Raw genomic sequence first — 57,223 nt, forward strand, 5'->3', positions numbered from 1 at the left:
AGCAAGCAGTCGCTGTGAGATGATCAATCACCCTATGAGCAACGACCAGGCGAACCCGAACAGCGCAACCTCGACGCCGCCAGAGGCGCCCTTGGGGACCTTAGCGGACTGTCCCACGTTCAAGATTCCGGAGGAATACTGGGGCGGCCTGGACCTGCGCCCAAGGCCCAACGTTCGGGAGGCGAGCGCCTTGCCGGGCTCGAACGTGCCGGAATCCGCACCCAGCCGTCGCGATCTCCAAAGACCTAGCCATCAAGTTACTGTCATCCTGAGGAGCTACCAAGTTGACGCCCTGCCCAGACGAGAACTAAGCTGGGCTCATCCAGGAGATGCCATATGCCCACATCCGTCCTTTTGCTACTTCTCTTCCTCCCCAGTTTCGGGCTCGCGCAGTCCGGCTCCAGCATGGAGGTAGGGAGTACCACTTTCTACAACTTTGACGGGCTCAGCGGGACAAGACAATCCGTCGGGGAAACCGATTTTTACAACTTTAGTGATGGGACAAGTACGACGCGCAATCAAATCGGGTCCACTGACTTCTATTCCGGATCCACGCCGAGCCTGAGCGGATCGACGAATCAGATAGGTGGAACGACGTTTGGCACCTGGCAGGATGGAACGACCAGTACCCATCAATCGGTTGGTGGAACCACCTTCCACAATTTCAGCAACGGTCGGAGTTGCACGAGCAGTCGGGTGGGGTCTACTACCTTCTCCAACTGTTATTGATCCGCTCACAACGGGATAACACCTGATCTGACCAGGCTTCTAGGTGCAGGAGGTAGGTATGAGGACGATACGGTTCCTACTCGGGACTCTAATGCTCGCGGTCGTGACCCAAGCGCACGCGGGGGACCTCATGTGGAGTGGCGCCCTTTCTGGTGCTGGTCAAGGCCTTAACAATGCTGCGTCTCAGATGATGGCCATCGAAGGGGCGCGACAGCTTCAACAACAACAGTACGAGCAACAGAGAGCCCGCGATGAGGCCGCTTATCAGAGGCAACAGGCTGCATACGATCGAGCGCAGACTGGCCAGCGTTCGTTGAATCAGGCGTCAGTGCAGCAACAACAGGCACTCCAGCGTGAATGGGAAGCTTTGGCTGAAGCAAAACGTCAGGCTATCAATGAATTTCTGGTGGCAGAAAAACGTGTGCTGGATGAGGAGAAGCAGTGGTTCGATGAGCAGAAGCGGTTGTTTGATACCCGACTTGCGGCGTTGCGAAATGAGCCTGAGAGCGCTGATCGACAAGCCCGATTTGCCCTCTACGAGAAAGACGTGGCCCAATACAATCCACGAGTAGCGGATTTTAATCGCCGATGGGCGAATTTTATTGAACGGGCGGCTGCGAATGGATGGGTTCGAACTGTACCAACCGAGCAGGATAAGCACGCTGTTTCGAAAGACCTTGCCGAAGAACGTCTTCGGAAGTGGCGAGCTGGGGAACCCATCGACTGAAAGCAGAGTCCGGCATTCTATAACTGGTTCGAACGCCATGCGCAAAATTGCATTTGTGCCCATTCCGAAGGAAGTGAGGGACGCCGACTCGCAGCAGCGTGGGCCGATCCCAGTGGGATTGATCTGCGTGAAGAGCTTCTTGCCGCCTTGGCCAGAAACGCCTTTGCCGATTCTCGGTTCCTAAAACGCTCGTAGGGAAGAGAGCGTTCTCGGGGCTCCTAATGTCTAGGATACGCAGCTGTTCAGCGCTCGCCCCTTTGCTCGACAAGTCATGTCGGCGAGGGCAAGGCGGAGACTTACCGCTCCACATGATTCGCATAGTCGGCCAGCGTGAGTACCGCTTCGGGTTTGCCCATGCGATCGAAGATGGCGCTCAGATCGTCCTGCATGGACCTTCCCAAATACCTCGCATCCATTTATGATAGACGTGTGAGATTCGGAGCGATCCTCCACCAAGTACACCGTGCCCTCATCGTGGACGGCGGGAACCACTTCCGCTGGTATGCCCAGCTTCGCAGCTTCCTCTTTGATCCGGTCCGGCAGCGCTTCGAACGGCGCGACGACTATTTCTGTGCCACCCGCGTCAATCCGTCCGGCGACGGCCCGCATTTCCGCTGCGGCAAGCCGAGAGATTCCGGCTTGCCGCTGGAGTAGCGCACTGGGGCTGTCCTCGTCTGACTCGTCTTCGTCCCGGGAGTCCCGTGGGCCTTCACCATCATCGTCCGGGTCTTCGCTGTCGCTGGCATCGGTGTTCGCCTCGTCCTTCGCGGGAATCAGGGCCTTAATCCGCCTCGGTTTGAGGTGTTGTGTACATTCGCACAAATGCCCAGATGAACACGGCTTGTCTGGACATGATCGCCTGGAAGCGCAGAGGGTGTGTCCCCCCGTCTCCTAGACCTCACCCCATAACCGTACTGTCGTCCACACGAGCTATTGCGTTACCAAGGCGGATGTTCTAGCCGGCTCCACGAACTCGACGGTGATGTTATTGCTGACCTCGATCGGCTGGCCGTCAACTCCCGTGACTACCATTTTCTCGGCGTAGTAGCATTGCGCCTTGCCGTACAGTTCCAGGGCCCGCAGCCGATCGGCCAGCTTGAACTTCTTCGTGTAGCCGACGGCCTTTCGTGACTCGCCTTTGCCCTCAAAGTCCTCGTAGAACTCAAATCCGGCGATCGCTGAGGCCTCGTTCTCGGCCAGCTCGGTAATTTCGAGCGGGTTCCCGTGCGCATCGAACATCTTGCGGGGATCGGCAAGGATTACCCGAGCCAGACATTCTAGCCACTGCTCGCGGGTTAATTGCGCCCGCTGAATAACCGGCCGCATCAGTTCGGCCAACCTTGCCCGAATCTTGCCCTTCGCCATGAGGCGGCTCGCCTTCTCATGAATCGTTTTCGCCTTCGCCCGCCGTGGTTTAAAGGCTTCTTGATATGCCTTCGACGAGTTCTGTCCGGCAAGGACGGACAGGCAGAACGCCTCTTCTTTCAGGGTTAGTGTTAAGGCTGTCGTGTCCTCAGTCATTCCAATCATTCCTCCCGTTTATAGGTTCCTACCCACGTATTTTCCTGCCAGGCAACAACGTTTTCATCATCTCTTCAACGAAGTCGGCCAGTTCAGCCGGGCTCTGCCCGTTCTCCCGGAAGATCGGGCCATAGGTCTTAATGACCAAGTCCTGCAGCTGGCCAGGCGTCGCGGGCCGTTCGGAAATACCCGGCTTCAGGACTCGCTCGCGCATGTCCGCGATCGCGGTCTTCTGTTCGGTCGTCAGGAGGTTGGTGAGCTGCTTCGGCGTCAGGGCGCGACCCGTCGGTCGCGAGGCTGGCGTGCCATCGGCCGAAGCCTGCTTACCGTCCGCGTCCAGCGGGTCCGGTTCAACCGGTGGCCCGTTCGGGTCGGTAATCGGCGGCTCCTGCACTCTCGCGAGCATGCCTTTCGGTTCCTGCCCCGTCAGGGGGAAGGTGGCGCCAGGCTGCCCGGGCGTCGTGCGCGCCTGCAGTTCGGCCTGCTTGGGGTCCACAAACTCCGGCGACTGCGCGACGGGCGTGGCCGGTTGCGGCGTGGCGCGGTCCAATTCTCGCGGAACCTTGGCCGGTCGATCCGTCTCGAATTGCTTCAGGGGGTTGAGCTTTGCCACCATGCCGGTTGGCACGCTCACGTCTCCAGGCGCTTGCATGGCTCGCGGAATTTGCCGTTCCATGGCTGTGATGGCCCCAGGCATCTGGGTAGGCGGCTCGGGAAGGGGTGTCGTCGCGGCGGCCATGCCCGGCTTGTCGGCATCCATGGCGGCCTGCGCCTGCTGCTGCGTGCGGCTCTTCATCGCTGCGGCCCGCTGGTCGGCCTGCTGCCGCATCTGCGCCAGATATTCCTCCGCGCCAGTGGCTGGGGTGCGCCGCGTCGTCTTCGTGGACGGGTCAATGATTTCGACCGGGCCCTTCTTCTCCGGCGCCATCCCTAACAGCCGTTCGGTATTCTGCTTCAGCCGGTCAATGTCGGCGTTGATCGCGTTGCGCTCATCGGGGAGCAGACTAGGATTCTTCAGCTGTTCACCCTTGAACTGAATCATGGTCTTATTGATGTCGACCATGAGCTTCGTCATCGCCGGGAGGTCCTTGGGCCCCTGCAGCGGCTTTCCCGTGTTTGGGTCCATCGCGATGCCGATGGGTCGCCCGTTCGCATTGAGTCGCATAAACGTCCCATCGCCTAATGGCTTCAAGTCCTCTTTATTCGCCTCCGCGGCGAGCTTGGCCTCGGCGAGGCGGCTGGTCGCCGCCTGGTGCTCCTTATCGTTGGCCAGGCGAGCGTCACCTTGCGCGAGCGTCGCATCGGCGATGGCCTTCGCTTGCAACTGGTCTTCGCGATGCTGCTGCCTGGTCTTGTCGTTCTCGTCCCGCGTGAAGCCTTGGGTTTTGTCCAGAGCCGAGCTGGCGTGAGCGAATTCGGCGTTTTGTTGGTCGCGCAGAAAGACTTGCTGCCCGGCCTGCATTGCCTCCGTGTGGGCATAGCCGCGCTGTTCACGGGTGTTCTGGTTGTCTTCCATGAGTTGCAGGCGGCGCATCTCCATCTTGTCCCGCTCCTTGTGGAGCATGGATGACCCATAGATGTCAGTAGCCTGAGAGGCGGCTTTACTGAGCGCCTCCCCCGCACCCGATACCATTCCAGCTAGTGCGAGTAGTCCCATCGCTGTTCCTCCTTGTCGTGAATGTGCCGGACTCGCGGCAAATGCCTCTTACTCATCGGATGTCCCCGAGGAGTCGCCTTGTTTCAACCTCTGTTCTCCTCCGTCCTCTATGGAGCCAGGTCCCTGGTTGCGTCCGGTTGCGGATTTGCGTACAATTTGCTCAGTTTTGCCCTGTTTTGCCGATACAAGTGTTTGATTTCGTTGATTGGGCTGGGGGTCGGATGTATTTCGAAGCCCGTCACTCACCCCAACCCTTCTCCCCGTCACACGCGACAATTTGTCGATTCTCACTGTTGTTGACACTGGATCAACACACAGAGTAACGCACCCTCTTCGTCATCCGTCGGCACGTAACGTCAGAGGAAATGCGTTCAGGGAGACTGTCCTGTGGAACCAGACAAGTTCGATCTTCGTTCTCACGATATCGCTGGGGACAAGCGGCAAGAACTGCTTCGCCTCTTCCCAGAGGCCCAGACCGAAGAGGGCAAGATCGACTTCGAACGGTTGAAGCTCGCGCTGGGCGAATCTGTCGATGTGGGCAAAGAACGCTACGGCATGCACTGGCCGGGGAAGGCCGATTGTTTCCGGACCATTCAGACGCTAAGTCTGGCCACGCTGCGTCCCTGCCCCGAAGAGAGCATCAACTTCGACCAGACCGAGAATCTCATCATCGAAGGCGACAATCTGGAAGTGCTCAAGTTCTTGCAGAAGTCCTACCTGGGCAAGGTCAAGATGATCTACATCGACCCGCTCTACAACACCGGTAACGATTTCATCTACCCAGACAACTACAGTGAATCCTTACAGACCTATCTGGAATACACCGGCCAGGTGGATGCCGAGGGGAAGAAGTTCAGCACAAACGCTGAGACCGACGGCCGCTACCATTCCAACATCCGCGAACCGTGGCGGCAAAGAAGCCGGAACGGGTCGTGTGTCTCGACGAAGGCTTCGCCGGAAACGATCAGCTCAAAGCCAGCGCCGTCCAGATCTTGAAAACCAAAGGCATGATCAGTTTCAAGACGGTGTGACCCGAGAGAAGGAGTTCGTAAATGTCCGTCATTAATTTCAATACGGCCAATCAGACATTTCGGCAACTCATGGGCAATGGACTTTCATTCCGTGTCCCTCGATTTCAGCGGGACTATAGCTGGACACAGGACGAGTGGGACGATCTTTGGCAAGACATACAAGGCACGCTTCAGGGCGGGGAGCCGGCGCACTATATGGGCTACCTAGTGCTTCAAACCCGTGACAATAAGGCTTTCGACGTGATTGACGGCCAACAGCGTATGACAACGCTCAGTCTGATGGTCCTTGCCGTTCTGAGAGTAATGCAGGACCTCGTGGACTCCAAGGTGGAAGCCGACAACAACCGCCGCCGGATCGAACAATTACGCAATTCCTATATTGGATTTCTCGACCCCGTTACCTTGGTTGCCCAAAACAAGCTGACGTTAAATCGGAACAACGATGGCTATTACAAGGACTACCTCGTACCCCTTCAAAAACTTCGGCAACGCGGCTTGAGAGCTTCTGAGCATGCACTGCGGAAATCATTCGAATGGTTCTATAAACAGGTCCGTGACACATATGGAAAAGAGCGGAGCGGGGCTAGCCTTGCGAAGTTCATTGACGACGTTTCGGACAAGCTCTTTTTTACAGTGATTACGGTGACCGACGAATTGAACGCGTTCAAGGTCTTCGAAACGCTCAACGCACGTGGGGTGCAGCTGTCGCCCACAGATCTCCTCAAGAACTACCTGTTCTCGGTGGTACACCGCGAAAGCGCGCACTCCGGTGAGATTGAGACACTGGAGCGCCGCTGGGAGAATATGGTCGGGCGCCTCGGGGGCGAAAGCTTCCCGGATTTTCTTCGTGTGCACTGGAATAGCCGCCGGAAGTTCGTTCGCGAGGCGGACTTGTTCAAGACCATCCGAGCCGAGACCCCAACCAAAGCGCGAGTCTTTGAGCTGATTCGCGACATGGAAGAGGACATCGACACGTACGTGGCGTTATCGAATCCCGAAGACGCCTTATGGTCAGACGACCAGAGGCCATATGTGCGCGAGTTGCGCATGTTCAGCGTTCGCCAGCCTTGGCCTGCCTTGATTGCGGCCCGCCGTGCTTTTGATATGCAGGGATTCACGACTTTTTTGAAGGCCTGCAGCGTCATCGCGTTCAGATACAACGTGATCGGAAGTCTGGCTACGAATGAACAGGAACGGGTCTATAACTCCGTCGCCCTTCGAATCGCTTCGAACGATTTTGGCTCACCTTTAGACGCGATACGATCGCTTGCGCCCATTTACGTTCCCGATGCCGTCTTTCGTCTAGCCTTTGAAGGAAAGGTATTGCCTACTACGTCCTCGCGGAATCGGCATGTTGCTCGATACATTCTCTTCAGCCTAGAACGACACCTTACCGGGCAGGAGTATGACATCGACAGTCCGCGATATACCTTGGAGCACATCCTTCCTGAAAGCCCAGAGGAGAACTGGCCGGAATTCACCGACGAGCAGGTAGCAGAATTTGTCTTCCGCCTCGGCAATTTGACCATCATGGAGGCAGGGCAAAACCGTGACTTGGGTAATGCTGGGTTCGACAATAAACAGCAAGTCTATAGTCAAAGCCCTCTCGAAATTACAAAGAAAATTGCCCTCGAAAATACCGGCTGGAGCGTAGACCGCCTTGCCGAGCGCCAGCGTTGGATGGCCAAGCAAGCTACATCTATCTGGAAAATGTCACAATTGGGTTAGCCCATGCAGGTTCATTTCAACCCCGACCAGTTATTCCAGCTCGAGGCAATAGCTCCCGTTGCCGACCTCTTTGACGGTCAGCCCCAGGGAGCGCCGGACTATGCCGTGATCGACATGGGCAGCGGGTCAGGGCTGTTCGCCGGGCAACAACAAACCGAATTAGGCGCCGGGAATCGGATGCTGGTGTCGGCTAAACCCTCCTGGCGAATGCCCGTGCCGTAGGGACGGATGCCGGCCGATCCTCGACGGAACGATTTTACGCTGGAGCTTCCGGAGGGGCAGCGAGACCACCTACCGTGTCGAGTTCGAGGCCGATAAGCTGGTCGAATGCACCGTCGATGCCATCACGCGGATGGAGAAGATCGACGCGCCGAGCCGTGATGGCAGAGGACGTCTGACGGCGGGAGACTCGGTACCCTTACGCCCGACGCCGGTCGTCTCATGCCAAGGCCTGCTCGATCGCCGACTTCAACGTCGCCAACCCCGCCTGCACATCGAGGTCGAGGTGGATCCGCAAGAGGCGCCGACCTCGTTCCGTCAACACGTGGAAGTCCCCGCGCGCCTGCATGGCCTTGACGAGACCGAACGTATACCGTTGCCCCGGTACCGACAGGTCGACGGCATCTTCGCACGTCAGCTGGAGAAAGAGGCCGTTGTGGGGTCCTCCCTTGTAGGCCTGTCCGGTGGAATGGAGAAATCGAGGGCCAAACTCGAGGCAGGTGGCGATGCGTTTGGCATCTCGGATCCTTTGACGCATGGCCTGCAGTTCCGCCTTGTATTGGGGACGCATCTCCAGGTAGGCCAACAACGCCACGTAATCGCCGGGCTTCAATTGATTGAGATGGGCCTTGAGATAGGCTTGCAAGGACGGTGTCGTCCCGGCGGCGGCGCGCAGCTCTCGGGCGTATTGAGGGGTCGCATAGAGGCTGAGGCCACGCTCCTCGAAGATGGGCGTTTCTGCCGGTACCCTCCCGCTTCGTTCGTACTCGGTGGTCAATCGCTTCGTGGCTGCTTTGCCGGCCTCCACATCCGGCTGGTCGAAGGGATTGACTCCCAGGATCGCCCCGGCGACGGCGGTGGCAAATTCCCAGCGGAAGAATTCCTGTCCGATCTCGTACAGGTCGGCCACCGTCATGCGGACCACCGGGTGGCCTGCTCGCTCAAGCCGGTCGACCGCGGCATCGTGGATCGGGTCAGGGGAGGTCTGCAGCCGGATGGAGAGGAAGAGGCGGTCTTCTCCATACATCTTGGGATCTCCGACCGCTTCACCCTCGATGGGAATTATGCCTTTGCCGGTTTTCCCGGTCGATTCGGCCAGAAGCTGCTCGAGCCAGATGCCCAAGGAGTCGAGCTCAGGCGACGTGAGGATCGTGACCTTGTTGCATCCTCGATCGGCGAACACGGCAAGGATGGTCCCCAGCACCAGGCCGGGATTCTGCTCGACCGGTACGCAGGGGAAACAAGCCTCTACCATTTCTTCCGCCCCCTCGAGGAATTGCTCGAGGTCCAGACCCATCACAGCCGCCGGGACCATGCCGAAGTTCGACAGGGCCGAGTAGCGACCGCCGATCGTCGGAACCCCGAAGTAGAGACGCCCAAAGCCGTCGGCTTCTGCCAGACGTTGGAGATCCGAGCCGGGGTCCGTGATCGCGACGAACTGCCGTACGGCCGCTCTGGCTCCAACCAGGCGTTGGAGCCGATCAAAGAAATGCTGTTTCAAGAGCATCGATTCCATGGTGTTGCCGGATTTGCTGGAGACGAGGATCAGCGTGGTCGCAAGCTGCAGCTTCTTTTCGACGGCCCTGATCTGCGCCGGATCCGTGGAATCCAGGACATGAAGTTCCGGATACCCCGCCTGCTTTCCGAATGTCGTCCGCAGGACCTCCGCGCAGAGACTCGACCCCCCCATGCCCAAGAGCAGCGCATGGGTAAAGCCTCTTCTGGAGACCTCTTCCGCGAGGGAGGTGAGGGGGGAAAGATGCGCGAGTTGCTGATCGGTAATATCCAACCACCCAAGCCATTGATGCTCGTCGCCATCGGTCCAGAGCGACGCGTCGCGTTCCCACAGCCGTCGGACCTTGTTGGCGTTGCTCCACTCCTTGAGTGAGGTGTGCACGTCGGCCGCCACGGCGGCGGGCAGGCGGTAGGACCAGCGGTTGAGTCGTCCGGGATAGGTACCCTTCCCGTGCCGGTCGATTGCGACGAGCAGGCGATCGAAGGCGCTACGGAAGGATTGCAACCCGTCCGCCAACAATCGGTCCGTGATTGCCGTCATCGAAAGCCCGGCCTGGTCCATGGCACGCAGCACTTCCCGCGCCCCATCAATGTGTGTGGCGAGGCGGCCGGCCGGACGTCCGTGGTCACGAAAGGCTTCAAGGGTAGCGGGAGCCATGGTGGCGACCGTGTCTGGTCCGATCAGCTCCTCCAGGTACTGCACATCGCGAGAGGGGGGATTCGTGGTGGTTGTGTCGGCCCAGAGTAGTCGTTGAGTCATGGCCCCGCGCCTGGCGAGCGCCTGCCAGCGTGGGCTCGAAAACAGCGTGCGATAACGTTGATAGGCCAGCTTGGCGTTCGCAATCGCGACGGTTCCCTGTAGTCCCCTGAGCAGAGCCGTGGTCGTCTCGTCCGGGGCTGTCCGGAGGGCGGCGGCAGCCCAGGCATCCACCTCCGTATCGATGCGGCTGATGAAGAGACTTGCGACGCTTGCCACGCTCGTCAGGTCGCCGCCCCGTATCGACCGTTGTTCCAAGCCTATGAGATAGGCCTCTGCCACCGATTCATAGATATCTTGTGCGAAGATCCACGTGACGTTGACGTTGATTCCCTTGCCGATGAGTTGCACGATGGCCGGTATGCCTTCCGGCGTGGCCGGTATTGTGATCATCACGTTGTCTCGCCCGACAGCGTCCCACAGCCGTTTCGCCTCGTCGAGCATGCCCCGCGTGTCGTGAGCCAGGTGCGGTGAGACATCCAGGCTCACATACCCGTCGCGCCGCTTGGTACGGGCATAGATCGGCTGTAAGAGGTCGGCGACGGATTGCGCATCCTCGACGGCCAATCGTTCGTAGCGCGCCTTCGCATCCAGACCGGCCTCGCGTGTGAGGATGTGCAGCGCCTGGTCATAATCCGAACTCCCGGTAATGGCCTGTTCAAAGATGCTGGGATTCGACGTGACTCCGGACAAGCCATCCTCTTGGATCAGGCGCCGTAATGCCCCACTGGTGACGGCACCCCGCCGGAGGTCGTCCAACCAGATCGATTGGCCGAGCGCCGGGAGAGCACGGAGAGGGTTGTCGATCTTGATTTGCGAGACCTTCATCATGACGGCTCCTTATGCCTTCGGAGTGAATCCGCACGTCGCAATACTCCTTCCATGCCGGACCTTCTCGGAAACGTAAGCGGACCTCGGCGGCTATGCAGGGCGCTCTGATCGGGCTTCGGTATGTTGGTTCCGGCCATCGGGCCGTGATGTTCTGATCGGCGGGTCATCGTCTGGACAGCTTATTGAAGGCGTCGAGTGAGGCCACCTTGTAACATTCCGCCAACGTCGGGTAATTGAATACGGTCTGCAAGAAGTAAGGCAGGCCTCCGCCCAACTCCACGACCGCCTGGCCGATATGGATCAGTTCTGTGGCGCCCGTTCCCACGGCATGGGCGCTCAGCAGCCGCTGGGTTTCACGATGGAACAGCAACTTCAGAAAGCCGCTGTCGTCCCCGAGAATCTGTCCTCGGGCGATCTCGCCGTAGCGAGCGATTCCGCTTTCATAGGGGATCTTCTTTTGGGTCAATTCATGTTCAGGCGGCCCGATGGCCGACACCTCCGGCAAGGCATAGATGCCGATCGGTAGATAAGGGCTCATCGTGCCCGGGTCCACGCCGAACGCGTAACAGGCCGCCAGCCGGCCCTGCTGGAACGACGTGGAGGCCAAACTGGGATAACCGATGACGTCGCCCACGGCGAAGATGTGTGGGATGGCTGTTCGGAACTGTCGATCGACGGTCAATCGTCCCCGCTCATCGGGCTTAAGTCCCACGGCGTCGAGATTGAGTCGGCTGGTAGCCCCGATCCGGCCGACCGAAAAAAAGACATGATCGGCGGCAATGGTCTTGCCGGATTCCAGATAGACGACGGCCTGTCGCGGACCGGTGCCTGTGATGTCCAGCCGCTCGACGGCTTCCCCGAGGCGAAACGTGACCCGTCGCCGTCGCATTTGATGCATGAGTTCATCGACACTCTCTCGGTCGAGGAATTCCAACAGGCGGTCGCGCTTATCCACCACAATCACATCGCTCTGCAGGGCCGCGAACATGGAGGCGTATTCGATCCCGATGATGCCTCCGCCGACGACCACGAGCTTTTTCGGCAACCGCTGCAGCCGGACCAGGTCGTCACTCGTGAGGATCAGGTTCCCGTCGGCCGGCACGCCGGGTGGTGGGGCCGGATAGGTGCCTACGGCAATGACGATGTTGTCGGCGGTGAGCGTCCGTTGTCCGTTGTCTGAGGTCACCGTCAGGGTGTGCGGATCGACAAAGGAGGCTTCGCCTCGAATCAACCGGACTTCGTTTCGGCACAACTGCTGCTCGATCACCCGAGATTCGCCGCGGCCGACCACTCCCACACGATGAAGGAGTTCGTCCGCCGGAGGGCGGCGTCCTCGTTCCGTCTCGACGCTGAATCCCGACGCACGGCCGAATCCTCCGCGTTCGTGTGAGAGAGCGCACACGGCTTCGCGAAATGTCTTGCTCGGAATGGTGCCCTTATCCAGGCAGACGCCGCCCACCGTAGGGCCCTTCTCCACGACCGCCGCTCGCTTACCGAGTTTGGCCGCTTGAATCGCGGCCCGCTGACCGGCCGGGCCACTGCCGATGCAGACGAGATCGAAGTCGAAACCTGTATCCATGACACCTCCAGTCGAGCCGGCCCCTCATACGACCGATGGGATCATTCATGCCGTCCATTCGCGTCGAGGGCCGCCTCGGCGGAATGGGGCAGGGCCTTGTTGCCTGCCGATGTCCTCACAATCGTGGTAAGCAGTTCCCGGCTCAGGTCAGTTTGTCCCGTGGCCTTGGCCACATCGCTTCCATGCAACGCACAGGTCACGGCCATCGCGTGAGGATCAACGGCTAATCTCGACGGCGGCAAGGCAAGAAAGGATCTCAGCGAGGCAGGCAACAGAAGGAACGATGCGCGGTTCCGGCCGGAGGCCATTCGTGCGACATGGGTGAGCTGCAACAGGTCGGCTCGGATCTCGGCAGGATCGGCGCTTGATCGACAGTGAAGGTAGGTCTTCCAAGTGGCCATGAATTGAGCGTTGTCGAGTGCGAAGGTCGGTCCGGCGAATGGCCCCGAGGCCTGACAGCCGCCCAATCCCAGGCCGCTCAGAAGTACGAGTCCAAGCGTACCTGGTGCTGCGACCATGCGAATGATCGAGAAGGAGGCCTTCGTGTCGCGATGCGTTCCTACCTGCATGCCGCTTGTCAATGTGCAAGGGAAATACCTGGCGAGATAGGGCGAGCATTCCTGCGGCGGACGATGCGATAACAACGGGTTAGAGGTGCGGGATGGGTGGGCATACGTTCGAGTGCCGGAATGGAGGCGGATCGGCCCGCGATGGCTCACGATTTATGCTGTGCAGTCGCGATTTGTCGCGATGGACTGAGTCGATCACGATCGGCTGAATGAGCAGATTCGCGCAGTGCGCGGCATCAGGATTCGCACGCCTCAGAATTTCTCGGGGAATTGTGCTGCGAGTCCATCCGTCAATGCGTCCGCGACTATGTAGATATGCTGCTTCATTCCGTGCCACGTTTCGCCTTCTCGGACATACTCTCCGGCTTTCAGTTGCCGAAACTCCGTCATGTGATGGGCTGCGTGCGCTGTCAGCAAGCCCATCAGCCTGTGCTTCGGCAAGTAAGGATTTGCGCTGCTGAGAAAACTCGAAATGTCGGCCGCATTGGCGGTGAGGACTGTGACGGCCAGGTCTTGATCGTCCTGGTTTCCGGCGGCGAGGGCATCCAAGTGGTCGCGGATGGCGGTATAGTGCCCGGCCAACAACGTGAACAGTTTGTCCGACGAGGACTTGCCGTAGAACGGTTCGATCGAACGCGCAATTTGTTCGGCATTGGTGACCACCGTGGATTCGGCAGCCTCTCTGGCGGCGGCGTTCTTGTCCATCGTCGCCACGGCTACGTTGCGAATCGACAGGATATGGCCGAGCCACAGATCCCTGAGGAGGGCTTTCGTTTCCGCCACCTTCATCGGTGACGCAGCTGCCGCGCCTGTTGTCACGGTGGGACGTATGTCGGCGGCCTCCGCACAGGCGCCGGTGATGACCATGAACATCGAGGCGCAGAGTAAATGCAGGACGCGTGACATAGAGCACCTCCTTGTGAGCCGTGCACTCCGGCTCGCCGAACGCATCCGCACGTCGAGCGAGCGTACGAGTCAAACGATCCGCTGTCGGGTGAACGTGGCGATCTTCGGGCGAGGTGCGTCGGAGACGTCATCCTGCGGCGCCGGCACCCATGCGAGTCTGGTCCACGAACCGCTCGGTCGCATCGTCGAGCGCGCGGGCCTGTCGCCCCCGATCCTTATGGATATAGATCAAGTGGTTCTCGACGCGATCTCGACGGGGAGGGGGCAGCGCCATCTCATACGTAATCGGACGGCTGTGGTCGGCCAACTGGAGTGTCGGGTTATACACCGAGTTGAACTTCCACAGCATCTTGATGAAATTGGTTTGTCCGCGCAGGAGATGTCCTGCCGCGATTTTCGCCGTTCCCTTGAGCGCGTTCCATCCGAGATGCTTGATGTTCAGCACTTGCTGGGTCTTCACCAGTTCCTCATAGAATTCCCGAAGCGGCAGCCTGGTGGGCAGCACGGCATGCTGAATATCGAACAATCGGTAATCGCGGCTTTGGACCTTGTGTCCGTCCGTGTGCCAGCTCTCGGTGCCCGGATACGGAGTATTCACGCTGATATTGACGATTTCGGGAATGTCCAGGCACCACTGTCGAATGGTTTCGAAGCGGGCCCTGTCCCAATCGGGATCGGCAATGAGATTGATGGCCACGGTGATCCCTAGGGAGCGCGCAAACTCCAAGGCCTCGAAGTTCTTGCCCAGGGACACACGCTTGCGGTGCAGTTTCAGACCTGCTTCGTCGATGGCCTCGACTCCGATGAACATGTATTGCATCCCGAGGCGCTTCCAGAGTTTGAAGACGTCCTTGTTGCGCAGCAGGACATCGCCGCGTGTCTCCAGGTAGTACTGCTTCTTGATGCCCTTTCTGGCGATCGCTTCCCCGATCTCGGCGCCGTGTTTGGCTTGGATAAAGGCCACGTCATCCACGATGAAGATGCCCGGCTCCTTGATCCTGGCCAAATCCTCGATGACGCGTTCCGGACTGAGCGGACGATAGCTGCGACCGTAGAACGTCCAGGCGCTGCAGAAGGAGCAGTCCCAGGGGCAGCCGCGGGTGAATTCGATCGAAGCGCAGGGATCCAGGACACCGATGAAGTACTTATGCCGGCGACGAAGGAGGTCACGGGCCGGCTGGAGATCATCCAGGCTCTGGACGAACATGGGAGGAGGGCCCTCGCCGTACAGGCTGACGGCGCCCGGCACCTGGGTCACGGCTCGACGATCCTGCTCGATGACGTCGAGCAGCAGCGGCAAGGCGGCCTCTCCTTCTCCTTTCAGGACGCAATCGATGGCCCCCGCGCCATGCGCCAACAATTCTGTGGCGATAAAGGATGCACTGTGTCCGCCGACGAGCACGAAGCTCTTGGGAGACCGCTCCTTGGTCCGTTTGGCCAAGTCGAGAATTTCCGGCACATTGGCTAGATAATTACAGGAGAACCCCACGACATCAGGCTGCCAACTCTCCAGGATCGCGAAGTAGTCTTTGTGGCGTTCCACCTGGAGGTCGATCAGGTAGACCTCGTGGCCGGCCCGGCGAACGGCTTCAGCAACCAGTTCCAGCCCCAACGGCTCCAATCGCAAAAAGATCTTGGTATACATCAGAGGACTTGGATGAACGGCCAGGAACTTCATGGTCTCAGGATCTCCTCCCATGCGTTTTCTGCATGGCCTTTGTGTGTATTGTAAGGGCGGCCTCTCGCTCCTGTGATTAGGCTAGTCCCTAGAGCAAGCCGCATACCACGACTCCCGCCGGACTGAATGGGCCTCCGTTCAACTCCAAACGACGCACGAATTCTGCCTACAGGGCGTCGAGGAGCTTCGAGAAGAGAAGGCTTGCGGGACCTGTCGGCAGACATCGACCCGCGATTGGTCGCGGTTTTTCACACGGCATCGTGATGTTCAACGACGGGAGGGGAGTAGGGCGCAATGATCGAATCGAATGAAGCAAGCGGAGGAAGCAGCGTCGTTGGTCGCGAGAGTCCCAGTTTCTTCATGCGACTGCGTAAGGTGCTGGGATTAATCCCTAATCGAGTGGCGGCTCCCAGCGGACCGTAGATGCGCCATCCCGCCTGTTCCAGCGTGTGAAGAATGTGGCAGCGTTCCGACTCATACAAGGTGACGGCCCGTTCCACGGTCGGCCCCTGCGGTGGCGGTGTACGCATGATGCGTTCATCGATTTCCACGAGACGCGTCGGCGCGAGGATCGCAGCCCGTTCGATGACATTTTGGAGCTCGCGGATGTTGCCCGGCCAGTCGTACTCCGTGAGCCGCGCCAAAGCCGTGTCATCGAGCAGCAGGTCGTCGCGCTTCAATTTGGTACGGCACAGGCGGAGAAAGTGTCGGGCGAGGAGAGGGATGTCTTCTCTGCGCTCGCGCAAGGGGGGCAGGACAATCGGAAAGACCTTCAGCCGATAATATAGATCGGCCCGAAATCGTTTCTGCGATACGGCTTCAGCCAAATCGACGTTGGTGGCGGCGATGAGGCGCACGTCAACGGGGATCGCGCGCGTTCCGCCTACCCGGTCGACCTGGTGATCCTCCAGGACGCGCAGGAGTTTGGCCTGGACGGTCAAGGGCATCTCCCCGATCTCATCGAGAAACAGGGTTCCTTCGTGGGCGAGCTCGAACCGGCCTTGATGCCGCTGAATCGCGCCCGTGAACGCGCCTCGCTCATGCCCGAACAGCTCGCTTTCCACCAAGCCGCTGGGTAGGGCCGCGCAATTCAACCGTACGAATGGCCTGTTCTTGCGCGGACTGCTTTCGTGGATGGCGCGGGCGACCAGTTCTTTTCCGGTTCCCGTTTCACCGGCGATCAGGACCGTCGAAGCTGTCGACGCGACGGCATGGATTTGTTCCATCACCGTCCGCAATGACGCGCTTTGGCCGATGAGCGACGCAAAGCGACGCTCCTGTTTCACCTCCTCCTTCAGGGAGGCCTGGTGTTTGGTTAAGCGATGACTCAGTTGCGTCAATTGCTCATAGGCCTGGATCGTATCGATGGCCAGGGCCACTTGAGTGGCGATCTGGCGGAGAAATTCCAGCATGTCGGCATCGGGGTTGCCTGCAGTCACGCTGCCGATATTGAGTGTCCCCAAGCAATTCCCACGTACTAGGAGGGGAAGGTTGACCATGCGGCCCAGTCCCTCTTGGGCGTAGAAGTGGTCTTCGATGAACACCTGTTGTGTCTGTAGGAAGGGGCGAATGTGGACGTCACGATGGTCATACACCCATCCCGCCGCGCTGCCTGCTCGCGGGATGACGGTCTCGCGCTCAAGCACCCGCTTGGGCATGGTGGTTTCCAGGGCATAAAACCGAAACCCATCTTCCTCCGGCACATAGAGCAAGAGACCCGCCCGTTCCCAAGGTACCACGGACTTGATGCAGTCGGTGCAGGCTTGCCACAAACGTTCCATCTCGCGTTGCGAGTTGAGGACATTGGTCACGTCCAGCAAGGCCTGATAGCGACGGTGGACCGAGATCACACGTAAGACCTCCTGAGGGGGCGATGTCGTGGGGACGCTTGTCGCGGCTCTGATCAAGCAATAATCCTGCCTGTATGGGCGGCCGATGGCTCCACGGCGGTGGATGTGAAGTTTATTGATTTTCGGGTAACGGTCTGCTCGTCTCAAGACCGACGGTGTGCAGAAATCACCTGAGCGGACTGTGCAGGATCGCTCGGATCCATAGGATCTTAGGCTGACAGAGGATGCTCAAAACGAAGAGCGTGGTGCGGGGGGCGCCTGCACGGTTTGGGGGAGCATGGTTTCCGCAATCGACTGCCGCGGCTGCCGTTGTCGAGGCGATGGTCTGGGCCGTTCGCGCAGCACGACAACTCGCTCAAGACGGTGCCCGTCTCGCATGACCTCGATCCGGATTTCCTGGCCCACTTGAAATTGCGAGACCACTTGGGCGAACACCTCCGCCGTCTCGACGGGCCGGCCTTGAAGCGAGACCACGATATCCCCGCCCAGTACCCACGGCACTCCATCGATGACCAGACTGAGGGGACCCGTGACGAGGCCGGCTTCCTTGGCAGGGCTGTCGTCCTCCACCTCTTCGACCAACAACCCATCGGTCAACGGCAATCTCAGTAATCGCTGTAGGTCGCGCGTGACGAATTTCCCGCCGATGCCGAGCCAAGGGCGGATGACCCGTCCCTTCTCTCGCAACTCCGTCAGCACCTGTTTGGCGGTATTGATGGGAATGGCAAAGCCGATGTTTTGGGCTCCGGCCAGCGTCGCCGTTGCGATGCCGACCACCAACCCTTCCGAATCGACCAAGGGACCGCCGCTGTTGCCGGGGTTGAGCGGGGCGGTCGTCTGAATCAATCGGGAGGGCACGGCCGGCAGACCGCGCACTGGTCCCATTCCGCTGACGATGCCGGTCGTCAGGGTAAATCCCAGACCAAACGGGCTCCCCACCACCAGCATCTGTTGCCCAATGCGCAACGTGTCGGAATTGCCCAGCCTGACGGGGGTGATCGGGGGCCGCTCCGCATCCAATTGAAGGACTGCCACGTCCGAGACGGGATCTACTCCCACGATGGCAGCCGAGATCCGCCGTCCGTCATAGAGCGTGGCCATGACGCCTCGAGCCTCTTCCACGACGTGGGCATTGGTCACGACCGTGCCGTCTTCATCCACGACGAAGCCGGCCCCCACCCCTGTGGTCGGCGAGCTTGAGAAGGGATGGGCCGGGCCATGCGTGACGGAAAGAAACACGGTGGCGGGAGCCAGTTGCTGATAGAGAGTAATGGTGCGATCTTCGTCCGGAATGGGTTCTCCCGACGCAGACAAGGCACAGGTCAAGACGCTCACGACGCCCATTATGCCGAGGAGGCACCGGAGCGCCGCTCCTGAGACAATGGTATCGCCGTACATCCTCGTCATCGAACGATGTTCCAGACCATATTCGGAAGTCGTCAACAGGTCGTCATCCCTAACCCGGGCCGTGCGCGGCGGCGGTCTACTCCGCGCTCTGTCCTCCAGAGGACCCGGTTCGACCGGGCAACCGCCGAGCGCGTCGGATGAGGCGGTCTTCGAGGTTGCCGCAGTTGAGGCAGCGTGTGATCGGTAGCCACCGATGAATCGATCCCTCGCCAGGACAAAACAAGAATTCGGTGACCATCAATCCTTGACATCGGCTACACGACATGCACGTCCTTCCCTGTTCAATCCGGCACGATGCCCGTTCATTGTTTCCGATCCATCACATCCTGTTCCGCTCTCGTCAGGCCCTCACGACTCGGTTTCGCCTCGTCACCGCTGTTCGGAGCGATCAAAATAGGAACGCGCACATCCTCCGGCAGTAACACCATCTTTGCCGTCGGGCTGTCATAGAGCTTGTAGCGCAGGTAGCTGGGGGTGAGGGTGGAGGTGATCGTTTCCTGCGCCTTGGCTTGTCCCAACGCCCGGATCTTCATGCCTTCCGCTTCGCCTTCCGATCTGATGCGCACGGCGTCTCCTTCGCCGCGTGCCCGTCGCCGCGCGATTTCGGCGTCTTTTTCGGCGATCACGAGTTCGAATTCCTTTTGTTCTTTTTCCTGCTCCTTGGCCTGCTTCCGTTCGACGGCTTCCAATACGATCTTGGCGAGTTCGATATCGGCCAAGGCGACGCTGTGGACTTCCAGATGGCGCCCCTTCAACTTGTCCACCACCACGGCCTGGACCTTGCTGGCGATCTCGGCGCTCCGCTCAGGAACCGAGACCATGGGGTAGTTCGACACCACGCTGCGCACGGCGGCCAGCAGTTCCGGTCTCACGACACGCGGATAGAAGTCCGGTCCGATCTCTTGCGCCAGAAAGTAAATCTCATCCACGATCGGCCGCATGATGATTGCCGCCTTCAGCCTGACCAGCAGATCGTCGGAACTGAGGGCATCGACCATCTCGGTATAGCTTTGCAGGCGAACGTCGTAGATGAAAATGTCGTTCCACGGAGCGCGCCAATAAAATCCTGACTTCAAGGTCTCCGTCGTCAGACCTTCCGTCAGCGGGTACCACCGGAGCCCGCGTTGTCCGGGATGGACGGTGTTCCCGCAGCCTGGGAGGCTGCAGAGGGAGGCCAGGGCGGCTCCAACCAGGATGGCTCGTCGCATGGCTCCTCCTTGCGAAACCCGAGGTGCCGGCTCAGGGAAAAAAGAATCCGTGGCCTTGCGCCGCCTGCCGATGGGTTTCAGCGGTTCGCTCGCGGTCCTGCGCCGCGGCTTCATAGGACTCCACTAACAACTGCGTACCGGTCACCCAGTCAGAATCCTTTCCGAACAGATGCTCGTAGACTGCAGCGCGATGGGTCAGCTCACGGGCTTTTTGGCGGAACCGTTCTGCTTCCTGCCCTAAGAAACCGGCGATCTTCTGCTGATCCTGAGCCAGGTCATACGCGGTCAGTTCGAGTTCAGTGCCTGTCGTCCGGCAACCGACGAGAAGGAGGCATTGTCCCGCCACCATCAACAGTGAGACCTCAACCGCCTTCCAAAATCGCATGGTCGCGGCCCTCCAATGATGAGGATCGAGGCGTGAAGGCGGTGCGTCGCAAGATCTCGTAATCTCGTTTCAGCGCCAGCAGTTCGATCCGACCCTGCAGGTGGAGTCGAGAAAGGGCGATGAAGAGCGTTCGCCACGTGCAAGCCGGCAGGTGTTCCGCCAACGCGAGAAAGGTCATTCGAGAATGCCGTTCCAGCAGGAGTAGAATTTGCCGATCGATCCCATCGTCGCATGCCAAGGCCGGTTGTGAATGCGTGGCGGACATCGTTGGTCACCCCGTTCAGATCGAACGCGATAGCCTGATCAACATAGGTGCATTCTCTACGGTTGCACGCTGCAATATATGATCCCGACAAATGTCTCGAAAAAGCTTGGTGCCCGTTGTGTCCGTTCTCTCCAGCGAACCGCGAAGAGGCATTACGCACTGTCTGCATTGTGCGGATCCGCTCGCAATGGTCTTCCTCTCTGCTCGTCCTGGTTGCGGCTGGGTGCGGATTCGCGTAGGATTCGCGCAGCTCCCCTGCGGCTTGAACGTGTAGGAGTGGACGTTGCCATGTTGAGCAGTCGCTTTCACCTTCGCGCCTTCCGCCGCTTTCCCGTTCATTGTTCCGTCTACTATTCCTCTGATGAGTTCCAGGGGACCGGCACGGCTTGGAATTTGTCGCTCAGCGGCTGGCGCGTCGACGGAAGCCACCCGGTGCCACCCGGCGCCGTCGTAACGCTCTGTGTGTTTCTCCCCGATCACAATCCGACGGTGTTCATCGATCAGGCCGTCGTTCGATGGTCGCGTGGACAGGAGTTCGGCGTCGAAGTGACGTCGATGAAACCGGTGGAGCAAGCGCACCTTCGGACCTTCCTTTCCGCACTCATGTAACCGCCTTCTGCTCCCAGAAACGGGATATTCTTTGCCCTTTCTTCGCAAGTGCGTACACTGGGCATCGTTCGATGAATGCCGCCGGTTGATCTTACTACTGGAGCCCGCCATGGCCGAGTCACACAAGCCCCGTTCGCATGCCCGTGTGCCGGTCAGCTGTTTCTTGTACTATCTCGGTGAAGGGCTGGTCGGTACCGGGAAGGTCTGCGATCTCTCTGTGAAGGGATGGCGGATCGAAGGCGACAAACCTGTCTCGGTCGGCATGAAGCTGACCTTGCGCGTCTTCCTTCCCGATCAGCCGAAAGCGATCGACATCGAGGGCGTGACGGTGCAGTGGGTACAGGGCCATGTGTTTGGTCTTGAAACCGTCACCATGAATGCCGTGGCCGAGGCGCGGATCCAGCAATTCATCCTGTCGATGCTCGAATCGTCGGGCTCCTCCCGCGTCGCCTGACCCTCTCCGGCCGGATTTTCGACCGCTTCCTCCCTGCGAAACAGCCGCAAATCCCCCGCTTTCGAGGACTATCGAGTCATTTCGCGTTTTTCATATTCTGCCGGGGCTCGTGGCTGGAGGGTTTCATGGACCAACAGAGCCGTCCCCGATTTATCGTCGAATGCACCGGGTCTCGTGCGGAGAACGGTCTCCTGGTCTGGAACGGTCGGATGCTCGACCTCTCCATTCCAGGGTGGTCGCCGAATGGCCTCAAGGGACTTCAGGCCGGCGATCTGCTTCAATTGCATCTGCATATTCCGGGGGAATCCAAGCCCCTGTCCGTGCGGCTCGCCACGATCCGTTGGGCCCATGAGTCCCGAGTGGGCGTCGACCCGATTTTGATGGACGCCGACGACCAGCTTCGATTGAATGCCTTCACCGATGCGCAGGGCATGTGCTCTCCCTCCACTCAGGACCGAAGCGAACAGATCATTATCTTCGACGGCGGGTAACCGTCCCGCATCCCATCACCCGCCGGTCGGCTGCACGTTGCTTGACATCCCCACGCCAGATAGTGTCTCTTACCCTTAAGGACCTTATTACAATCCGGCCTTTCGCCACTTCGGTTCGTTCACGTCATACAACGGGTCATGCGGGCGAAGGCGTAAGAAAGTGGACGCATGACACCTGGCTCTGACCTGCCCGATGATGCTCACACCACTCCGCTGACGCCTGAAACCGAGGCGCAGGTCGAGCAATTCGACCGTACCGACATCCTAGTCGGGATTCCCAGCTTCAACAACGTCGAAACCATCGGCCACGTGGTCCGCGCGGTCAGCGCCGGGTTGGCGAAATACTTTCCCCAGGCTCGAGCGGTGTTGGTCAACTCCGACGGCGGGTCGACGGACGGAACGCAGCAGGTCGTGGCCCAAGCGGTCGTGGATCTCAAGACCCTCTTCATCGGGGATCAACAGAGCTCGCTCCATAAAATCATCACGCCGTACCATGGTATTCCCGGCAAGGGGAGCGCCTTTCGCACGATTTTCGAGATTGCGCGCCGCTTGAAGGCGAAGGCCTGTGCCGTGGTGGATTCGGATTTGCGAAGCATCACACCCGAGTGGATCGAACTATTGGTGAGCCCGGTGTTCGAACAGGGGTTCGATTATGTGGCCCCCTATTACCTGCGGCACAAGTATGACGGCACGATCACGAACAGCATCGTCTATCCCTTGACGCGGACGCTCTACGGGCATCGCATCAGGCAACCGATCGGCGGCGACTTCGGTTTTTCAGGCCATTTGGCGCAACATTATCTGGATAAACATGTCTGGGAATCCGAAGTGGCCAAGTTCGGCATCGATATCTGGATGACTACGGAAGCGATCGCCAGTGGGGCTCGGGTGTGTCAAAGTTTTCTCGGGGCGAAGATCCACAACCCCAAAGACCCGGCAGCGGACTTGTCGGCCATGTTGGTGCAGGTTCTTGGCGCGGTCTTCGCCTTGATGGAAGATCACTACGGCGTCTGGGCGAAGACGGACGGGTCGAACGTCGTGCCGCTGTTCGGGTTTCAATATGAGGTCGGTGTGGAGCCGGTCAACGTCAACGTGGACCGAATGATCAGTACATTCCGGCAGGGATTGAGCGACCTCGGCACAATCTGGGATCAAATTTTAGCCCCGGGGACCAGGCAGAGCCTGAAACCGTTGGGCGCCTGCGCCCTGCAGGATTTTCGCATCGCCGACAGCCTGTGGGCGCGAGTGGTCTATGATGCGGCGGTGGCCTACCGCAATCGAGTCTTACCGCGCGACCACGTCTTGAAGGCATTTACTCCCTTGTACCTGGGCCGCACCGCGTCGTTCGTGTTGGATACGCAGGGGCTGACCTCCAGCGAGGCGGAGGGGCGGATCGAAACTCTCTGCCAAGCGTTCGAAAAGGACAAGTCCTACCTGGTGGCGCGATGGAATGAACCCCCTGCGGGGTGAGGTGCTCGATTCCAGCCATCTGAAGGCAGGCTGCTGCGGGAGCCGGAGGAGGGAACCATGAAGGAGTTTTTTGAAAAGGGACTATTGGACCCGTTGGAGCTGATGGCCAGGCAGGTGCTGGCCGTGTTGCCCAGCGTGTTGGCCATGTCCATCATCTTTTCCGCCGGGTTGGTCGTGGCCTGGACCGCCAGTCAAGCGCTGGAGCGATTGCTGCGGGTCGTCGGTCTTGACCGGCTCTTTGACCGGTTGGGAGTGACCGGCGCGCTGTTGCGCGGGGGCGTGAAGACGGATCCGTCGCGGTTGGTCGGGCAAGCCGCGTACTGGTTGGTCATGATTTTTGCGACTGTCGCTGCATTGGGGGCGCTGAACCTTCAGCCCATCAACGATTTTGCCAAATCGTTCCTTGCCTATGTGCCGCACCTGGTGACGGCGGGGCTCATTCTGGTGGCTGGGTGGTTGCTTTCGAACTTCGTATCGCAGGCGGTGCTCATCGGAGCGGTGAACGCGGGCCTGCCCCCCGCTCGGCTCGTGGCCACCTGCTCCCGTTGGGGAATCCAATTGTTGGCCGTTGCGATGGCGCTCGAACAACTCGGCATCGCCCAGAACATCGTGGTGGTCGGATTCGGGATCACATTGGGAGGAATCGTGCTGGCCGGAGCGATTGCCTTCGGGTTGGGCGCCAAGGACCTGGCCAAGGAGTATCTTGAACGCGGACTTTCCATGCGCGCCAGAAATGGGGCGCCGGATGATTTGCGCCATCTGTAACGGGCCATCGGCAGCGGCTCGACGACAAAGGACCAAGCATGAACAGGAACATCTCTGAAGTGGATGGGGAGGCGAAGGCCAGGGCGTGGTTGGGAGGGGAAGCGGCCGTGCCACGGTATCCGCAGCGCGGAGGAGCCCCATTCGTCTTCAAACGGTCACTGCTGGGGCTCGTGGCCTTGGCGGTGGGGCTGGGGTTTGCCGGTGGCCTGCTGACCGGGCTGCAATGTCGCTGCCGTGCTGGATCGGATAGGTCGGATCGCTGACCGCCTCAGGTCCGTCGGCCGTTACAGCTCGCGCAACAGCTCCAACAGACTCCGGTTCCATCCGACCGGTCCCACCCCCTCGGCGCGGATGAGAGAGGGCAGGTCCACATCCGGATCATAGGAACGATCGGGTTTCTGTACGAGGATGGGATAGTCCACTGCCTCAAGTAGCGGCAGGTCGTTCAGGCTGTCACCCACTCCGATCGTGACCAACCCCTGCCCTTCCGCCGAGGCACACCCTCGATACTGCCGGATCAGCCTCCTTGCCGCGATTCCCTTATCGTTCGCCCCCATCAAGTGATAGAACCGACCCCCTCTCGTGCAACGAAGTCCCCGTTCCTCAGTTGCCTGCACCAGCCGAGACCAAGGGATTGGGCCGTGGGGGATGAGAAAGGGCTCGTCATATTCCCGCTCCTTCGCCAGAACGGCCTCTGCAGGCGATAGCCCCGTGAGTTGGGCAAACTCCTCCACCGACAGGTCCCCGGCACCCACGAGGCGACACTCAAGTGCCTGCCCGATGGCCGGGAGCGCCTTGCGCAGCACCGGATAGGGCACGCCGATCTCGACGACCTCGTAGGCGCCTCGTCTGGTCGAATGGTCGAGCGGAGCGGGAAAGTACCCTGCCGGACAAAACAGCGCGCCCCCGTTCTCCACGATGAAGGGATGCCGGTTGCCCAAGCGAAGGCGAAGTGGTTCCATTTCCGAGCGGGTCTTGCTTGAGACGAGCACCAGTGCGTCCCCACGGGCGTGGATGGTGGCCAGGGCCTCCTGTGCCGCATCAAAGGAGTAGTGATCGGCATCGAGGAGGCTTCCATCGAGGTCTGTGAAGATGACGAGGCGCGGCATGGATCGGTCCCTGCCGCAGTATACGGATTTCCTCTGTCGGACAACAGGCTCGCCGTCGTCTGGCTCGAATCTGTCTCGCCCCTGATACAGGGCAAACCCTGATAAAGGTCGGGCCCGTTCCTGCCGAAAAGGAAGTACACAAAGTCGGCAGGATTCGATGCATCAGGGGCCGTTGCTCCTGGGCGTCCCTCCATTCTGCTCTGCGATTTGGCCGGAGGGCCTCTGTTTCCACACCTCCAAGGATCAAGCCGTGCGATTCGAGAAAAAATCTCCCCTCAAGTCGGATAAAAAAGTTCCTCCCAAGACGCCGAAAAAGGGCGTGGTCGGCTACAACAAGAAGTCGGCTCTCCTGGAGGACGCCATCACGCAAATGAACGCCGGCAAGTATGGCCGCGCCTCCTCGGTGCTGAAAGAGCTGCTCGCCCTCGATCCCCAGAATGCCGAAGCCCGCCGCCTCTTCGCCACGCTCCATCTGCGCCTGGGGAGCCTTCTGAGCGCCAGGACGGCCTTCGAGGCCTTGGCGCGCGAGGCGATGGAGCGCCAAGACTACTGGCTGGCCGAGTCCCTCTTGCGCGAATACCTCGCTGCCGGCCCGCGGTGCGTCCCCTTTCTCGAAATGTTGGGAAATGTGTATGAGGCGAAGGGCGATGTCATGGCGGCGGTGGCCGAATATGGCAAGGCGGTGGAGGTGTTGCTGGAGGACCCCGACAGCGAGCGACCGACCCATGCCGGCGACCTCTATGAACGGATTCGCTCTCTGGCGGCGGGAAGCCCGGTTGCCTTCCGTCTGGCTGCCATGTTTGACAGTGTGACGGGTCAGGCGTTGCCGCCGACGGCACAGGCTTTGGTTCCGGCGACCGATGCGAATGGAGACATCGCCGTTCAGGCCACGGACAACCAGGCCGATCACGCTGAAGCGGTCCCGCTGGTGGAAGCAACGGAAGACCTGTCTTTGCCTTCTCCGACGGAGCCGGTCGCGGCAGTATTGCCGGAAGAGGCCCTGGCTAAGGTAGACCCCAGCCCTGTTGCGATGGAGTCGATGGGCGCGTCCGCCCAGCTGCCGTCGGCCGACAGCGAGCCGATGGTGGCGGAGCAGCCGATCGATCCGCCGTTCCCGGCTCAAGACTACGTGGAAGACCAGCCGGTCGAGGTTTCCGTGCCCGTGGTCGAAGCAGTCTCAGCGGTGCCTGAGCCTCCCTCCATTCCGGTCGCCGACCTCCCAGATGCGCCGGCGACAGTGCCCGAACCGGCGCAAGAATCGACTGTGGTGCCGTTCACGATCCAGCGCGAACCCAGCCAACAACCGATTGCTACTCCCTCCTCCACTCCGGGTCCCATGCCGTGGGACCAAGTCGAAGAAGCCTCTCCCATGCCGCCGCCACAAGCGGAGAGGACGCCTCCTACCGCAACGGGGGCGGGAGACCAACCTGTTCCTGAGGTGACTTCGTCGGGGCTGACGTGGGATGAGATTCTGGCGGCGGTGGCCGCGATGAAATCGTCGGCTGAGCCCGCACAGCCTGAGATGACCCATGAGTCGGAACCGTCGGCGGTAACTGTCCAGGCATCCGAGGCGGGGCCTGAGCCGGAGTTCAAAATCCTCGAAGGCTCACAAGCGCCGGACAGCGCCTCCTCGGTGGTGGTTCCGGAGCCGGCCGCCGCATCGGTGTCTGTCGAGACCACGGCAGACGGCTTCCGCATTTTGGACGAAGAGGATCGATCCAGGGTCGAAGAGCCTGCAGGACCGATCGTGGAGCCCGCGGCTGAGGCTGTCCCGGAGACAATACCTGAACAATCCTCCGCGGGAGAGCCGGCGGTGTCTCTTGAGTTCATAGAGAGGGTGGAGGCAGAGACGCCCGTGCCGGCTGAACCGGAACCGGAGCCGGAACTCTCGGTCCCGGAGACCCGCGAAACAGAGGCGATGATCCATCTCGAACCTGTGGCCCCCGCCGCCCCCGTCGCTCCGATCGAAACGCCGCTGGAAGTAGAGGAAGAACCGATCGCTATCTCGGTTCCTTCAATTACAGAGGAGAGCATGCCTGCGACGCTCACCCTGGAGCGTTCGACTCAGGAAGTGATTTCGAATGAAATGCCGAGCTCCGCCGAGGCCGAGCCGACGGCATCGAAGCCGGAGTCCGATGCAGGCCTCCACATCCTCTGGGATGCCTACCGATCCGCGCCCCTGCTTGAGCAGACGGAATCCGTGACCAGTGCTCCGCCGCTAGCGGTGGAACAGGCTTCGGCTGAGGTCTCGGAAGCTGCTGTCTCCGCGGAGGCCCCTTCCGGCGAACGGCCTGAGCTTGTCGCGATTTCAGCGACGGATGTCTTGGAAGCCGTGACCGCGCAGCCGGCGAAGCACGGAGCGGGTGCAGCCCGGCGCATCGGTGAAGCGCTCGCTACGGTGGTACGTACCGGTTTCAGCACCACCAGGTCCATGGTCCTGCTCTCGCTGACCCTGGTCGGTTTTGTTGTGGCCGTGACCCTGTGTGGCATCGGTGGGTTGGCAGCCACCTGGTTCTTCCTCGAAGAACAACCGAGCGCAGCCTATCGCGCCATGACGGCGGTGCCTCAGCGGATTTTGCAGGAGCCGCATAAGAATGGCTACTTCCTGCTGCTCGGCTTTGGAGCGGCTTCGTCCCAAGACGCCGTGCAGGCGGGCCTCGATCGACGTGTTGAGGATGCCGACCAGGCCCTGGCGGAGGCCTGTCTCTCGGGGGAGGGGAGCGCGTCGAGCCGGGCCGGCGGATCTGCGAATGGGACCATGACCACGTGGTGGAAAGGGTCTGATCCAGCGGCACAGATGCGGACCGCGGCGGCCGACGTGAAGTCGTGGGCGTCGGCGGCCGATGTGTCTTTGGCGCGGTATCGCCAATGGCTGACTATGCCGTTTGAAGACTGGGGCTACGGGCAGGCCATCAGTCCGAATTGCGGGCTGATCCTCCAGGCCCATCGACTCTATCTGGCGGAAGGATTTGCGCAGGATCCGGACACGGGGCTGGCGAGGTTGGAAACTGATGCCGCGGCTTGGCGTACCGTGTTGGGACATGCCAAGACGCTTCCCGTGAAGTTGTTGGCCAGTGACGCCCTCAATGAGGACCTGGCCGTTGCGAGCGGGTTGCTGTTGAGGCCGGACCTTGAAGATCGTCAGATCAGTCGGCTCGCCAAACTCGCGCGGCCGTTGGAACAGGCCGAGCTGTCGATCCGGTGGCCCATGCAGAGTCGGTTGGTGTTGGCCGCTCAGACGATCGACGAAGAGGTGGCGCAGGACAAGAAGGGCGGGCGTCCGTTGTACGCCTCCATCGCGGCGGCCCTGCCGTTGCCCAAACAACGGCGACTGAACGCCTACGTGGAATACTACGAAGCCGCCGAGAAGGCTGCGGCCGAAGGGCGAGTGGCCGATCTGCCGAAGCCCGCACAGTTTGTGCGAACCTCGCCCTACGGCCTTGCCGACGTCGTGGTGAATCCGATCGAGGGGGTCATCGGGCTGGATCCGCTCCCGACGTGGGATACTTTTGCCGGTCGAATCTGGGAAACGGAAGCGCGGCTGCGCCTGACCTCCTTGCAGGCGTGGCTGCGCCGGACGCCGCCTGAACAGGAGTTGCTCGCCCGATTGGCGAAGGCCGGCCAAGGTCACTACGATCCCTTCACGGGGTTCCCGATGTTGGTCCACCTGAAGAAGGGCCTCCTGTATAGCGTCGGACGTGATCTGAAGGACAACGAGGCTCAGGATCATGCAGACGTGGTCGTGCAGATTCCACGGAGTGCATGGACCGGCGCCAAGCGAGCCGGTGACTCGGCGAAGGGTAAATAGCCAACTCCTCCGGGCCGCCCCGCCTCCTCATCGCTGCGATACATCGTCGGCCCACGGTTCTCGTTGATGCGTCAACCACGAGCCCCTCCGCGCGTTCCATACCCGAGACTGATTCTGGAACCGATGGTGGCGGGAGGGCGGGGCATGGTCATCAGGCGATCGAATGGCCTGGGAGGACGACAGGGATGGATGCGAGGTCGGCGATGAGCGGGTGGCCGTTTCCCATCGCCATGGAAGGACAGCCGGGCAGTCTCTGCCTGGGTGAACGGGTGGAGCCTCTGGATCGAACCCAGGCAATGGACCGCTTCCTGGCGGGAGTCGAGCGCCGAGCCTTCCGCATGGCCCAGCTGGCCACGGGAAATGACGACGAGGCTCTGGACCTCGTGCAGGATGCCATGCTGACCCTCGTGCGTCGGTATCGTCATCGTGACGAGGGAGAATGGGGGCCGCTGTTCCATTGCATTTTGCAGAGCCGGATTCGCGATTGGTATCGTCGAGCCAGGGTGCGCAATCGGTGGCGGGATTTTTTGCATCGCCCTCAGGACGGCGACGATGCCGACGATCCGCTGGATCAGGTTCCTGATCGGGGGGCGGCGCAGCCGGACGAGGAACTCACGCGCAAACGCGCCTGCATGGCGTTGGAGCGTGCCCTGCACAATTTGCCGTTGCGGCAGCAGCAGGCCTTTCTGCTTCGGATTTGGGAGGATCTGGATGTGGCACAAACGGCCAAGGCCATGGGCTGTTCGGAGGGCAGCGTCAAAACCCATTTGTTTCGTGCGCTGCAGGTCTTGAGGCGACACGTGGGAGAACATTGGCCATGAAGGACTGCTCGGATGAAGAGACGGATCGGCTGGCTCGGGCTGCGAAGCAGATGCTCGATCATAGCGCGCAAGACCTCGATCCTTGGACCATTGGGCGGTTGCAACGTGCCAGACTGCAGGCGCTGGACAAGGCGTCGCGTCGACGCCCCTGGTTGGTCTGGGCCTGGGGAACGGCAGCCTTCGCGTCGCTGGTGGCGGTCGTGTCTGTCATGTGGTGGACCTCTTCCGCAGGGTTGCACTCTTCCAACCTGCCTTTGCTGGAAGACTTGGAATTGGTCCGGTCTTCGGAAAATTTGGAGCTGTCGGAGGATCTCGATTTTTATGATTGGCTGGCCGAAGGCCCTCCTACGACCGGATAGCGCGACGAGGTGGCTGCTCGCAAGCGTGCTCTGGGCGGCCACAGGCACGGCCGTCGCTCTGGCCCAGGGAGACCGGGCGGGGGTGCCCTGGAACCAGTTGACCCCCGGAGAGCAGCAACTGCTGCAGCGGTTCAGTGAGACATGGGACCAGTTCCCCCCTCGCAAGCAGGAACGGCTGCGCAGAGGTGCTCAGCAGTGGGGCACGATGACGTCGGAAGAACGCCAGGAGGCCAAGCAGCGGTTCAAACAATGGCGCTCGCTTCCACCGGAGCAGCAGCAACAACTCCGCGAGCGGTACCAACGGTACCGGCAATGGCCGCCCGAGCAGCGGGAATCGGTGCGGAATGCCCGTCAATGGTTCAAGTCCCTGCCGCCCGAAGAGCGTAAGGCGTTGCGAGAGAAGTTCCGGACCATGACACCTGAGGAGCGCAAGGCCTATAAACGGGAACTCCGTCGCCGATATGAAAGTCAAGGTAGTGTGATCGAACCGCACGATCAATCAACTCCGCCCACCGATCATCCCGCCTCCGGCCAGTGAATCGTGTGTGACTCCCTCCGGCTTGACAGGATAGGGGACATTCCACAGAATCGGGCCGATCGCTGTGGCTGAAAAAAGAAGGAGCATGGCATGAAGAGTGAGATCCTCTATCCGGGCGCGTTTCCGATGGTGCGGGTGTATTTGAACGACGGGGAGACGGTGAAGGCGGAATCGGGCGCCATGGTCGCAGCCTCGCCGACGATCGACATCGAGAGCAAGATGGAAGGCGGCTTCTTGGGCGCGCTGTCCCGCAAAATGCTGAGCGGAGAAAAATTTTTCTTCCAAACGCTCAGGGCCGGCCGCGGAGCCGGCGAAGTATTGTTGGCGCCGACGGTGCCGGGCGAGATCGTCGTGCTGGATCTCGACGGCGTCAACGAATATATGGTGCAAAAAGACGGCTTCCTTGCCGGCGCGGAAGGCGTCAAGATCGAAAGCAAGATGCAAAGCTTGACGCGGGGCCTGCTGGGAGGAGAAGGCCTGTTTATTCTAAAGATCAGCGGCCTCGGTCAACTCATCCTGAACAGTTTCGGTGCCATTCACAAAATCGAGTTGAAGCCGGGCGAGGAATACATCGTCGACAACAGCCACTTGGTAGCCTGGAGCTCGACGACGACCTACAACATCGAGAAGGCCTCATCCGGCTGGATTGCCAGTTTGACGTCCGGGGAAGGGCTTGTCTGTCGGTTTCGCGGTCCCGGGGTGGTCTACATTCAAAGCCGGAATCCCGGCAGCTTTGGGGCGTGGATCAGGCAATTCATCCCCGTCTCAGAATAGCGGGGACGCCTCCGGTTTTTCTCGCCTGCGGCGCGTTGGGGGCCGCCGTTTTGAGCGCCCGCTGAGGAAATTCCATACCGATGAATGCCATTGCCAACGCGCTCTGTTTCGGAGAGAGGCTACCGGCATCCGGGGCGCCTTGCCACGTGGCGTTGTCGCCGGAGGGAATCAGCCTGCGTCCGGCGGATGGGGGAGAGGTCATGGAGGAATCCGTGGCCTTTGCCGCCCTATCGGTGGCTGCAGGAGGGTTGGACCATGATCAGCTTGTCTTGTCCTGGGGAAGCGGCCTGTCGGCCCGCACCCTCTATCTGAAAGATCCCGCGTTGATTCTGGCCTTTCGCCGCGCGGCGCCGCCCGAATTGACGGCGCACGTGGAGCAAGCGGCGGCGGAGGTCCGGCGCGCGCGCCATCGGCATCGGACCATCTGGAGTGTGGTGACTGCGGTGATCGTCGGACTCGGCCTGTTCTTCTGGCTCGGGTCGGATGTAGTGGTCGAATGGGCGGTCGCGCGGATTCCCATCGAATGGGAGCAGAAACTCGGTGAGGCGGTCTATCAGGACTTCTTGGCCAAGGAGACGGTAGTCAAACAAGGGCCGGCGCTGGAGGCCGTACAGGAAATCACCCGCCGCCTGACGGACAAGATTCCCAACAACCCCTATCACTTTCAGGTAACAGTCGTCCAAAGCCCGGTCGTGAATGCCTTTGCCTTGCCCGGCGGGTATGTCGTGGTCTTCACGGGGCTGATGCAGAAGGCGGAGAGCGGCGAGGAGGTGGCGGGAGTCTTGAGCCACGAGTTGAACCATGTGTTGCAGCGCCACGCCATGGAACGCATGGTGCAAATGGTGGGATTGGCCGCGGTGGTCAGTATTCTCGTGGGCGACCAGCAAGGGTTGATCGGATTGGCGAGACAGCTCGGTCTTGAACTCGCCACCTTGAAGTTCGGGCGGGAGCAGGAGACGGAGGCGGACCTGACCGGTCTCAAGCTGTTGTCCGAGGCGCGCGTGGCTCCGGAGGGCATGATTACCTTTTTCGAGCGCCTGTCCGAAAAGGATGCGGCCCGCATCGAGCTGTTCTCGACCCATCCCATGAGCGCCGCGCGGGCGGAACGGCTGAAGGCCGAATTGGCCACCTTGCCGAAGCGAAGCCCCGAACCCTTCACGTTCGAGTGGAAGCGAGTCCAAGACTCGCTGGCGAAGAACGATTCCGCGAAATGAGGCAAGCCTGCCGATGCGAATCGGGGCGGGGATCCTGTTGTTCAACCCCGGCTCCGCCGATCCTAAACGGTTTCATCTTCCACGCGCGCTCGGCCTGTTACTACTGAGTTCCGAAACGATTGCGTTCAGGCACATTGAACTGTCCGACCGCGCACCTTCCGGTAGGATGATTGACATTCTTACGTACTCTGAATATAGTGGCGCCATCGTGGACTGTCATGCCTAGGAAATTTCCACAGTTCCTTGTGACAGCGCGGAGCGGTCGTCCATTCAATCTCAACCACAAAGGGAGGATGTCTGTATGAAACGAATGCTGATGTCGTTGGGCATAGTCGCGTTTGCTGCATCACTTTATGGCTGCTCTAGCTACGGTGGGTACACACAACCTGCTGGAATTCATCCCCATGGGTGGATTTTCTCAGAAACCACCTCTGGAAGTATTTTGAATGACAATGGGGCCACTCCTTCGAAGACGGGTAGGTCGTGTGGTACGAGCATCCTGGGTATGGTGGGTACGGGTGATACGACCGTCGAAGCGGCTATGAACAACGGCGGCATCAAGAAGGTTGTATACACTGAGCAGTACATCAAGAACATCTTGGGTCTGTACATTGAAGTGTGCACGATCGCCAAGGGGAACTAGTCGCTGACAGAAGGAGGGTTCTCTTTCTGAACGGGGAAGCGTGGATGGCAGCAATGCCGTCCACGCTTTTTTTGTGCGATTGCCGGCGCGTCATAGGTTTCTGGGGGAAGACCAGGCTATGATTGGCGACGCGGCGTAACGGGATGGAACCTCGTTTACTCATGAATCGACAGGGGGGGGCGCGTCGGGTTGTCGGCAGGCTCGTGATTGCTGTCAGTGCCTTCGTGGGAGTGCAGCTTCAGGGGCCGCTGGCACCCTCGTCGGCAGATGCAACGGACACGACGGATGTCTATCTGAGCCTTTCTCTGGTGAGTGGATTTCCCGATAATGGAGGACTGAATGTGGGGGGACGGGACGCCGCGAAAGTCACGCTGCACGATAGCCTGGGCGGCGGGCTGAAGATAGGAATATTCCCCCAATTCACCCATCGGGTCGTGGGAATTGAGATCGAGTACTTTGGGGCGACCGGCAGGCTGTCAGCCCTGACAACCGGAAGTAATGGGGGTGCCAGCTCGGGGCTGACCGTGACGAGCAGCATGACCAATCTCGTTGTGAGAAAGCCGGGAGGCGCCTTCCATCCCTACATTGGATTCGGAATTGGCTACTCTTCCGGGATTCTCCATGGCGCTGACTTCCCGGGGAGATCGAATAAAGATTTCGATTCGACGGCTGCATTTGCCTATCAAGTGATCGCGGGTCTCCAATACCATGTCAGCGGTCGGACGTTTCTGTTTTCCGAGTACAAGCGGCTGACTACCAATTTTCACTGGAGCGATGTGTCCCTCAATTATCACGCACACTACGTGCTTGCGGGGATTGGCTGGAGCTTTTAGGTGTCGAAGGCATGGGCTGTGGCGGGTGAGCGGCGCGTCGACAAGATTTTCTTTCTCTATGATGAGGCGGGTTCGTTATAATGCCACAGGCGGTGAACTTGTAGCCTGTTTGCAGGAGCCATTTACTTCTTTATTTAAGGAGGAGGACGTATGCTGAAGAAACTCGTCGTTGCGTTGGGCACGGTGGCGGTGATCTCGCAGGCCGGGTTGGCCCTGGCGGCCAATCCTGACACCGGACCTGGCTGCGGGCTAGGCAAACTTGCATGGGCCGATTTTAAGCACCAGAAGAACATCCTGCCGCAGGTGTTGATGGTGACAACTAATGGGACCGGCATGAACACCTTTGCGATTAGTTCGGGGACATCCGGCTGTACGAACGATGGCCAGGTTTGGGCGTCCGAAAGAGCGAACGTGTTTGCCGCGATCAACCTTGAGAATCTGTCGCAGGACATGGCGCAAGGCAAGGGCGAGCACCTGGCGTCCCTCGCTTCGCTCATGGGCATTCCCGACGAGCAGCATGGGGCGTTCTTTGCGCTGACCCAGGAACGCTACAGTACCTTCCTGCAGGAAGGGGAAACCTCGTCGGTCGCCTTGGTGAAGGCCTTGAACGAGGCGGTCGCCAAGAATCCCGTCCTCGCACAAGCCGTCGCTCGCTAACCTCTTTCCGGCAGGGTCCCGGCCATCGACCGGGGCCCTGTTCTTTTTTCTCCCGCTGTGCAGATTCTGTTTTTCCTGTCGGTCGGTCTTCTCTTGGCGGTGCCTGCCGCTGCGGATGACACGATTCCTGCTTATCTCGCGCACCTCCGGCAGCAGGCGCGCGAACTGCGGTTGGCGGAGCAGCGCGAGTGGTACCTGTTGCTGCACTACCGTGCCAACCTGTTCGGCGGATATACGAGCGAACAGGACGACCCCGGCTTCTTCTTGTCTCCCAATGGCAAGACCGATCCGCAGGCGGAACTGGATGCGACGCTGGCCGAGTTCTTTTCCGAGGAACTCGTGGGCCGTTCGAAACAGCCGGCGCAATGTGCCTTCGTCGCGCGCTACACCTGGCTCAAGAGGGAACTCTCTTTCGACGACGCTCGACTGAGGCCGTTCAAGTGTGACCGGTTTGACGCGTGGTTCGCCGGATTCGACGCGGAAGCGGTCACCCTCATCTTCCCCTCCGCCTACATGAATAACCCCGCCTCGATGTTCGGCCATACGTTTCTCCGGATCGATCAGAAGGGCCAGACGCCCCAGACGCGCATCCTGGCCTACACGATCAACTTCGCCGCCGATGTGCCGAAGGACGAGGGCCTGGCCTATCCCGTGCGCGGCATCTTCGGGGGGTACTCGGGATATTTTTCGACGATTCCGTATTACCTGAAGGTGCAGGAGTACCGGGACATCGAAAACCGCGACATCTGGGAATATCGCCTGAATTTCGACGCTGGCCAAATTCGGCGGCTGCTCATGCATGCCTGGGAGTTGGGCAATGCGTCGTTCGACTATTTTTTCTTCAAGGAGAATTGTTCCTATCACCTGCTGGCGTTATTGGAATACGCCGATCCTTCGCTGCATCTCACGGAGCAATTCCGGTTCTGGACAGTCCCGGCGGATACGGTCCGGCTGTTGGCGGGCCAACCGGGTCTGGTCAACGACATCGCCTTCCGTCCCTCGCGGGTCACGTTGATCCGCCGCAAGCGCGAGCGTTTGTCTGCAGCGGAACATCGTGTGGTGAAACGGCTGGTGCGCGATGCCACGGCCGGGCAATCCGAGGAGATCAAGAGTTTGCCGCTGGCGCGCCAAGCCTTCTTGTTGGATGTGGCGTCGGACTATGTCCGATACAAGGGAGATCGCGACGAAGATCACGCGGCGGAATACCGCGCCCACAATCGTCAGCTCCTGACCACCCGCAGCCAATTGCGGATTCCCTCGGAAGATCTGGCCATTCACCCGTTCAGCCTGCAGCCGGAATCGGGCCACCGCACGTCGCGGGCCGGCATGGGTGTCGGCTGGCGCAACGACGACACCTACGAGGAGGTGAGCCTGCGCGCGGCCTATCATGATCTGCTCGACCCCGAACCCGGCTACACGCCCGGCGCACAGATCGAAGTCGGCTCCGTTACCCTGCGCCACTACAATCGGGCGGAGCAGACGAGAATCGAGCGGGCCACGCTGGCCAACATCGTGTCGTTGTCGCCGATGGACAGCCTATTCCGCTCGCCGTCCTGGAAGCTCAACTTGGGCATGCAGACGATCACGCACCGAGGCTGCGAGCTGTGCAGCAATTGGGTGATGAACGGCGGCATCGGGGCTGCGACCGACACCCACTTGCTGCGGCGCGAGGTCTGGTTCCTGTTTGCGGAGGCGGAGGGGAATTACAGCCGCGCCTATGAAGAACGACACCGGGTCGGCGGCGGCGCTTCCGCCGGTTTCTATGCGGACCTCGCGGAGCGTTGGCGGCTGCTGGCGTCAGCCGGGTACCTTCGTTATGCGTTGGGTGACAAATCCGACGACGTACGTTGGTCGGTGGGACAACGGTATACGCTGGCGCAGAATTGGGCGCTTCGGCTGGAGTACCACCATCGCGACCACGACAACGACGTGCTGTTCACCCTGCAGGCGTTTTTCTGATTCGCCGGGATGCCATGAGCTTGCTCGACCAATTTTTCGTGTACCACCCGCACCCCTGGGAGGAGCGCGATTGGGCGGCGCGGAGCGGTCTGCCTTTAGAAGAGGTGTGGTTTCCCGCCGCCGATGGGACGAAGCTGTTCGGCTGGTACGTGGAAGGGGCGGCGACATCCGCCGTGCTCCTCTGGTGCCATGGCAACGCCGGCAACATCATCGATCGGTTGGAGAACCTTGCCATGCTTGCCCGTCTCGGTATCTCCCTGTTCCTCTTCGACTATCGCGGGTATGGGCGCAGTGCGGGGCGGCCTTCGGAGGAGGGGCTGTACCAGGATGCGCTGGGGGCCTACGACTACCTGACACAGACACGGCGGATCAGGCCTGAGCGCGTCGTGCTGTTCGGGCGCTCGCTCGGGGCCGCAGTGGCCGGGGAGCTGGCCGCTCAACGGCCGGCCGGCGGGCTGGTTCTGGAATCCTGTTTTCCGTCCATCGAAGCGGTGGCGCGCCGTCACTACCTGGGATTGCCGGTCCACTGGCTCTTGGGAGCCGCGTTTCGATTGGACGAGCGCTTGCCCCAGCTCTCTCTGCCGAAGTTGTTCGTCCATGGCGACCGTGACGACATTATCCCGCTCGAACTGGGACAGCAGGCCTATGCCGCCGCGAAACCGCCGAAAGAGTTCTACGTGGTGCGCGGTGCCGACCACAATGACGTGCCCTGGGTCGGCGGGAAGGCCTACTTCGCCAAATTGTCCTCCTTCTTCTCGGCGTCGCTCGCCCGCTGAGCAGCGACCTCGTAGCCGCACCTTCTGCGTTTTTTCTGTTCTTGAGGACCTCCCTTGGTAAGATGCACTGCGTAGCACCGGTCACGTCGCCGCCTGCGAACCTGCCATCGCCATCTCTGGCAGGGACTAGGTACATTCTGGTACAGTGCGACCGTTTTGGCTCGGACCGCGGGAGACCGTCGCTCCGTTTCGAAGTGTGGATGGGCCGACGAAGGAGAAAGGGTGCATCGCGCAGCCATGGAAACGAAGATGATAGGCCGGGTGATCTGTGCTCTGGCGCTGTTGCTGGTGGTGGGTTGTGCCGGAGGGCCGACGCGGCCGACTGCGGACCCAACTGCTCGCTCAGGTTCGGGAGTGGAGCCGCGTTCCGTGAACGGACTCGGCGAACCCCTGTTGATCGCAAACGTGCCTTCTTCACCGACGGAGGCGTCGGCGGACGATCCCTTTTACGACCCCTTCGCCAAGAGCGACGAGCCGGAAGGGGGCCTGGAGTACGACCCGTGGGAGCCCTTCAATACCAAAGTGTTTGAGTTCAACAGGCAAGTGGATAAGTGGATTCTGAAACCGGTGGCGCAAGGGTACGACGCCGTGGTGCCCAACCCGGTGCAGATCGGGATCAGCAATTTGTTTTATAACATCCGCTTCCCTTCGCGCTTCATCAATAACCTGGCGCAAGGGAAATTGGCCGGTGCCGGAACTGAAGTGGGTCGGTTTCTGCTCAACAGCACTTTCGGCCTCGCCGGGCTGGTGGATGTGGCGAAGTATCTGGACATCACCACGCCTGAAGAAGATACGGGTCAAACGCTCGGATATTACGGCGTGGGGCCCGGGCCTTACGTGGTGCTGCCGCTGCTGCCGCCCTTCACCGTGCGGGATTTGATCGGATATGTCGGGGATATCGCGCTGAACCCCATCAACTGGATGGTGTTTCCCATCATCGAGGTCGATGGGATCCCCTCCTTGGTGGCCCACCACAATCGCACCACCTCCTCGATCGCGCAAATCGGCGGACGGGTGGAAGAGGTCTTGAACGAGCGTTCGTTGAATCTGGAGAAGTTCCAGGGGGTGGAAGAGGCCACGCTGGACCTCTATACGGCGGTCAAGAATGCCTATATCCAGAAACGGCGGAACGCGATTCGGGACTAAGCTTCAGCGAATCACCTGCAGCTCCCGTCCCACTGTGGCAAAGGCGGCCACGGCCCGTTCGAGTTGCCCCCGGTCGTGCGCCGCGGACAATTGCAGCCTGATGCGTGCCTGCTCTTTCGGCACCACCGGGTAACTGAATCCCACGACATAGATCCCTTGCTGTAACAGGCGATCGGCCATCTGCGTCGCCAGCGTGGCCGCTCCCAACATGACCGGAATGATGGGGTGCTGTCCGGGAACCAGGGTGAATCCGAGTTCGGTCAATCGGGCGCGAAGCCACTGAGCCTGCTCCAGCACGTGTGCGCGGAGGTCGTCGCCATGCGCCACGAGGTCGACGGCCTTGAGGGCCGCCGCCGCAATGACTGGCGGCACGCTGTTCGAGAACAAATAGGGGCGCGAGCGTTGGCGCAATAGGTCGATGAGGGCGCGCCGTCCGCTGGTGAATCCGCCTGCGGCGCCGCCTAAGGCCTTCCCCAGCGTGCTCGTGATGAGGTCCACCCGCTCCGCCACGCCGCAATGGTCCGGCGTGCCGCGTCCCCCTTTGCCCAGCACCCCGGTGGCGTGGCTATCGTCCACCACCACCGCCGCGTCGTACCGGTCGGCCAGATCCGTGATGCGATCCAATTTCGCCAGATCGCCGTCCATGGAGAAGACGCCGTCGGTGACGATCATGCGTACGCGACTCGACGCCGATGCCGCCAGCTGCGCTTCCAATTCCGCCATGTCCGAATGGGCGTACCGCAGTCTAGCCGCTTTGCAGAGGCGGATGCCGTCGATCAGGCTCGCATGGTTCAAGGCATCGCTGATGATGGTATCGCGTTCGTCAAGGAGGGTTTCGAAGAGGCCGCCGTTGGCGTCGAAACAGGAGCTATAGAGGATCGTGTCGTCGGTGCCCAGGAAGGAGCTGAGGGCCCGTTCCAGTTGTGTATGGAGCCGCTGCGTCCCGCAGATGAAGCGGACAGAGGCCATGCCGTAGCCGTAGTCCCTGAGGCCGTCGGCCGCCGCCTGTTTGATCGCTGGATGGTTCGCCAGCCCGAGGTAGTTATTGGCGCAGAGGTTGATGACCTCTCCCTGCGCTGTCCGGATGGTCGTGCCCTGCGGGCTTAGGATCTCTCGTTCCGATTTGAAAAGACCGGCGGCGCGGATTTCCGCCAACTGCTGTTCAACCGCCTGCTTTAAGGACGTGTAGGCCATGGAAAAAGCACCACTTTGCCGCACTGGCCGGACTTGATCAACTCAAATCCTTGAGCGAAGTCTTGCAAGGGAAAGGTGTGGGTGATGACGGGCCGGATATTGAGCCCGGCCTTGAACAGCCCGGCCAGGCGGTACCAGGTGCTGAAGAGCCGACGGCCAGTGATGCCGTGGATGCGAATGCCCTTGAAGATGACCTCGTTGGCGAGGTTGCAGGTAATGGGGCCGGACGGAATACCGAACAGCGTGACGCGCCCCCCGTTTTTGACGGCCCGAAAGGCATGATGCAGAGCCGTGGGATGCCCGGACATTTCGAGGGAGGCGTCGACACCTTCTCCGGCGGTGATTTCGAGGATCTCGGCCGCCACCAGTTCCGGCGAATCGGCCTTTGCGTTCAGTACATGGTCGACACCCACCTGTTTGGCCAGCCCGAGGCGATAGTCGCTCACATCGGTGGCGATGATCGTGGCGGCGCCGGCCGTCCGAGCGACGGCTGCGGCAAACAGGCCGGTGGGGCCGCAGCCCGTAATGAGCACTGTGTGGCCGGTAAGGTCTTCCACGAGCGCGGCGTCCACCGCGTTCCCCAGGGGTTCCTGCACGGAGGCCACTTCCGGTGGAATGTCCGGCGAGGTTTTCCAGAGTACCGTTTCCGGCAGCACGACGTACTCGGCGAACGAGCCATCCAAATCGACGCCCAGAATGCGGTAATTCTTGCAGACGTGAGCTTGTCCGGTTCGGCATTGAAAACAGGCGCCGCAGGTCAAGTGCGACTCCGCCGCGACATAGTCGCCCACGCGCACCAGCGTGACGTCACGGCCGACCTCGACCACTTCGCCGCACATTTCATGGCCGATCGTCCGAGGCGGGCGGAGACGACTGTGCGCCCAGGCGTCCCAGTTATAGATGTGGGCATCGGTCCCGCAGAGCGAGGTGGCTTTGACTCGAATTACCGCATCGGCGGGACCGGGTGTGGGGTCGGGTCGATCGGTGTAGGTGAGGCCCGGTTGAGCCGCGGTTTTGACGAGCGCGCGCATGGGCCCATTATAACAAGACGAACGGAAATGCCCAGTCGAGACGCAAACCTGCTCGCGTGATCGGTGCGCCTCCTTGCCGACGGGTCGGCGCCGCGCGGTCTCGGCAAAAAGCGGTTGAACTGACCGAGTGGCCTGAGTAGGATGCCGGAATGCGGTGCTGTCTCGACAAGGTTCTCGGCCGTAGTATCGCCGGACTGGGGCTGGCACTCGGACTGGTGGTCTTCTCCGCGCCGGCGCAAGCCGGTCCTCCTCCCGCTGCTCCACCCTCGGCTCCCAAACGCTGGGCCCAGTTCGAACTCATGAATGCCGAAACGGACGGCACGGTCCAGGCGGGAAAGGACGTGGTCTTGAGCATCACGCTCGGGGGGGTGTCCGCGGGGACGGAGTCGGTCATTGCCATTATCGAATCGCCGGGATTCCAGAGCCAAACCGTGTCGCTGAGCGAGGATTCGACACCGGTGGTCTATCAAGGCACGGCGATTCTGGAGCCCAACTCCACCTTGAAGAGCCCAACAACCGTGCATCCGAAGGCCGTCCGCCTCCGTGTGACCTTTGCGCGGGCCAAGATCACCGGCCTCGATGAATTCTTCAAACGCGATGTATACGTGACGCTCGGAGACAAGCCAGCCGAGGAATCGGAGACCGAGCTGACGCCGGCGCCCCCTGCGGACAGCGGCGACATCGACCCCGAGGCCGTGCAAAAGGCCACCGAGCAGGTCATGGCCGTGAATGCCACGATTGCGGAGGAGGATATTCTGCCGTTGCCGCCGCCGGGTGAATCCAAGGCCTACTGGAAACAGGTGAGCGACTTGATCAGCCGAAACTGGGGCCGGCAGGTGCGTTCCATCCGCCGCGCGCCGAGCAGCGAAACGGTGCGGGTGCAGTTTAAGATGTACGCGAGCGGTGTGGCACAATTGATTCAGCTCGAAAAGGGGTCCGGGGCGAGGGACCTCAATGATGCCGGATTACAGACCATCATCCATGCCCATCCGTTTCCGCCGCTCCCACCGGAAGTGGGCGGAGAGGTCGTCGATGTGCATGTTCGGATGCGAACGGGGGCGAAAGTCGCGAACCGCGATGTGGAAATGACGGTGGAGAAGAAGCCGTCCAAGTCTGCCGCCCGCCAGCCCTCAACACCCAAGGACGGACCCGCCGTCGGCGGTTCCGCAAAGGAGTAGGTATGACGAATCGGATAGGTCGTGTGGTGGTTGCTGTGTGCCTGAGCGTCGGCATATGGTTCGGGGCTTCGATCGGGTCTGCCGAGATGGCGCGATATGACGTCGATCTCGATCACTCGATCGTGGAGTTCAAGGTCGCCCACATGGTGATCTCCAAGACCACCGGACACTTCAAGGACTACACCGGCTTCATCGAAATGGATCCCGACGCCGGGTCGGTCAAGGCCATCGAAGCCACGATCAAAACGGCTTCCGTGACGACCAACCACGAAAAGCGCGACGCTCATCTGCGTAATCCCGACTTCTTCGACGTGGAGAAGTACCCAACCATGACGTACAAGATGAAAAGTTACAAAAAGACCGGCGACGGATACACCGCTGTGGGCGACCTGACGCTGCATGGCGTGACGAAGGAGATCACGCTGACGGGAAACTTCAACGGTGTGACCACAGATCCGTGGGGGAATATCCGTGCGGGGTTCACGGCGGAGGGGAAACTGAATCGAAAAGACTTCGGGATGGTCTGGAACAAGGCGCTCGATAGCGGGGGCCTGGTGGTGGGAGACGAAGTGTTCATCAAGCTGGACATCGAATGTATTAAGGCGAAATCCTAAGACGACGCATCCCCTCTGCGCACGCGGCGGGGTATCCCGGTGATCGGGATGCAGGCCGCCCCCTTCTCGTGTCGCGAGTCTCAGCCGACAGTCTAGTGGGATCGGCGCCGGAGGCAACGCCTCCGCGCCGCCCCTGCGCCGGTCCTCGGTCGCAGCAGAAGTCAATGGGTGCAAGTCTGACCGGCCCCGGTGGCGCCGGAGCAGACGGGATGGAGTGAAGGAGACGGGCGATGAACGAGAAGAGCGCTGGAAAATGCGGATGGCACCTCGGTAGGATGTACCGGTCTTGGCCCGTCAAATGTGCAACGATTGCGGTGGGGTTGTGGAGTCTGTGCCTTTCCCAGGCCGGAGCGTTGGAGTTCACCGCCGATCAGATCACCAAAATCAACGGGAAGACCCAGAAGGCCAATATCTATTACCGGGACAACATGTGGCGGATCGAACACCACACCATGGGCCCGGTCAATGTCAGTATCGTCCGCAAGGACAAACAGCTGGTGTGGTTGCTGTTGTCGCGGATGAAGCATTTCAAGACCGTCCCCTACAATGCCGACCAGGATCTAAAGGTGTCCGAGCGGCTGGAGGGGGAGGTGTCCCGCGAAGAGATCGGGACGGAGGTGCGCGAGGGACACCCCACGACGCTGTACGAAGTCACCGTACGGGAAGGCGAACGAACGGAAGTCTATTACCAATGGCTCGCGACGGACATTCGTTTCCCGATGAAGCTCGCCAAGAAGGACGGGAGTTGGATCGTCGAGTATCAGCATGTCAAGTTGCGCTCGGTCATCGACTATCTGTTTCAGCTGCCTCTGAATTTTGAACCGTTGGAAGAGTTCGATCAGTTGCCGGCTGCTCCGGCCCCGAGCCAGCAGCCGATGTAAGGTCGGATTCGAGCGAGGAGGAGAGATCACGTGCGAAAGGCAGGCATGATGACGGGGGCATTGTTGGCGACGGTGCTGGGATGGAGCGGTGCCGCCTCCGCATTGGATGTGGCGGATGTGACGCGCGAATGGACGCCGGAAGGCAAAAAGCTGGCGAACGAACGGGTCAAGCTGCCGGCGCATGACGAGATGATCCGGGTTCCGGCGGGCGAATTCCTCATGGGCAGCGACAAGAAGGTCGACAAGAACGCCTATATCGCCGAGCTGCCGCAACGCAAGGTCTATCTCGATGCCTATGAGATCGACAAGTACGAAGTGACCACCGTGCAATTCTTGAAGTTCGTCCTGGCGACGAACCGCGATCCCTTGATCGACTGGCAATACGACGGCGGCAATTTTCAGGACACGATGGTGAGCCACCCCGTCATGCACGTCTCTTGGTTCGATGCGGAGGCCTATTGCAAGTGGGCCGGGAAGCGGCTGCCGACGGAGGCCGAATGGGAAAAGGCCGCCAGAGGAACGGACGGGCGCATCTATCCCTGGGGCAACCAAATGGCCGGGCTCTCTCGGGCCAATTTCGGCCGGACCGGCCTGTCGGGACCGGTGCGTGATCGTCCGGAGCGGTTGTTGCTGTATCCGCCGATCATCTCGGTCGATAAGTACGACAATGCCGCCAGCCCCTATGGGGTGTTTCAAATGGCGGGCAACGTCGCCGAGTGGGTGGCCGATTGGTTCGACCCAAAGTACTACGCCAATGCGCCGGACAAAAACCCCAAAGGGCCGGATAGCGGAACCCAGCGCAGTTTCCGTGGCGGTGGCTGGATCGACAGCACGCCCAGCGTGCGCGCGGCCCAGCGGAATGGGACGGACCCCAACACCAAGATGAACTGGATGGGATTTCGTTGCGCGCGGGACGTGAAAGAAGGGGCGGGAGAGGCACAGGTCGAGGCCAAGTAACTACGGCGGTCTGTCACCCCGCAGCCTTGTGAGCGAGGATCTCCCGCGCCCGCATACTCGCTTCCCTGACCAAGATCCCCATTTTGCCGTGCGAGGGCTCGAAGTCGACGGGCAGGCCGTGAGCCTTCAGCCGTTCGCTGGCCGTCGGGCCGATGGAGGCCACCACCAGCTTCCGACAACTGCGTTTAAAACGATCCGTTTCGTTCTCTGCTTCCACCACCTGCAGCACATGGTCGATCTGGGCTGCGTTGGTGATCAGCAGCACCTGAACGCGATCCGTCACGATCTCGCGGATCACCCGTTTCATGGGCGCGAGATCTTCCGGCAGGGCCCAACGATACACAGGCACCGGGACCACATCGGCCTCGCGTCCGCGCAGGGCTGTCAGTAACTCCTTGTTCGACTGCCCATATTCCTGCACGGCGACTCGCAACCCGCGAATCGATCGATAGGCATCCAGCGAAGACAGAAGATCCAGCCAGGTGTTGGGTTCCGGCACGGTCAGGGTCGGGTGCAGCCCGACGGCCTTGAGGGCGGAAACGGGTTTGGGCCCTCGCGCCACCAGGGTGGTGCGCTGCAATGCCGCCGCGATCCGATCCCACGGCGAATTCGTGCGCAGAATCTCGAACAGGGTGGTCGTCCCGACGCCCGTCATCAGGATCAGGACATCGACGCCCTCCGTCAGCAACATGTGACCGAAACGAAGGGCGGACGAATTGTCTTCCAGCGGAATCTCGCGCAAGGCCGGCGTCACCAGCGGCTGGCCGCCGTGACGTTCGATCAGGCGCGTCATCTCCGGTGCCATGCGTGACTCGAATGAGGCCACCGTGAGGCCGTTGAAGCCGGGCTCGGCCATAGTACGCGAGGCTCCGTCACCACCTGCGAGCATGGATCGGCTACTTCGGTGCGTCCATCGCGCAACGGAAGCCGGTCGATTCGTTGCGAATGGTTGGGTCGCTGTCCACGCGGGTGAAGATGCGGACCGTGGGCGTTTCATTTTGCCAGCCAGCCCCTCGGATGACGCGCTTGGTGCCGGTCTCAGGACCGGGAGGGTTCTTGGCCGGGCTCTTCTCGTAGTATTTGGGGTCATACCAATCGTTCACCCATTCCCAGACGTTCCCTGCCATGTCATAGACCCCATAGGGGCTCTTGCCGGTCTCATAACTTCCCACCGGCATGAGGGTTCGTTCCCCGACCCACTTTTGATTGAAATTGAGGTGCTTGTTGGTGGGTTCCACGTTGCCCCAGGGAAACCGCCAGTCGTTGTTACCCTTCGCCGCCTTTTCCCACTCGGCTTCCCGAGGCAGTCGTCGGCCGGCCCAGCGACAATAGGCGTCGGCGTCGGCCCAATCGACGTTGACGACCGGGCGGTCGGTGAGCGATTCCGGAATGCCTGTGCCCTCCCAGAGGTTGCGGGTGGGATTCTTGGGATTCTGCGGCACGCGGTGGTTCGTGGTCTTGACGAACTCCAGGTACCGGCCGTTGGTGACCTCGAACTTGTCGATGTAAAAATCATCGATGTCGATCACATGGCGGGGGTATTCATCACGTCCGCCGTCGCGGTCTCCATGGGGCACCCCCATGGGGAACGAGCCGGCTGGGATCAACAGCAGAGGCGCGCCGTCCTTTCCCGTGATTTCCTTGGGTAACGCCGATCCCTCGCTCGCCCAAGCCGAGACTCCGAGGCCCGTCACTGTCCAGAACGCCACTGCAATCACCACGACTGCTCGTACCACCATAACGCCTGCTCCTTTGATTCGAAAAAGAGGTTGGATGATCGTACCACAGGGAGCAACGTGAGAGACAGGCTCGGCAAGCAGTCCAGCGCCGCTTGGCGGCAGAGAATGAGGATTGACGGGGTAGTGGCCCCCCACCTACTATACGGACCCGGGAGCAGGGTGATGCCGAAGCATCGCGGGTTGCGACATGTGGCGTTGCGCGTCACGGATCTGGCACGGTCGCGGGCGTTTTATGAACGCTTCTTGAACATGCGCGTGGTGTGGGAACCGGACCCTGAGAATGTGTATTTCAGTTCGGGCAGCGACAACCTGGCCCTGCATCAGATTCCCCCACACGACCTGGCGCAGTACGAGCCGTCGCGGGGACAATTCCTCGACCATGTGGGGATTATTTTGCCGAGTCCCGCCGAGGTGGACGAGCTGTTTCGCGAGGTACAGCAGGATGGAGTCCGGTATGGGGCCACCATCGCGAAGCCGCCGAAGCAACATCGCGACGGCAGCTACTCCTTCTACTTTGCCGATCCGGACGGCAATGTGATTCAAGCGCTCTACGAACCGACCATCAGCCGACTCGATTGGGTGGCCGGTAATCCATAGGGCCGAAGGCTGCTTCGGCCCCATCGCCCAAGAACGAGATTCCACGAGCATGGGAATTTGGGACACATTGCCGCGTGACCAATACGTCGGCCTGGCGCCGTGGGTGTGGGTGCAGCTGGAGAGCAACCAGCCGCCGGGCCCGTTCCCCTTCGTAGGCGGTGTGGCGCCCGATGTCGTCGCCAGTCTGCATGAAGCCCACAGCCTCTTGCTGGCCTGTGTGGAGACGGCCATCAGCGATGTCTTCTCCCGGCGCGCCACGTTAGGGGACCCGAGGACGAAGCAATTGTTGGAAGACGCCTATGCCGAACTGGTCAATTCCCGACCACAGTTGAGTCGGCATATCAGGACCGGGCGGCAACCGGATGGGAGTTTTCTCTGGTCACACCCCTTCGACTCGACCAAGTCCGCGACGGTGGTGAACAGCGGACTGCGGATTTTTCACGCGGTGAAACGGCAGGCGATTCCGGTTCCGTTCGAGCGGCCGATGGGCCCGATCGTGGGGAAGTTGCTCGGCATGTTGGATGGGACGCAACAAGCTGGCGCGCTCCGGACCATCGTCGCTACGGCCGGGCGGGACGGCGAGCGATTGTTGACCAAGCTGATGGAGCTGTTCCTGCAACACGACTGTCTCGTCCCGACGACGCAGGCCACGATCAGGGAACACTGGCTGCTCAATACCAGAGACCAGGATACGATCCATCTCGGCCATGCCGCCCTAATGTATCGGCAACGGGACCAGTTCTTTCTGTTCGACCCCTGGCTGCTGCCGTGGTTCGCGGAATCCAACGTGCCGAGCCTGTGGGTGCCGCTCTTGCCCAAGCCGGCGGGGATTTTCTTGACCCACGACCACGACGACCACGTCGATCCCCGCACGTTGCTGCATGTGCCGAAGGACGTGCCGATCGTCATTCCCAGCCGACGGAACCGAAAGAAATATTTCTACGATTACATTCCGCTTCTTCGGGAATTGGGTTTCACTCAGATTGTCGAGTTGGCGCACGGCGAGGCCTGGGCCTTCGAGGGCGGTGCCGTGGTGTCCGTGCCCTTTTATGGTGAAGATCCATGCGACCTCGAGATGCCTCGGAACTGCTATCTGGTCGCGGATCGCGGCCACAACGTGTTGGTTCACGCCGACAGCGGTCCGACCAACAGCGGCCGCTCCGCGATCAAGGAAGGTGTGATCCAGGGGTTGGTGGGTAAGTATGGACCCCTGCCGCTGGTTCTGGCCTCACAACAACAACTCCAGGAAGTCCGCAGCTATGCCGCCCATGCCCCTCTGTCCCATCCGGGCGCCTGGTTGGACGTGGGGGAAAACGGTTACCTCACCAACCGGTATCTGGATGAACTGTGCGGGGCGGCGCAGGCCAAATTGTTCGTATCCTATGCGACGGGCGGCGCCGATTGGTATCCCGACCATTTGTCCTTCATGTTCAGCCATCGCAATCCTGCGCGCACGGCGCTCCTCACCGCCCATTGGGAACAGCCTGAAAAGCTGAAAGATCTCCTGGCTGCGCACAATTGCGGGTACCATCGGACTCAGGCGCTGGACCTGTTCCGGCGTGACGGGACCGGAGGCCTGCAGGTCCTTTCCTCGGCGGCGGCGCTGTCACCGTTACCCCTGTACCGATATGACCATGGGGACCCGCCGTTCATGCAGCGAAGCGGGCGTAATTGAATACGTTGGAATCATTGAAAAGGGGAGGAGCGATGGCGGCCACGGACGGAGCAGTGCTGGTGACGGGAGCAGCCGGATTCATCGGGTTTCACTTGGCCAAGCGGCTGCTTGACCGCGGTGACCGTGTCATCGGGCTCGACAACCTCAACGACTATTACGACGTGCGGCTCAAGGAAGCGCGGCTGGCGCAACTGCAGGCCAGACCGCAATTCCAGTTCGTGAAGCTGGACCTTTCCGACCGCGCTGGAATGGCCGATCTCTTCGCGCAGCAACCGATCCGGCGGGTGGTGAATTTGGCGGCTCAGGCGGGCGTCCGATACTCGCTCGTGAATCCCCATGCATACACGTCCAGCAACGTGGACGGGTTCCTGAACATTTTGGAGGGTTGCCGGCATCACCAGGTCGACCACCTGGTCTACGCTTCTACGAGCTCGGTGTACGGCGGCCACACCCACATGCCATTCTCGGTGCATGACAATGTGGACCATCCCGTATCGTTGTACGCGGCGACGAAAAAGGCCAACGAGTTGATGGCGCACTGCTACGCGCACCTGTACCGGTTTCCGATCACGGGTCTGCGGTTTTTTACCGTCTACGGACCCTGGGGCCGTCCGGACATGGCGTTATTCCTGTTCACCAAGGCGATTCTCGAGGGCAAGCCGATCGACGTGTTCAATCACGGTAAAATGCAGCGCGACTTCACCTATGTGGATGATATCGTCGAAGGTGTGATTCGGACGCTCGATCGGCCGGCGCAAGCCGATCCCACGTGGTCGAGTGATCAGCCGGACCCGGGCAGCAGTTCGGCTCCCTACCGACTCTACAACATCGGGAATCACCAACCGGTCGAGCTGCTGCGCTTCATCGAAGTCCTGGAGGAGACACTCGGGAAAAAGGCGCAAAAGAACTTCCTGCCCCTGCAGGCCGGCGACGTGCCGGCGACCTACGCCGACGTCGCGGACCTCATGCGGGACACCGGGTTCAAGCCGTCCACCCCAATCGAAACGGGGATCGCGCGGTTCGTGGCCTGGTATCGCGAGTACTACAGAATCTAGCTCGGTTCTACTCGTTCCCCACGTAGAGGCTATCTGCTTGCGCACTCGCTGGCACGATGAATCATCAGCCCGAATGTTCCCGTCGACAGTTGATCAAAGCCCTTCTCGGGCTTGGGTTAGTGGTTGTCGCACGTTCCCCGACTGCTGTGTTTGCGGAGGGATCGTTTGAGTCCAAGGTTGACGGCACGGCTCCGCTCCTCCACGCCCCGAAGGAGCCGCAGCAATGGCCTTCATGGAGGGAAGGACTAACGGAATGGCGAAATCAGGCGCGCGCAGCCTTGAGGTATGACCATCGGCGTTACCAAGAACCAGCTCAGGCCTGGGTCACGTCCAGCTTCTCCAGTTGTTTCCTCATGCTGTATGACCAGACCTTCTTTGATCAGGAGTCGGGCCAATATCATGTTGAAGCCTTCCTGCGAACGGCGATGGAGGACTTCGGTGGCTTCGACAATCTCATTCTGTGGCACGCCTATCCGAGAATCGGGGCGGACGACCGCAATCAATTCGACTTCTACCGAGACATGCCGGGCGGTTTGAACGGTCTGCGAGAGGTTGTGAGGCAATGTCACCGCTTGGGGGTCAAGGCCCTTATTGTGTACAAACCCTGGGATATCGGAACGAGGCGGGAGGCCACCTCTGATGTGGAGGGCCTGGCAACGCTTGTACAAGCTATCGAGGCAGACGGCGTGTATCTGGATACGATGCCGGAGGCTCCGGAGCATCTCCGCGCAGCGCTCGACGGAATCGGTCCTGGACTTGTCGTGGAAGGTGAGGGGGTACTGCCGCTTGAGCATATCCATGACCACCATATGTCCTGGGCGCAATATTTCGAGGACAGCGAAGCCCCCGGGATTCTCAGAAATAAATGGCTTGAACGCCGCCACATGATGCACCAAACCGCTCGGTGGAGGCGGGACCGTTCTGCCCAACTCCATACGGCCTGGATGAACGGAACCGGGATGGTGGTGTGGGAAGTTGTCTTTGGTTCTTGGGTTGGGTGGTCGGCAAGGGATCGATCGATCTTGCGCAGAATGTTGCCGATTCAGCGGAGGTTTGCTGCGCTCTTTTCCGGAGAGGGTTGGACTCCGCTCGTTCAGACGGAGGCTGGCAATATCTATGCCACGCTGTGGGAGAGGCAGGATCTCCGCCTGTGGACCCTGGTGAATCGGGGAGACCAGTCAGTGTCAGGTCTGCTCCTAAAGGTTCCGGCAGTGATCGGATCAAAATATTTTGACCTATTCACTGGCCAAGAGGTGGTTCCTGACATTCAGGACGGAACTGCTCTCCTGCAGGGGGCTCTCGCGCCGCGAGGGATTGGTGGCTTCGTGGCAGGAACGAGCACCTCGCTCGGCCCTGATTTCTCACAGTTTCTGGCGACACAACGAGAACTCTATCTCCGTGAGGCAAGTTCGGTTGAGTTTCCGACGCGTCCCGTCCTGGCCCTTGGGCAGCCGACGGTCGCTATTCTCACGAGCCAGGACCGCCTTCCCGAAATGGCCAGGATTCCATCTGCACGCTTCACCATGCGCGTCCAACTGAGGACCAGAGAATGCGGTTTCTATGAGAATGAAATGGACCACGGCGAACTGTATGGGAACTTTCACAAACCGCGGTGGTTCGAACGAGCGGTCACGTTACCGGCCTATGCGATCGATGTGGCGCCGGTGACGAATGCACAGTATGCCGAGTTCCTTCGCGTGGCGCGTTACCGGCCTCGACATACAGAGAACTTCCTGAAGCATTGGGTCGACGGAAAACCACCAGGAGGGAAGGAGGATCACCCGGTGGTCTATGTCAGTCTGGATGATGCACGAGCCTATGCTCAATGGGCCGGCAAGGCGATCCCGACTGAGGAGCAGTGGCAGTATGCAGCCCAGGGACCGGCGGCCTTGAAGTATCCCTGGGGGGAAGTGATGGAGCCTGGGCGGTGCAACGGCGGGGAAACCGGTACCACCACAAGTGTCACGGCCTTTCCCAACGGGCGCTCTCCATTCGGGTGTTATGACATGTGCGGCAACGTATGGGAATGGACAGAGAGCGAACGCACCGATGGACGAACTCGTTTCTGCATGGTTCGCGGCGGGTCACACTACACCGCTCAGGGTTCTCATTGGTACATGGACGGAGGCCCTCGACCAACCGATTTTTCCGCGAAGTTTCTGCTCCTGTGGCCCGGTTTGGACCGCTGCGCGACGATCGGGTTTCGATGCGCCGTTCTGCTGGAATAATCTCGCGCATGACTTCCTGATCCCTCCTAGTGCGATGAACGCAATGCAATGTGAAGGGCTGGAAGTCAAGCGGCGGAGGTGGGAACGTGACCACTCACAAACTTGTCGAGTCGGTTTCTTTTCTCTTGATGTCCCTGCCCATAATTGCGTTTGCCTGTCTCTGGTACGTCACAACTTTCTCTGAGAAAGAGGATTGGCGGGTTGGGTTTCTTCAAGCGGCCATTCTGTGGGGCAGCGCCACGCTTCTAATCACGGAACTGCTCTCAGTATTTGCGGCTATCCGTCCCGCGACACTCGCGTTAACGTGGACCCTCGTCATCACCTACTCGCTGCATATCATCCGACGGCACATCCTCGAAGGGGGAGAGAGTCCTGTACTTGTCACAAGGAGACTCTTCGCGTTGCCGGCTGGAAATGGCTGGTGGATTGTCCCGCTCGTCCCAGCCGCCGCGATCGCGATTGCGACAGCGGTGATCGCTTTGATTGCCCCTCCCAACAACTGGGACTCCATGACCTATCACATGAGCCGAGTGGAACATTGGCGAGCCAATGGAAGTGTGATGCACTATTCGACAAACGTCGTGTGGCAACTCTACCTCAACCCCTGGGCAGAATTTGCGATCTTGCAGTTTCAAACGCTTGGGTTCGGCTCAGACCGTTTGGCTAATCTTGTGCAGTGGTTCGCCTTTGTGGGGGCGCTGGTGGGTGTCTCCCTCCTCGTCAGGATTTTGGGTGGTGCCCTGCTTGCTCAGAGCCTGGCGGCCTTGGTGGTTGCTTCCACGCCCATGGTTATCTTGCAATCCACTTCGACTCAAAACGATGTGGTCTGCCGGCTCTTTGTAGTAGCAGCGGTCTATTTCGCCTTTGAGCGGCTCACTATGTCGAGTAAGAAGGCCGAGTGGTACCTGCCGTTGTCGGTGGCGCTTGCGTTCGCGACCAAGGGTACGGCCTAGGGAAGGTCTGATTTATTCTCTTTGCATGATGTGCTAAGGGTAGCGCAGCACTGAACTGGAGGCGTGCCCCATGCAGCAACAGACGTTTGCCGAAGTCTCGTTTGAACAGTATCGCAAGCCCACCCGCCGGGAGCAGTTTCTCAACGAGATGAACCAGGTTGTTCCATGGGCGGAATTGGTAGCGGCGATCGAGCCGGTCTACCCCAAGGCCGAGGGCCCAGGGCGTCCGCCCGTGGGTGTCGAACGCATGTTGCGCCTCCATTGTCTGCAACAGTGGTTTAACCTGTCGGACCCGGCGGTGGAGGAAGCGCTGTACGACTCACACGCCATGCGGCAGTTCGTGGGGATTGATCTGGGCCGCGAGCCCGTACCGGATGAAACCACCATCTGTAAGTTTCGGCATCTGCTGGAAGCCCACCACTTGGGCGCACAGCTCTTTGCGCGGATCGGCGCGTATCTGGCTGCCCACGGGCTGAAGGTCAGCCGGGGCACGATCGTGGATGCCACGATCATCAATGCGCCCAGTTCGACGAAGAATCGCCAGAAAGAGCGAGATCCGGAGATGCATCAGACCAAGAAGGGGAACCAGTGGTATTTCGGCATGAAGGCGCATATTGGAGTGGACAGCCGGACGAAGCTGGTTCACTCAGTGGCGGCCACGGCGGCGAATGTCCATGACAGCCAGGTGTTGCCGGAGTTGCTGCATGGACAGGAGACACGAGTATGGGGCGATGCCGCCTATAGCGGGCAACGCGACATGATTCAGCACCATGCTCCCCATGCCAAGAGCTTCGTCCAGACGAAAGCCCATCGCCATCGGCCCTTGAGCGAGACGGAGCGGGCCCGCAATCGGACGAAGTCGAAGGTTCGTGCCAAAGTCGAGCATGTGTTCTTGGTGATCAAGCGGATCTTCGGGTGGGCCAAAGTGCGGTACCGGGGGCTCGCGAAGAATGCGCACTGGTTGTCTATCAGTTGCGGCTTGGCGAATCTGTATGTAGCACGCCGGCACTTGCTGGCGGCAGCCTAGCGGACGGGGGTGCGAACGGGGCGCGGGCCGCCTGACGGCGGAGGAATCCGAGAAAGGCGCTCTCGGACCAGCGGGTTCCCAGCTGATGGCCCGTCTTGATCCACCGAGAAACAGATTGCTTCGTGGAAACGCGAATTAATCAGACGTTCCCTATCTCATTCTCTTGCCTTTCGTCGGTTATGCCCTGATCGCTGTGATGAAGCAAGAAGGCTTCAGGGCAGGCTTCCGATCGATCAGTATCATGGTGCTCGCGATCCTCTTGATGAATGTCGGACATTGGAGCCGAAGCGTTTGGTTGTGGCATCATCCCCTTGGTGATCCCCAATGGTTGAGGCAATACCAAAACGAATCTTTCGGTATTCCGGAGACCCTGTCGAGCGTGGTACGGAATGCGGCCATCCATCTTGGGACCCCTTCTTCTAAGGTCAATGCCGTCATTGAATCAGTCGTACTGAAAATCCACGATAAGCTCGGAATCACCATCAGTGAACCATCGCTGACCTTTGCGCCGCGGAATAACATTGTGCCGGAAGCAGGGTTACTTACCCATGAGGACTATGCGGGAAATGGCGTTGTATTCATCTTGTCCTGCATGGCCGTGGGGCTGGTGATTCTGAGGCCGGTGGGAAGCAGGGCACGCTTCTTCGCCCTGATGCTCTGTGCGAGCAGCCTCCTCTTTTGCATATTTCTGAAGTGGGCACCGTGGAATAGTCGCCTGCATACACCGCTATTCTTCCTGGCGGCCGTACTGATTGGTTGGCTTCTCGCACCTGCCCAACTTGAAGTGCTTGATGAGAATCGAGTGTGGTGGAAGAGGGGCTCGGTACTCAGCGGGATTGGCCTGATCACAAGTGGAGTAATCTTGAACGAGTGGGTACTTGCAAAGTTTTTCAGTCCCGCCGGGACCATACACTCCGTCTCTCTCAGGCTGGGGATTTGGGGCGTCGACGGCATGATGGTTGGGTCTGGGCTTTTAATCATGATACGACCCAATCGATTTCTCCATACGGTGACAGGCCTGCTGGTGTTGTTCCTTGCGGTTACTGCGCTGCCGTGGGTTGCTCTGAATCAACTCAGGCCATTGATATCTTCTCAATACGCACCAAGCATTTTTGATCGACCCAGGATCGAGCAGATGTTTGCCAACAATAGCGGGCTAATCGGTCCCTACACCGAATTGGTTTCCGTGCTCATTCAGCGTGTGAAATGCCGCGAAATTGGTTTGAAAATACAGCTTGGAGCCTTCGAGTATCCTCTCTGGCAGATCGCACGCCACGCGGGGGAGGATCTTGTGTTTCGCCACGTCAAAGTCGACAACGAGTCAGCCAGGATCGAGAATGGTTTCTCTCCGCAGTTACCGTGCGCCGTCACGGTCATTGCCAGCGGGGGCGACTGGGATCCGGATCTGTCGGGTTTGGAGAAGATGCAGATGATCTGGTCTCGACCACCTATCCGGCTTCTAGTCCTGGCGCCTGCCGGCTAGAACACTCGAGTGTAATTCTGAAGAGCCTCGGATACCCAGCCGGTCTGAAACCGCGCGAGAAACCGACAGAGCGCTTTGAATTCCTTCATGCTGTCTGCGATCTCCATGCAGAGCGGGTGGGCGAGGATGGTGGCGATCCCGTCGTGTTCCTCGATCGCCTCGACCTGCTGCATGACGGTCTTCCGCCATTCCTGAATCGTCTTTCTCCCTGCGAGCCGGTGAGGTTTGGTGTGCGCCGGTAAGTACTTGCCGTGCAAGAGATGCTCGTGGTCCGGGAGCGTATTGATCGGCAGGGACACGAGTTCCTGACTGATCCGTTCCATCGCCCCCTCCACACCGGACACCCGATCCGAGACGATGCGGATGCCCCGCTCGCCCAGGAGGGGATAGGTCGAGGCGTCGCGCTTGTAGGCGTGGTTGCGCCATGCCGTAATGCGGATGCCCGCCGTCTCCTCGATGGCTGCAATGGTGCGATCGATATCGCGTCGCTGGAGCGAGGCAGGGCCCAGGATCGAGCCTCCCAACTTCCTGGAGAGCCAATGGCGCCAGGATCGGAAGGCGCAGAACGTATGGCCGCCGATCTCGCAGTGGGCTCGGCGACCTAATTCCGCCACGGTGTCCCGTTCCTCCAAACAGGCCTGTCCCGTGACGAACAACGTCACCTTGATGTGGTAACGGGCGGCAATGTCGCAATAGCGGAGTGCGAGTTGCGCTTCGCTCTCCCTTGCATATCGCGTATCGGCGCCTCGATAAGATCGATGGTGGACATCGCCGGTCAGGCAAATCATACGAGTTCCCGATAGATGGAGGCGGTGCGTTCGATCGCCTGGTCGAGTGAAAAGTTCTGCAGGACGCGCTGTCTGGCGCGCTGGGCTGCGGCAAGCGACTCCTCTCGGTGCTCCAAGACCCGTTGCACGGCATCCGCCAGCGCCACGGGATTCTCCGGCTCAACCAACCGTCCCATCGTGCCGTCCTCGATCAGATCGGGAATGCCGCCGATGCGGGTCGCCACGATCGGGATGCCCATGGCCATGGCCTGCAGGAGGACCTGGGGAGTGCCTTCGACCTTGAATGAAGGGAACACCAGGCAGTGCATGGTGGCGAGGAGTTCGGGGATGTCGCTCCGGAAGCCGGTGAGGATCGCATGAGGCTTGAGTTGGAGCCGATCCAGCAACTCATCGGCGGTGTGCCGGTCCCAGGGCGGGCCGTCTCCGACGAAGACAAACTTCGCGCGCGGCCACCGTTTGAGCAGGGCGGGGGCTGCCTCCATGAGGTAGCGGAACCCCTTTCCCCGTTCCAGGCGGCTGACGTACCCGATGATAGGATCTGCCTCATGGAGTCCGAATTCCGCGATGATCGCCTTGCCGCTGACGGAGGGAGAGAACCGTTCGAGGTCGATCCCGGCTGGAATCTCCACGACATGAGCGGGGTTCAGCGTGGGAATACGCAGCAGATCCTTCTTGGTGTCCAGCGAAGAGGTCAAGAGCCGATCGGACAGGGCGGTATACACGAAGCTGGAGAAGGGGTTGGTCTTCACGGGCGTGCCGATGTGGCGGGTACGGACGATAGGGATTCCTCGCCGTCGCGCAGCCGGGCCGCAAATCCAGTGGTCTTTCGAGCTGT

At 60.3% G+C, this 57,223-nt stretch carries 53 protein-coding genes (1 of these 53 only partly in view); 34 read left to right on the forward strand and 19 right to left on the reverse strand.

Annotation, left to right across the window (positions count from 1 at the left end; all coding sequences use genetic code 11):
* The first annotated feature begins 916 nt into the window (after positions 1-916).
* Both HRU82_11850 and HRU82_11855 read left to right on the forward strand, forming a co-directional pair.
* The gene (locus HRU82_11850) at positions 917-1,456 is read left to right on the forward strand and encodes a hypothetical protein (protein ID QOJ35591.1); all 540 of its coding nucleotides are present in this window, start codon (positions 917-919) and stop codon (positions 1,454-1,456) included.
* A 429-nt stretch (positions 1,457-1,885) separates the two neighbouring features.
* A complete protein-coding gene (locus HRU82_11855) occupies positions 1,886-2,110 on the forward strand; it encodes a hypothetical protein (protein QOJ35592.1) in 225 nt (74 codons plus the stop codon).
* A 276-nt stretch (positions 2,111-2,386) separates the two neighbouring features.
* On the opposite strand, the gene HRU82_11860 is transcribed toward HRU82_11855, so the two are convergent.
* Both HRU82_11860 and HRU82_11865 read right to left on the reverse strand, forming a co-directional pair.
* A complete protein-coding gene (locus HRU82_11860; GenBank protein QOJ35593.1) occupies positions 2,387-2,977 on the reverse strand; it encodes a terminase small subunit in 591 nt (196 codons plus the stop codon).
* Between the two features lie 28 nt (positions 2,978-3,005).
* Positions 3,006-4,634, reverse strand: a complete 1,629-nt coding sequence (locus HRU82_11865) for a hypothetical protein (GenBank protein ID QOJ35594.1) — start codon at positions 4,632-4,634, stop codon at positions 3,006-3,008.
* Positions 4,635-5,021: 387 nt separating this feature from the next.
* On the opposite strand from HRU82_11865, the gene HRU82_11870 reads away from it, so the two are divergent.
* From HRU82_11870 to HRU82_11880, 3 genes are read left to right on the forward strand one after another with little or no spacing between them, the layout of a single operon-like run.
* Entirely contained in the window at positions 5,022-5,630 is a 609-nt protein-coding gene (locus HRU82_11870) for a hypothetical protein (GenBank protein ID QOJ35595.1), read from the forward strand.
* A gap of 56 nt (positions 5,631-5,686) precedes the next feature.
* Positions 5,687-7,393: a DUF262 domain-containing protein gene (locus HRU82_11875; GenBank protein QOJ35596.1), complete on the forward strand. Its 1,707-nt coding sequence runs from the start codon at positions 5,687-5,689 to the stop codon at positions 7,391-7,393.
* A gap of 3 nt (positions 7,394-7,396) precedes the next feature.
* Positions 7,397-7,615, forward strand: coding sequence for a hypothetical protein (locus HRU82_11880; GenBank protein ID QOJ35597.1), 219 nt, complete (start codon positions 7,397-7,399; stop codon positions 7,613-7,615).
* 217 nt (positions 7,616-7,832) lie between these two features.
* Here HRU82_11880 and HRU82_11885 read toward each other — a convergent pair whose 3' ends face one another.
* From HRU82_11885 to HRU82_11930, 10 genes are all read right to left on the reverse strand, one after another.
* The gene (locus HRU82_11885; GenBank protein QOJ37191.1) at positions 7,833-10,712 is read right to left on the reverse strand and encodes a bifunctional transaldolase/phosoglucose isomerase; all 2,880 of its coding nucleotides are present in this window, start codon (positions 10,710-10,712) and stop codon (positions 7,833-7,835) included.
* A gap of 166 nt (positions 10,713-10,878) precedes the next feature.
* Positions 10,879-12,294 carry a Si-specific NAD(P)(+) transhydrogenase gene (sthA, locus tag HRU82_11890; GenBank protein QOJ35598.1) on the reverse strand — a complete coding sequence of 472 codons (1,416 nt, stop codon included), beginning with the start codon at positions 12,292-12,294 and terminating at the stop codon, positions 10,879-10,881.
* A 41-nt stretch (positions 12,295-12,335) separates the two neighbouring features.
* Entirely contained in the window at positions 12,336-12,863 is a 528-nt protein-coding gene (locus HRU82_11895; protein QOJ35599.1) for a hypothetical protein, read from the reverse strand.
* A 252-nt stretch (positions 12,864-13,115) separates the two neighbouring features.
* Positions 13,116-13,769: a hypothetical protein gene (locus tag HRU82_11900; protein ID QOJ35600.1), complete on the reverse strand. Its 654-nt coding sequence runs from the start codon at positions 13,767-13,769 to the stop codon at positions 13,116-13,118.
* Between the two features lie 127 nt (positions 13,770-13,896).
* Entirely contained in the window at positions 13,897-15,447 is a 1,551-nt protein-coding gene (gene hpnR / locus HRU82_11905; GenBank protein ID QOJ37192.1) for a hopanoid C-3 methylase HpnR, read from the reverse strand.
* Between the two features lie 248 nt (positions 15,448-15,695).
* Positions 15,696-17,228, reverse strand: coding sequence for a sigma 54-interacting transcriptional regulator (locus HRU82_11910; protein ID QOJ37193.1), 1,533 nt, complete (start codon positions 17,226-17,228; stop codon positions 15,696-15,698).
* A gap of 297 nt (positions 17,229-17,525) precedes the next feature.
* A complete protein-coding gene (locus HRU82_11915; protein ID QOJ35601.1) occupies positions 17,526-18,740 on the reverse strand; it encodes a trypsin-like peptidase domain-containing protein in 1,215 nt (404 codons plus the stop codon).
* Between the two features lie 266 nt (positions 18,741-19,006).
* Entirely contained in the window at positions 19,007-19,912 is a 906-nt protein-coding gene (locus tag HRU82_11920) for a prohibitin family protein (GenBank protein QOJ35602.1), read from the reverse strand.
* Positions 19,913-19,943: 31 nt separating this feature from the next.
* Positions 19,944-20,297: a hypothetical protein gene (locus HRU82_11925; GenBank protein ID QOJ35603.1), complete on the reverse strand. Its 354-nt coding sequence runs from the start codon at positions 20,295-20,297 to the stop codon at positions 19,944-19,946.
* Positions 20,275-20,562: a hypothetical protein gene (locus HRU82_11930; GenBank protein QOJ35604.1), complete on the reverse strand. Its 288-nt coding sequence runs from the start codon at positions 20,560-20,562 to the stop codon at positions 20,275-20,277. The genes HRU82_11925 and HRU82_11930 overlap by 23 nt, the downstream gene beginning before the upstream one ends.
* Before the next feature lie 288 nt (positions 20,563-20,850).
* On the opposite strand from HRU82_11930, the gene HRU82_11935 reads away from it, so the two are divergent.
* The 6 genes from HRU82_11935 to HRU82_11960 all read left to right on the forward strand — a co-directional run bounded on the left by HRU82_11935 (position 20,851) and on the right by HRU82_11960 (position 24,614).
* Complete coding sequence (locus HRU82_11935) at positions 20,851-21,171, forward strand: PilZ domain-containing protein (GenBank protein QOJ35605.1); 321 nt, start codon at positions 20,851-20,853, stop codon at positions 21,169-21,171.
* A 109-nt stretch (positions 21,172-21,280) separates the two neighbouring features.
* Positions 21,281-21,625, forward strand: a complete 345-nt coding sequence (locus tag HRU82_11940) for a PilZ domain-containing protein (GenBank protein QOJ35606.1) — start codon at positions 21,281-21,283, stop codon at positions 21,623-21,625.
* Between the two features lie 125 nt (positions 21,626-21,750).
* Positions 21,751-22,116, forward strand: a complete 366-nt coding sequence (locus HRU82_11945) for a hypothetical protein (GenBank protein ID QOJ35607.1) — start codon at positions 21,751-21,753, stop codon at positions 22,114-22,116.
* Positions 22,117-22,284: 168 nt separating this feature from the next.
* On the forward strand, positions 22,285-23,586 hold the full coding sequence (locus HRU82_11950) for a glycosyltransferase (protein QOJ35608.1): 1,302 nt from the start codon (positions 22,285-22,287) through the stop codon (positions 23,584-23,586).
* Between the two features lie 57 nt (positions 23,587-23,643).
* Positions 23,644-24,351, forward strand: coding sequence for a hypothetical protein (locus HRU82_11955; GenBank protein ID QOJ35609.1), 708 nt, complete (start codon positions 23,644-23,646; stop codon positions 24,349-24,351).
* Positions 24,352-24,389: 38 nt separating this feature from the next.
* Positions 24,390-24,614: a hypothetical protein gene (locus HRU82_11960; protein ID QOJ35610.1), complete on the forward strand. Its 225-nt coding sequence runs from the start codon at positions 24,390-24,392 to the stop codon at positions 24,612-24,614.
* Between the two features lie 21 nt (positions 24,615-24,635).
* Here HRU82_11960 and HRU82_11965 read toward each other — a convergent pair whose 3' ends face one another.
* A complete protein-coding gene (locus tag HRU82_11965; protein QOJ35611.1) occupies positions 24,636-25,460 on the reverse strand; it encodes an HAD-IIB family hydrolase in 825 nt (274 codons plus the stop codon).
* A gap of 250 nt (positions 25,461-25,710) precedes the next feature.
* Between HRU82_11965 and HRU82_11970 the strand changes: the two genes are divergently transcribed.
* From HRU82_11970 to HRU82_12025, 12 genes are all read left to right on the forward strand, one after another.
* The gene (locus HRU82_11970; GenBank protein ID QOJ35612.1) at positions 25,711-29,268 is read left to right on the forward strand and encodes a tetratricopeptide repeat protein; all 3,558 of its coding nucleotides are present in this window, start codon (positions 25,711-25,713) and stop codon (positions 29,266-29,268) included.
* Between the two features lie 296 nt (positions 29,269-29,564).
* Positions 29,565-30,089 (forward strand): RNA polymerase sigma factor, encoded by a 525-nt coding sequence (locus HRU82_11975; protein ID QOJ37194.1) that lies wholly within the window; start codon positions 29,565-29,567, stop codon positions 30,087-30,089.
* The gene (locus tag HRU82_11980) at positions 30,086-30,448 is read left to right on the forward strand and encodes a DUF3619 family protein (protein ID QOJ35613.1); all 363 of its coding nucleotides are present in this window, start codon (positions 30,086-30,088) and stop codon (positions 30,446-30,448) included. The genes HRU82_11975 and HRU82_11980 overlap by 4 nt, the downstream gene beginning before the upstream one ends.
* The gene (locus HRU82_11985) at positions 30,411-30,986 is read left to right on the forward strand and encodes a DUF3106 domain-containing protein (protein ID QOJ35614.1); all 576 of its coding nucleotides are present in this window, start codon (positions 30,411-30,413) and stop codon (positions 30,984-30,986) included. The genes HRU82_11980 and HRU82_11985 overlap by 38 nt, the downstream gene beginning before the upstream one ends.
* 90 nt (positions 30,987-31,076) lie before the next feature.
* Complete coding sequence (locus HRU82_11990; protein QOJ35615.1) at positions 31,077-31,760, forward strand: TIGR00266 family protein; 684 nt, start codon at positions 31,077-31,079, stop codon at positions 31,758-31,760.
* Positions 31,761-31,840: 80 nt separating this feature from the next.
* On the forward strand, positions 31,841-32,974 hold the full coding sequence (locus HRU82_11995; protein ID QOJ35616.1) for a M48 family metallopeptidase: 1,134 nt from the start codon (positions 31,841-31,843) through the stop codon (positions 32,972-32,974).
* A gap of 301 nt (positions 32,975-33,275) precedes the next feature.
* Positions 33,276-33,617: a protein trl gene (locus HRU82_12000; protein QOJ35617.1), complete on the forward strand. Its 342-nt coding sequence runs from the start codon at positions 33,276-33,278 to the stop codon at positions 33,615-33,617.
* A 161-nt stretch (positions 33,618-33,778) separates the two neighbouring features.
* Positions 33,779-34,450, forward strand: coding sequence for an outer membrane beta-barrel protein (locus HRU82_12005; GenBank protein ID QOJ35618.1), 672 nt, complete (start codon positions 33,779-33,781; stop codon positions 34,448-34,450).
* 150 nt (positions 34,451-34,600) lie between these two features.
* Positions 34,601-35,107 carry a DUF3015 domain-containing protein gene (locus HRU82_12010; GenBank protein ID QOJ35619.1) on the forward strand — a complete coding sequence of 169 codons (507 nt, stop codon included), beginning with the start codon at positions 34,601-34,603 and terminating at the stop codon, positions 35,105-35,107.
* A gap of 57 nt (positions 35,108-35,164) precedes the next feature.
* Positions 35,165-37,066 carry a DUF4105 domain-containing protein gene (locus tag HRU82_12015; protein ID QOJ35620.1) on the forward strand — a complete coding sequence of 634 codons (1,902 nt, stop codon included), beginning with the start codon at positions 35,165-35,167 and terminating at the stop codon, positions 37,064-37,066.
* Positions 37,067-37,080: 14 nt separating this feature from the next.
* A complete protein-coding gene (locus tag HRU82_12020; GenBank protein QOJ35621.1) occupies positions 37,081-37,842 on the forward strand; it encodes an alpha/beta hydrolase in 762 nt (253 codons plus the stop codon).
* Positions 37,843-38,064: 222 nt separating this feature from the next.
* Positions 38,065-38,988: a VacJ family lipoprotein gene (locus HRU82_12025; GenBank protein QOJ35622.1), complete on the forward strand. Its 924-nt coding sequence runs from the start codon at positions 38,065-38,067 to the stop codon at positions 38,986-38,988.
* A gap of 3 nt (positions 38,989-38,991) precedes the next feature.
* Here HRU82_12025 and HRU82_12030 read toward each other — a convergent pair whose 3' ends face one another.
* Both HRU82_12030 and tdh read right to left on the reverse strand, forming a co-directional pair.
* A complete protein-coding gene (locus HRU82_12030) occupies positions 38,992-40,182 on the reverse strand; it encodes a glycine C-acetyltransferase (GenBank protein QOJ35623.1) in 1,191 nt (396 codons plus the stop codon).
* Positions 40,164-41,213, reverse strand: a complete 1,050-nt coding sequence (gene tdh, locus HRU82_12035; protein QOJ35624.1) for an L-threonine 3-dehydrogenase — start codon at positions 41,211-41,213, stop codon at positions 40,164-40,166. The genes HRU82_12030 and tdh overlap by 19 nt, the downstream gene beginning before the upstream one ends.
* Positions 41,214-41,362: 149 nt before the next feature.
* Between tdh and HRU82_12040 the strand changes: the two genes are divergently transcribed.
* The 4 genes from HRU82_12040 (at position 41,363) to HRU82_12055 (ending at position 44,843) form a co-directional block, all read left to right on the forward strand.
* Positions 41,363-42,391, forward strand: a complete 1,029-nt coding sequence (locus HRU82_12040) for a TonB family protein (protein QOJ35625.1) — start codon at positions 41,363-41,365, stop codon at positions 42,389-42,391.
* Positions 42,392-42,393: 2 nt separating this feature from the next.
* Positions 42,394-43,005 (forward strand): polyisoprenoid-binding protein, encoded by a 612-nt coding sequence (locus tag HRU82_12045; GenBank protein QOJ35626.1) that lies wholly within the window; start codon positions 42,394-42,396, stop codon positions 43,003-43,005.
* A gap of 230 nt (positions 43,006-43,235) precedes the next feature.
* On the forward strand, positions 43,236-43,886 hold the full coding sequence (locus HRU82_12050) for a hypothetical protein (protein QOJ35627.1): 651 nt from the start codon (positions 43,236-43,238) through the stop codon (positions 43,884-43,886).
* Positions 43,887-43,931: 45 nt separating this feature from the next.
* Entirely contained in the window at positions 43,932-44,843 is a 912-nt protein-coding gene (locus HRU82_12055; protein QOJ37195.1) for a formylglycine-generating enzyme family protein, read from the forward strand.
* Between the two features lie 13 nt (positions 44,844-44,856).
* On the opposite strand, the gene HRU82_12060 is transcribed toward HRU82_12055, so the two are convergent.
* Together HRU82_12060 and HRU82_12065 are read right to left on the reverse strand one after the other, a co-directional pair.
* A complete protein-coding gene (locus HRU82_12060) occupies positions 44,857-45,699 on the reverse strand; it encodes a uroporphyrinogen-III synthase (protein QOJ35628.1) in 843 nt (280 codons plus the stop codon).
* A 40-nt stretch (positions 45,700-45,739) separates the two neighbouring features.
* On the reverse strand, positions 45,740-46,582 hold the full coding sequence (locus tag HRU82_12065) for an SUMF1/EgtB/PvdO family nonheme iron enzyme (protein QOJ35629.1): 843 nt from the start codon (positions 46,580-46,582) through the stop codon (positions 45,740-45,742).
* A gap of 162 nt (positions 46,583-46,744) precedes the next feature.
* On the opposite strand from HRU82_12065, the gene HRU82_12070 reads away from it, so the two are divergent.
* The 7 genes from HRU82_12070 (at position 46,745) to HRU82_12100 (ending at position 55,600) form a co-directional block, all read left to right on the forward strand.
* Positions 46,745-47,179: a VOC family protein gene (locus tag HRU82_12070; protein QOJ35630.1), complete on the forward strand. Its 435-nt coding sequence runs from the start codon at positions 46,745-46,747 to the stop codon at positions 47,177-47,179.
* Positions 47,180-47,228: 49 nt separating this feature from the next.
* Positions 47,229-48,854 (forward strand): MBL fold metallo-hydrolase, encoded by a 1,626-nt coding sequence (locus HRU82_12075; GenBank protein QOJ35631.1) that lies wholly within the window; start codon positions 47,229-47,231, stop codon positions 48,852-48,854.
* Between the two features lie 32 nt (positions 48,855-48,886).
* Complete coding sequence (locus tag HRU82_12080) at positions 48,887-49,909, forward strand: NAD-dependent epimerase (GenBank protein QOJ35632.1); 1,023 nt, start codon at positions 48,887-48,889, stop codon at positions 49,907-49,909.
* 56 nt (positions 49,910-49,965) lie between these two features.
* Positions 49,966-52,137, forward strand: a complete 2,172-nt coding sequence (locus HRU82_12085; GenBank protein QOJ35633.1) for an SUMF1/EgtB/PvdO family nonheme iron enzyme — start codon at positions 49,966-49,968, stop codon at positions 52,135-52,137.
* 86 nt (positions 52,138-52,223) lie between these two features.
* A complete protein-coding gene (locus tag HRU82_12090) occupies positions 52,224-53,090 on the forward strand; it encodes a hypothetical protein (protein ID QOJ35634.1) in 867 nt (288 codons plus the stop codon).
* A 70-nt stretch (positions 53,091-53,160) separates the two neighbouring features.
* Positions 53,161-54,117 carry an IS5 family transposase gene (locus HRU82_12095; protein ID QOJ35635.1) on the forward strand — a complete coding sequence of 319 codons (957 nt, stop codon included), beginning with the start codon at positions 53,161-53,163 and terminating at the stop codon, positions 54,115-54,117.
* 196 nt (positions 54,118-54,313) lie between these two features.
* The gene (locus HRU82_12100) at positions 54,314-55,600 is read left to right on the forward strand and encodes a hypothetical protein (protein ID QOJ35636.1); all 1,287 of its coding nucleotides are present in this window, start codon (positions 54,314-54,316) and stop codon (positions 55,598-55,600) included.
* Here HRU82_12100 and HRU82_12105 read toward each other — a convergent pair.
* Both HRU82_12105 and HRU82_12110 read right to left on the reverse strand, forming a co-directional pair.
* Complete coding sequence (locus tag HRU82_12105) at positions 55,597-56,388, reverse strand: polysaccharide deacetylase family protein (protein QOJ35637.1); 792 nt, start codon at positions 56,386-56,388, stop codon at positions 55,597-55,599. The genes HRU82_12100 and HRU82_12105 overlap by 4 nt on opposite strands.
* On the reverse strand, positions 56,385-57,223 hold the 3' portion of the coding sequence (locus HRU82_12110; protein ID QOJ35638.1) for a glycosyltransferase family 4 protein. It continues 202 nt past the right edge of the window; 839 of the gene's 1,041 nt are visible here — the last part of the coding sequence; the start codon falls outside the window, past its right edge — the gene reads right to left on this strand; its stop codon occupies positions 56,385-56,387. Before HRU82_12110 ends, HRU82_12105 begins: the two co-directional genes overlap by 4 nt.

Origin of the sequence: Nitrospira sp., from assembly GCA_015709715.1 — a bacterium.
Taxonomy (GTDB): domain Bacteria; phylum Nitrospirota; class Nitrospiria; order Nitrospirales; family Nitrospiraceae; genus Nitrospira_A.

Excerpts from the sequence above, each read along its gene's own strand:
- HRU82_11930 (QOJ35604.1), bottom strand. The coding sequence starts at position 20,562 with ATGTCCGCCACGCATTCACAACCGGCCTTGGCATGCGACGATGGGATC.
- HRU82_11925 (QOJ35603.1), bottom strand. The coding sequence starts at position 20,297 with ATGCGATTTTGGAAGGCGGTTGAGGTCTCACTGTTGATGGTGGCGGGA.
- HRU82_12065 (QOJ35629.1), bottom strand. The coding sequence starts at position 46,582 with ATGGTGGTACGAGCAGTCGTGGTGATTGCAGTGGCGTTCTGGACAGTG.
- HRU82_12005 (QOJ35618.1), top strand. The coding sequence starts at position 33,779 with ATGAATCGACAGGGGGGGGCGCGTCGGGTTGTCGGCAGGCTCGTGATT.
- HRU82_11990 (QOJ35615.1), top strand. The coding sequence starts at position 31,077 with ATGAAGAGTGAGATCCTCTATCCGGGCGCGTTTCCGATGGTGCGGGTG.
- HRU82_11910 (QOJ37193.1), bottom strand. The coding sequence starts at position 17,228 with ATGGAACGTTTGTGGCAAGCCTGCACCGACTGCATCAAGTCCGTGGTA.
- HRU82_11875 (QOJ35596.1), top strand. The coding sequence starts at position 5,687 with ATGTCCGTCATTAATTTCAATACGGCCAATCAGACATTTCGGCAACTC.
- HRU82_12060 (QOJ35628.1), bottom strand. The coding sequence starts at position 45,699 with ATGGCCGAGCCCGGCTTCAACGGCCTCACGGTGGCCTCATTCGAGTCA.
- HRU82_12085 (QOJ35633.1), top strand. The coding sequence starts at position 49,966 with ATGAATCATCAGCCCGAATGTTCCCGTCGACAGTTGATCAAAGCCCTT.
- HRU82_11865 (QOJ35594.1), bottom strand. The coding sequence starts at position 4,634 with ATGGGACTACTCGCACTAGCTGGAATGGTATCGGGTGCGGGGGAGGCG.
- HRU82_11880 (QOJ35597.1), top strand. The coding sequence starts at position 7,397 with ATGCAGGTTCATTTCAACCCCGACCAGTTATTCCAGCTCGAGGCAATA.
- HRU82_11920 (QOJ35602.1), bottom strand. The coding sequence starts at position 19,912 with ATGCGACGAGCCATCCTGGTTGGAGCCGCCCTGGCCTCCCTCTGCAGC.
- HRU82_12040 (QOJ35625.1), top strand. The coding sequence starts at position 41,363 with ATGCGGTGCTGTCTCGACAAGGTTCTCGGCCGTAGTATCGCCGGACTG.
- HRU82_11995 (QOJ35616.1), top strand. The coding sequence starts at position 31,841 with ATGAATGCCATTGCCAACGCGCTCTGTTTCGGAGAGAGGCTACCGGCA.
- HRU82_11900 (QOJ35600.1), bottom strand. The coding sequence starts at position 13,769 with ATGTCACGCGTCCTGCATTTACTCTGCGCCTCGATGTTCATGGTCATC.
- HRU82_12030 (QOJ35623.1), bottom strand. The coding sequence starts at position 40,182 with ATGGCCTACACGTCCTTAAAGCAGGCGGTTGAACAGCAGTTGGCGGAA.
- HRU82_11850 (QOJ35591.1), top strand. The coding sequence starts at position 917 with ATGATGGCCATCGAAGGGGCGCGACAGCTTCAACAACAACAGTACGAG.
- HRU82_12020 (QOJ35621.1), top strand. The coding sequence starts at position 37,081 with ATGAGCTTGCTCGACCAATTTTTCGTGTACCACCCGCACCCCTGGGAG.
- HRU82_11885 (QOJ37191.1), bottom strand. The coding sequence starts at position 10,712 with ATGAAGGTCTCGCAAATCAAGATCGACAACCCTCTCCGTGCTCTCCCG.
- HRU82_12095 (QOJ35635.1), top strand. The coding sequence starts at position 53,161 with ATGCAGCAACAGACGTTTGCCGAAGTCTCGTTTGAACAGTATCGCAAG.
- HRU82_11965 (QOJ35611.1), bottom strand. The coding sequence starts at position 25,460 with ATGCCGCGCCTCGTCATCTTCACAGACCTCGATGGAAGCCTCCTCGAT.
- HRU82_11945 (QOJ35607.1), top strand. The coding sequence starts at position 21,751 with ATGGACCAACAGAGCCGTCCCCGATTTATCGTCGAATGCACCGGGTCT.
- HRU82_11940 (QOJ35606.1), top strand. The coding sequence starts at position 21,281 with ATGGCCGAGTCACACAAGCCCCGTTCGCATGCCCGTGTGCCGGTCAGC.
- HRU82_12000 (QOJ35617.1), top strand. The coding sequence starts at position 33,276 with ATGAAACGAATGCTGATGTCGTTGGGCATAGTCGCGTTTGCTGCATCA.
- HRU82_12080 (QOJ35632.1), top strand. The coding sequence starts at position 48,887 with ATGGCGGCCACGGACGGAGCAGTGCTGGTGACGGGAGCAGCCGGATTC.
- HRU82_12105 (QOJ35637.1), bottom strand. The coding sequence starts at position 56,388 with ATGATTTGCCTGACCGGCGATGTCCACCATCGATCTTATCGAGGCGCC.
- HRU82_12055 (QOJ37195.1), top strand. The coding sequence starts at position 43,932 with ATGATGACGGGGGCATTGTTGGCGACGGTGCTGGGATGGAGCGGTGCC.
- HRU82_11950 (QOJ35608.1), top strand. The coding sequence starts at position 22,285 with ATGACACCTGGCTCTGACCTGCCCGATGATGCTCACACCACTCCGCTG.
- HRU82_11985 (QOJ35614.1), top strand. The coding sequence starts at position 30,411 with ATGATTGGCTGGCCGAAGGCCCTCCTACGACCGGATAGCGCGACGAGG.
- HRU82_12100 (QOJ35636.1), top strand. The coding sequence starts at position 54,314 with ATGAAGCAAGAAGGCTTCAGGGCAGGCTTCCGATCGATCAGTATCATG.
- HRU82_11955 (QOJ35609.1), top strand. The coding sequence starts at position 23,644 with ATGAAGGAGTTTTTTGAAAAGGGACTATTGGACCCGTTGGAGCTGATG.
- tdh (QOJ35624.1), bottom strand. The coding sequence starts at position 41,213 with ATGCGCGCGCTCGTCAAAACCGCGGCTCAACCGGGCCTCACCTACACC.
- HRU82_11895 (QOJ35599.1), bottom strand. The coding sequence starts at position 12,863 with ATGCAGGTAGGAACGCATCGCGACACGAAGGCCTCCTTCTCGATCATT.
- HRU82_12070 (QOJ35630.1), top strand. The coding sequence starts at position 46,745 with ATGCCGAAGCATCGCGGGTTGCGACATGTGGCGTTGCGCGTCACGGAT.
- hpnR (QOJ37192.1), bottom strand. The coding sequence starts at position 15,447 with ATGAAGTTCCTGGCCGTTCATCCAAGTCCTCTGATGTATACCAAGATC.
- HRU82_12075 (QOJ35631.1), top strand. The coding sequence starts at position 47,229 with ATGGGAATTTGGGACACATTGCCGCGTGACCAATACGTCGGCCTGGCG.
- sthA (QOJ35598.1), bottom strand. The coding sequence starts at position 12,294 with ATGGATACAGGTTTCGACTTCGATCTCGTCTGCATCGGCAGTGGCCCG.
- HRU82_11960 (QOJ35610.1), top strand. The coding sequence starts at position 24,390 with ATGAACAGGAACATCTCTGAAGTGGATGGGGAGGCGAAGGCCAGGGCG.
- HRU82_12045 (QOJ35626.1), top strand. The coding sequence starts at position 42,394 with ATGACGAATCGGATAGGTCGTGTGGTGGTTGCTGTGTGCCTGAGCGTC.
- HRU82_11860 (QOJ35593.1), bottom strand. The coding sequence starts at position 2,977 with ATGACTGAGGACACGACAGCCTTAACACTAACCCTGAAAGAAGAGGCG.
- HRU82_11980 (QOJ35613.1), top strand. The coding sequence starts at position 30,086 with ATGAAGGACTGCTCGGATGAAGAGACGGATCGGCTGGCTCGGGCTGCG.
- HRU82_11975 (QOJ37194.1), top strand. The coding sequence starts at position 29,565 with ATGGACCGCTTCCTGGCGGGAGTCGAGCGCCGAGCCTTCCGCATGGCC.
- HRU82_12050 (QOJ35627.1), top strand. The coding sequence starts at position 43,236 with ATGAACGAGAAGAGCGCTGGAAAATGCGGATGGCACCTCGGTAGGATG.
- HRU82_12010 (QOJ35619.1), top strand. The coding sequence starts at position 34,601 with ATGCTGAAGAAACTCGTCGTTGCGTTGGGCACGGTGGCGGTGATCTCG.
- HRU82_11935 (QOJ35605.1), top strand. The coding sequence starts at position 20,851 with ATGTTGAGCAGTCGCTTTCACCTTCGCGCCTTCCGCCGCTTTCCCGTT.